Source organism: Pseudomonas sp. 14P_8.1_Bac3 (assembly GCF_025466085.1).
In the GTDB taxonomy this organism is placed as follows: domain Bacteria; phylum Pseudomonadota; class Gammaproteobacteria; order Pseudomonadales; family Pseudomonadaceae; genus Aquipseudomonas.
Map to the genome: position 1 here is coordinate 57,672 of NZ_JANLOD010000006.1, position 57,671 is coordinate 115,342.

Genomic DNA, 57,671 nt, shown 5'->3' on the forward strand with positions numbered 1-57,671 from the left:
CGACACCAAAAAATTCATCTCAGAGTTGCAAGGGCACGCCGCTTTCGCCGGTTGCACAGTGCTGTTTCTGACCAGCTCCCGTCTCGACGATGGCAGCCCCGAACACACCATGGTCGATGGCGTGATTGAAATGGGTGAAGAGCTCTATGGCACCCGCTCGGTACGCCGTATTCAACTGCGTAAAACGCGCGGCAGCGGGGCGATGACCGGCCTGCATGAGTGTGAAATTACCGATCAGGGACTAGTCGTTTACCCGCGAATCGAAAGTCTCTACAGCCACCCTACTTCCCCTGATAGCGCCGACATGACGCGCATTCCCAGCGGCATCGATTCGCTGGACACCATCTTGGGCGGTGGCCTGCACAGCTCCAGTGTATCGCTGGTCATGGGACCGTCGGGCATTGGCAAAACCACGCTTGGCCTTAAATTCCTGGCCGAATCGACAGTGGATGCTCCTGGCCTGCATTTCGGCTTTTATGAAAGCCCACAACGCTTGCGCCTCAAGGGCCTGTCACTGGGTATCGATATTCAAGGCATGGAAGTTAGCGGTGCGTTGAGTATTGCCTGGCAACCGACCACCGAGGGACTGCTCGATGCAGTCGGTGCACGACTGTTGAGCATTGTCGAGGAAAGAGGCATCAAGCGCTTATTCATCGATAGCCTGAGCGGCATGACTCGAGTCGCGACAAATCCGGCACGGGTGACCGACTTTTTGAGTGCACTGATGAACGAGCTGCGATCGAGGGGCGTTACCGTATTTGTGTCGTGGGAGATGCGCGATTTATTTGGCTCGGAGGTCAGCTCACCGAATTCGGACTTGTCCAGTATCGTCGACAACCTGATGTTGATGCGGTTCTTTGAAAATCACGCTGAACTAAGCAGGACGCTTTCGATTCTCAAAGTACGTGACAGCTCTTACGATCCTTCTCGTTTTGAGGTCGTCATCCGTGATCAAGATGTTTTTCTGAAAAAGCCGTCAAGGCATGAACCGCCAGTCGCCACTGAATCATCGCCTGGTACACATGCTTAAGCCTTCGAGCGGGTTGAATTGAAATGACCACCATCCTGGTCGTCGACGACGAGTATCTGATCGCTGACATTCTCAGCTTCGCGCTGGAGGACGAGGGGTTCATGGTCGTTAAGGCCAGCAACGGTCAAAAAGGTCTCGAGGTGCTGGACCGAGAGCGTCCAGCCTTGATCATTACTGATTTCATGATGCCGGTGATGGATGGCCAAGAGTTCGCCACAGCTGTCCGGGCCCTTCCATCAGCCAATCATTTACCGATCATTTTGATGAGCGGCGCTCAGGCGCACATAGGCATGCAAAGGCCGGATCTGTTTGACGCTGTGTTGGCGAAGCCATTCAACATCGATTTGATCATTGCCGAAATCAGGAAGCTCCTGTCTTCTGATTGATCAGAACATGACGTCTCGGCGACAAGCGTCATGTTCGTTAACGATCAGTGCCCCATCACTTCATCCAGTGCCTGCTCGAGGGTGCTGACCGTGCGCTCGATATTCTGCAGCTTTTCGAGCCCGAACAAACCGATGCGGAAGGTCTGGAAGTCGGCCGGTTCGTCGCATTGCAACGGCACCCCGGCGGCGATCTGCAGGCCGTGACTGGCAAATTTCTTGCCGCTCTTGATATCGGCATCATCGGTGTAGCTCACCACGACGCCAGGGGCCTGGAAGCCGGCTGCGGCCACGCTTTTGATGCCTTTGCCGGTCAACATCGCCCGCACCCGATCGCCCAGGGTCTGTTGTTCGTCGCGAACCTTGTCAAAACCGTAGGCTTGCGTTTCTTTCATCACTTCGTTGAATCGCGCGAGGGCATCACTCGGCATGGTCGCATGGTAGGCATGTCCGCCCTGCTCGTAAGCCTGCATGATCTGCAGCCACTTTTTCAGGTCGCAGGCGAAGCTGCTGCTTTGCGTCTGTTCGATGCGCTCGAGGGCCAAAGCGCTGAGCATCACCAGGGCGCAGCAAGGCGAGGCGCTCCAGCCTTTCTGCGGTGCGCTGATCAGCAGGTCGACTGCGCATTGCTGCATATCGACCCAAATCGTGCCGGAGGCGATGCAGTCCAGTACGAACAGGCCACCCACCGCGTGCACCGCGTCGCCGACGGCCCGCAGGTAGTCGTCGGGCAGGATAATCCCTGATGAGGTTTCAACGTGGGGGGCAAAGACTATCTGCGGCTTCTGCGCCTGAATGGCTGCCAGCACTTCGTCCAGAGGCGGCGGCGCGTAGGCCGCCTGGCGACCCGTATCGACCGGTCGGGCTTTGAGCACCGTGGTGGCCGCCGGGATGTTGCCCATCTCGAGGATCTGGCTCCAGCGATAACTGAACCAGCCGTTGCGTATCACCAGGCATTGCTGGTCGGTGGCGAACTGTCGCGCCACCGCTTCCATGCCGAATGTGCCGCTGCCTGGAACCACCGCCACCGCCTGAGCGTTGTAGACGTGTTTCAGGGTTTGGGAGATGTTCTTCATCACCCCTTGAAATGACTGCGACATGTGGTTGAGTGAGCGGTCGGTGTAGACCACTGAATACTCGACCAGCCCCTCGGGATCGATACTGGGATAGAGCTTTGACATGGGGTGACTCCTTTGACAGAGATCTTGGTGGTATCGACCCTGCCCTAAGCCCTGGCAAATGACAAGCTGCTCAATGATCTCGCGCGGCGGACAAAGCCATAAACGCGGGGCTCACGGAGCTTTGCCAGCATTGTCAGCGCTACGTGTTCAGGCAAGAGCGCCCAAAGCGTATCGAGAGGTTCACCTGAAAAGCTTTTGCACGCTTTGGAATGCGGCACTCATCAAACGACACGGGTTTCACTTTCAAATGGACAGACGCAATCCTGGGTATGAACTGCAGGATCGAATGACTGCCCGAGGCTACCAGGTGCGCTTTATCTCACCGCGAAAGATGTTCCGTTACCTCGATCACATTCAAAGCGGCACCGTATCGGCAATGGGCGGTTATGCGCGCAATCACCGCAGGGTTCGGATGTATGAACAAATGACCAGGGGGAAACCCTGAGGGGGTAGACCCGCATGCAGGATTGCACGTGCGTTCTTAGTCATAACGATTACGTCGACATTTACCCATCAAGTTCCCGCATCGGGTGACGATTAAAGTCGCGCTGCCTGCAGACGCCGCAACGAAGCCTGGACCGGTGGTTGCGGCGTGCATACCTTTGCGGTAGACGATCAACAACAGCCCACCGAATTACCCTAAGGCATACGTGACTCTTCAGTGCCGACCACTTTTTCCAGAAGACTCTCCAGGCTACGCAGTTCCTCCGTCGTGAGGCATTCCGTGAATTCATTCATCGCGGCAGCCTCCATCGGCGGAAACATTGATCTCAATGTTTCGCCTTTGTCGGTCAGCATCAGACGCATCTGGCGTCGATCTTGACCGTCCTGGCTACGGACGATCAGGCCTTTGCGTTCAAGGCGATCCAGCATTCGCGTCATCGAAGCGCTGTGAATGGACAGGTGTCGACACAACGCGACCGCCGTGTCATCGCCGCGACAAATAATCCGCAGCACTTTGAGTTGTGCCGCGGTTATGCCAAGGGGCAGCAGGTGCCGATCCAGCAGCCGATCTTTCAACGCGGCAGTCTGCCCAAGCAATACTCCGAGGTGAACGGTCTTGAAACTGGCGGCAGAAAAGTTGGCCATGTGTTCCCCTCCTCCAATGCGTGGGCAGATCGTTGTGTAGCTTCGTGCCGCAACGAAATCAATCAGTTATCGGGCACCAGCACCTTTTGAATGGCCGGACCGATGATCCTCACCAGCTCTTCATGTTCTGCGGCAACCATCATCGGCACGCCAATGATGCGGCGACTGACCACCATGCCGACCAGCAAGGAAGCCGCGAGGCCGGATCGCAGCTTCGCTTCAGGTTCGAGATGCTCGTGAGTTCCACCCAGCAATCGCGATTGAATGAAGGCGCGTAACTGATCGCGGGCCTGGTCGTTGACGAACGCGCCACGCAGCGTGGCCATCAACGGTTCCGACTCTTCCGGGATGCCCTCCCATGCGGTGAGAAACGCACGCACTACTCGCTCGCCCAAGTGTTCGTCCGGCCCTTCATAGAGCGCGTCGAAACGCTCCAGAGCAGAGGCAGGGATCGCCATCACCGCAGCAAAGAGTTCGTCCTTGGAGCGGAAAAACTGCATGACTTGAGCCACATCGACTCCCGCGTCAGCCGCAACCAGACGCATAGTCGTGCCGGCAAAACCATCGCTGGCAAAACGCGCACGCGCTGCTTCGAGCACCAGATGCCGCGTGCTATTGGGCCCCGGTCGACGCCCACGACGCGGCGCAGGGGTGGTTTCTTTCTTCATAGTCATATCCAAATTATTACGAAACATCGTCCATATCAACGACTGTTGAATTAATTTCCTGATCGCCGTACCTTACTGGAATCGATCCCATAATCAAGAACAATAAGGAATCCAGCATGAGTCTGTCTCCTGCACCTGCACTGAGCCCCGTATTGACAGGTATTTTTGCCGGCCCGATCGCCGGACTCAAATACCAGACCCCTACGCTCTCCGGCGTGACCTCCGCCAATGGCGAATTCCACTACCGCGCCGGCGAAGCCATCAGCTTTCGGGTCGGCGGGATCGTGTTGGGCGCCCTACAGGCCGCGCCGCGCCTCAACCTGGCGCAACTGGCCAATCGTGTCGACGGCAAGATCGACAAGCTACTCGATCCGTCGGTCACCAACCTCGCCCGCTTCGTCCATACCCTGGATCAGCAAGGCAACATCGAGTCAGGCGTCAATATTGCGCCCGTGGTGCACGAGCTGATTGGCACAACACCCATCAATTTCAGCCCTCCCGTGATGCCGATGGGCCAAGGTGGCGTCGTCGACTTCGCCAATGATCCGACTTTGCTGCTGATCCTCGAAACGCTGAACGCCACGCCCGGTGTTTTCACCGACAAGATGCCACGCACGCTGTGCGATGCCGCCACCAGTCGTAACGAATTGCGCCGCAATATTCGCGGCATCATCAAAATGACTGATGTGCGTATTCCATTGCGCGACGGCTCTTACGTTTGTGCCGACGTTTTCCGCCCGGCGGATCCGGGCCAATACCCGATCGTCATGAGCAAGGGCTTTTACGGCAAGAGCTTTTATCACGACTGCATTTGCAACGAGGCCGACGTCCTGCGCAAGGAGCAAATGGAGGATCGTTATTTCTCCGGCAATCCGGATGGCGCCCAATACGAAAACCACGAGACCGTCGACACGTCGGTCTGGGTGCCGGAAGGCTACGTGTGCATCCGCGTTGACGCGCGTGGCGTGTGCAAAAGCCCGGGCCTGCAAGCGCCCTTCAGCGTTCAGGAAGCCGAGGATTATTACGACGCCATCGAATGGGCAGGCACTCAGCCTTGGTCCAATGGCAACGTCGGTTTGTGGGGAATGTCTTACCTGGCCATGGCGCAACACAGCGTGGCCAGCCTGCAGCCTTCGCACCTCAAGGCGATGATCGCGCAAGGCACCGATGCCGACATTTACAACGAGGCCTTGTACGGCGGCGGCATTTTCGGTTCCGGTTTCTGGAACTGGTGGTGGAAGATCTGGTCGGGCAACAACCACTGTGGCGAGCGCCCGGAAACCGACTGGATGGCCCGCGTGCTGGCGACACCGTTCAACGACATCAACGCCTATGGCCCGCGCGGCAGCATCTTCATGCGTCCGGACATGAGCAAAGCCACGGCGCCGGTCTGGATCGTCGGCCCGCAAGTTGGCGCGATCATCCACCAACTCGGCAGCAGCGAAACCTACATCCGCTCCACCGCGGCCAAAGCGAGAAAATTCGATTTCGCCGATGCCTGGTTCCCGGACTCCTACAGCAACAAATCGATCGCCGAACACATGCGTTACTTCGATTACTGGCTCAAGGGCATCGACAACGGCGTGATGGAAGAAGCGCCGGTACGGGTTCAGGTGCGAACCGGCAACGGTGCCCACTTCGTTCTGCATGAACACGAATGGCCGATTGCGCGAACCGAATACCGCCGCTGGTACCTGGATGCACGTCCTTCAAACTGGCAGAACGATAGTCGTCGTGCCAACGTGCTACGCATCACCGAATCGGTGCCAACAGAGCAAAGCCGCGCCGAGTACGACGCGCACCTCGATCTGGGCACGCCAACCCTCGCGCCGGCAGGCTCCAGTGACGGCACGCCACGCTGGTCGACCGGCATCTCGTTCGTCAGCGAGCCGATGAGCGAAGACATGACGCTCGCCGGCTACATGAAGGTCGGTCTGTGGGTGGAGTCCACCAGCGAAGACATGGATGTATTTGTCTCGCTGCGCATTCTCGATGAGCAAGACCGGGAGATTCGCTACGAATCCGTGGTGCTGCCGGTGGATCCGGTGCACATCCACCCGGTAGGGCATGGCTTGTTGAAAGTGTCCCGCCGTGCGCTGGACGCCGAACGCACTACCGAATATTGGCCGGTGCACACCCACCTGGAGAAGGACTGCGCGCCGCTGCAGCGAGGAGACATCGTGCCGGTCGAAATCGGCCTCAACCCGAGCACCGCGAGGATCCGCAAAGGCTGCCGTCTGCTGGTGGATATCCAGCCCTATGCGCCGGCCGGCGTACCGGTTCGTGCGTATGACAAGAGCTATCACGTCGATGCTGTGAACCGCATTTACACCGGGCCGGAGTACCCGAGTTTCCTGCAACTGCCGATCGTTCCCTGACCGATCAAGCGTTTTAGCCTTGAACGGAACCATGGTGTTCACCTGACGTAATGAGGTGAACACCATGCCCCCAATCAGTCAGTGGCGGTTGCACACTTTGGCGGTGGCAGCAGCGTGTGCTGAATCGCCGGGGCAACCACCGCCACTAACGTTTCCCGATCGGTTGCGGCAAGAATCGGCACGCCGATGATTTGCCGCCCGGTCACAATCCCCACGAGCATGGACAACGCAAGGCCTGCGCGCAGGCGAGCGTCTTGCCCAAGCGATTCACCTGCGCCTGCGATCAACCGCGACTCAATGTAGTCGCGCAGTTGCAGACGTGCCTGCTCGTTGACCATCGCATTTCTGAGCATCGCCATCAGCGGCTCCGACTCCTCTGGCGCGCCCTCCCACGCCTGTAGGAACGCGCGAACCACGCGCTCTCCGAGGTGCTCGTCGGTGCCGGTGAAAACCGCGCTGAGCTTCTCCAGAGCCGATTCCGGGATATTCATTACCGCCGCAAACAGCTCGTCTTTAGAGCGGAAAAACTGCATGACCATGGATACGTCAACGCCGGCATCGGCGGCGACGCGGCGTATCGTGGTCGCACCGAAACCGTCGGTGGCGAAACGCGCACGTGCGGCTTCAAGCACCGTTTGACGACTGTTGCCCGAGCCCGGCCGCCGCCCCGTTTTGATTTCTCGGGCATCCGCTGTGGTGGGTTCTGCTGTGGTTTTCATGGCGCCGGTATTCCCTGTGCGTAGACATTTTTCTTTGTTCAGTGTGTCGAGATACATGCTATACATAAAAACTCAACACGTGTTGAGTTAATCAGAAATCAGGCCTACACTCGCGCCGCTGCACTGCGCAATACCAAGATCTGCACTACAAGAGGACCTCTACATGAGCGATACCCTGCAGACTTTTACCCACGCCACGGCGTTGCACGCTGACGGTAGCGGACACGATGTCCGCATGCTGCAAACTGGTCTGTTTTCCGGTCCGGTCGCCGGCCTCAGGTATCAGACTTCCACCCTCAGTGGGCTGACGAACGAAAACGGTGAGTTCCACTACCGCAAGGGCGAGCGAGTCGCCTTCCTGGTAGGCAACACGTCGATCGGCTCTGCACTCGGCGCACCACGCCTCAATCTGGCAGACATCGTCAGCCGCGTGGACGGCAACATCAACAAGCTGCTTGACGCCGGGCTGACCAACATTGCCCGCTTCCTCTGCTCGCTCGACCGCGATGGAAATCTGGACGGTGGCATCTGCATCGACCCGGCAGCACACGACATTATCGGCAGGTATCGCCTCAATTTCCGCCACGATATTTCGTTTGCCGGTCTCGCGCTGAACCCGGTGCTTGAGTTTGAACAGGATCCCTTGATCGCCTCTGTACTCGCTGAGCTTTCGGCCGCTGGTGTCTTTACCGATCGTACACCGCGCCAGCTCTGTCATGCGGCGACTGCACGCAATGAAATCCGGCGGAATATTCTGGGCATTTTGCGTTTCAAAGACGTCAGGATCCCCCTGAAAAACGGCCTGCACGTGTACGCGGACGTGTTCCGTCCAGCCAAGCCAGGCCGCTTTCCGGTCATCATGAATTGCGGCCCTTATGGCCGGGCGTTCTATCACCATTCGATTGCCGATGATGCCGATTTCGCCGCCCACGAGGACCTGGAGGAGCGCTATTTTCACGGCAATCCCGAAGGGCAAGTCTTTGAGAATCACGAAACGGCCAATACGGTGGATTGGGTTCCGCATGACTATGTGCTGGTGCGCGTTGATGGCCCTGGCTCGGGCAAAAATCCAGGAACACTGGCGCCCTTTGGCATAGAGACGGCCGAAGCCTTTCGCGATGCGATTGATTGGGCGGGAGTGCAGGGCTGGTCGAACGGCAACGTCGGGCTGTGGGGCATGTCGTACTACGCGATGAGCCAGCACGCAGCGGCAAGCCTTCAGCCGCAGCATTTGAAAGCAATGATCGCCATTGGCACCGATGTTGATCTGTACGATGAGGTCGCTTACACCGGGGGCATCCTCAATGAGGAGTTTTTCAGCCACTGGTACAAGGCCGGCGTACTGGCTGCGGTGTGTGGTGAACCCACCGCAGTCGACTTTATCGGCATGCTCAAGGAGGCCACGTTCAAGGACTCGGATACCACCAAGGCATTCGGCCCGCGCTCCACGATTTTGATGAACCCGGACATGAGCAAAGTGAACGTTCCTCTTTGGGCCATCGCCTGCACAACGCACATGGCGCACTTCCATCAACTCGGCAGCAGCGAGGCCTATCTGGCCACGAACACGGCGTCCAAGAAGATCGATTTCTGGGAAGACTGGTTCACCAAAGCCTATTCGCGAACCGCCATCGCCGACCATCGGGCTTTTTTTGACCATTGGTTGAAAGGCATCGACAACGGCATCATGGACACCCCTCCGGTGCGTCTTGAGATTCGAAGTGGAAACGGCGCTTCCTACATTCAGGAAGAACACGAATGGCCCATCGCAAGAACGGACTATCCGCGATGGTTCTTCGACGCGACGCCATCGGACTGGCAAGGTGACGAACACCGCGATGACTTTCTACGCCTGACGTTGACCCCTCCGGTCGTCCACCGCAAGGCAGATTACTCCGCGCAAATTCCGTTGCCGCTGCGCACGGGGATACCGCCGTGTTTTCTTCCCGTTAAACCACCCTCAGTACTGGAAATCTGGAAAACCGGCCTTTCTTTCATCAGTGAGCCAATGACGGAGGACAAGGTGTTCGCCGGGTATGGCAAAGCGAAGCTGTGGGTGTCTTCCACCAGCGCGGACATGGACATCTTCGTGAGTCTGCGTGTACTCGATGAAACCGGCCAGGAAGTCGACTATGCCGGCCCGACCACGATGGGCATGAACGTGCCCAACTACCCCTTGGCCAAGGGCTGGCTGAAGGCATCCCATCGCAAAGTGGATGCAGCGCGTACCACCGACTACACGGTCAAGCACACGCACCTCAAAGCCGACTATGCACCGCTTGAAAGCGATGAAGTGGTGATGGTTGAAATCGAGATCATTCCCAACACAGCGTTGATCCGCAAAGGTTACCGCCTGCGTGTGGATATCCAGCCTTTCGATGGGGTCGATCACGGCCCTCGGCACGGATACGACAGTGCCTACCACGACGGCGCACGAAACACGGTCTACACCGGGCCGGATCGCCAGGGTTTTATCCAGCTACCGATTGTTCCAGCGAAAACGTAGTTGCACCTCTAACAACAATGAATACGGGAGATAGCCATGACGCTCGAAGAACTTGCCGCGCGCACCGAAATTCACGATGTCCTGCTGCGCTATTGCCGTGGCCTGGACCGGATCGACATGTCACTGGTACGCGGCGCCTTTCATAAAGACGCCTACATCCACTTTCCAGAAAGCCTCCATGTCGGAGGCGCCGAGGGCTTTTTTCAGTTCCTGACGGATGAAATGCCCCGATTTGATCGTACTCAGCACTTCCTGGGAAATAGCCTGGTCGAATTCGATGGCCCCGAGATTGCCTACGTCGAAACCTACCTGCAGGCTGATCACGCCGCTTCAGAGCGTCACCACTGGAGCGGCGATACGGTTAAATTATGGGCGCGCTACTTTGATCGATTTGAACGCCGCGACGGCGTGTGGCTCATTGCCGAGCGTCGGCTTATGGTCGACTTGATGTACCGCTATCCCAAGGGAAACTGGTTCGACGATCATCCGGACGCTTCCGGCAGTCCCCGTGACGGGACTGATCGGGTACTGCGCAAGGTAGCCGGGTTTTCGGGCACGCCGATCGCAGATCGGTCACTCGCAGACGCTTGACCGACGATCACCAGAGGGGCAATGCCCCTCTGGTCCTCCCCCTGAAAACCCCCTTGATTACTGCAACCGGCGAACCGCCGGTTGGTTGCCAAACCGAAAACTGCCCAGTAACTGAATATGCTCCTGGGTCACCTGTTGGATTGCACTGATCGCCGCCACCATCAGCGCTGAAGGCGTTGGCCGCGCCGGTTGCACCAACAGCAACTCCAGCGTCAGTCCGGCACCGGCAAAGGGGTTGATCCTGAAGTCTCGTTCTGCGGGTTCAACACTGAAATCGTGGACGAATAGCAGACCGGGAAGAATCGCCATCCACTCGCTCTGCCTGATCAGGTCGAGCGTCGCCAGCACAGCGTCGAGCTGGTAACAGGGGCCCGGCCCCGACAGCGCGTCCAGCTGTGAACCGATCCACTGCGCATACTCGCGACTGTCAGGTGCCAGCAGCTTGAACCCTGTCAGCTCGTCGAGCTCAATGAACTCGCCATGCTCGAAGCCACTGTCATGGGTAATTGACGAGACCAGAAACGCAGGTGTGGCGGCAAACACGGTCGTGGACAGATCCGCCGGTGGCTGCGAAATCGACGGAATGATCGCAAAGTCGAGTTCGCCGGCCCGGACCCTGTCGATCAGCATATTGCTGGGAGCATCGATCACCGCGATAGAAGCGTTGGGGTTCTGCGACATCAGGCGCAGATAGGCCGGCGCGAGCTGATAGGTCGCCAGTGTCGGCGTTACCCCGAATCGGACTTCGCCGGACAGGCCCTGCTCGAAGGTGTCCAACGCCAGCAGAGCCTTGGAATTGGCCGCCACCACCTCCAGACAATGCTGGTAAAACGAGGTGCCCGCCGCGGTAGGCTCTACACCTTTCTGCCGGTCGAACAGCTGTACGCCGAGCATTTCTTCGATCTGTTTTATGTGCTGGGAAATGCCGGACTGAGTGGCGAACTCACGTGCCGCCGCGGCAGTGAACGATCGTGTCTCGTACACCGCCACAAACATTTGCATCTCCCGCAGACCGGGCAGCGAGTCATTCATGGCGCGGTCTCTCATTGAAGTCTGCGTTTGACGACTGCTCGCCGTGGGCGATACGGATCGGTATCGCGTTGATTTCTTCGGTGGCTTTCTTCAAAAACTCGATGAAGTTCCGGGCAATCGTCGACAAGGGTTTGCGCGCCGGCTCTACCAGCAGCATTTCGTCCCAGAGAATGGGATCGGCCAGCGGGTTAAGCGTGAAGCGCTTGCGGCGTAGATCGTCGGCGATAAACAGCCCGGAAATAATCGCCGCCCAATGGCTGGAGCGCACCAGATCCATGGCGCCCAGCATGGACTCGAACCAGTTGAGGCGCTGCACCACATGCACCTTGTGATCGATCAGGTATTGCTCCAGCAACGGCCGTCGCCCGATCGGCAGCACCAGGTGCAAGTCGTTGATGTCGCTGAGGCGCACCGGTTCGCAGTGCGGCAAGCCTGAATCAGGCGAGGACACCAGAAACGCCGGCGTTCTCGTGAACAACGATGTACTCAGCCCGACCGCCCCGCCACCGCCGTCGTAAGACATGCGTTGAGTGATGGCGAAATCCAGCATTCCACGGCGTACAGCGGTCGCGATCACGCTGCCGGCACCTTCGGTAAGGTGAACGGATACGTTGGGATACGCGGCTTCAAAAGCCAGCAGTGCGCGGCTGAACACCGAACGCGTCATGGTCGGGATCATGCCTATACGCAGCGAACCGTCAGAGGGCTCCGCGCGATGACCGACCGCGTTGCAGGCGCTTTCGTGCTGACGCAGCAACTGCACGCATTGCTGGTAATAGGCATGACCGGCGGGGGTGGGGATAATCGTGCGGTCACGGGCGAACAGCCGCACACCCAATTGATTTTCCAACTGCCGAACGTGCGCAGACACACCGGACTGTCCCAGCCCCTCGCGGCTGGCAGCGACAGTGAAGGAGCCTTCCTCGTACACGGCAACAAACATGCGGATGTGCATCAACTTGGGGAGCATCATGCGCGGAATAGTCTCTTGTTATTGCTTGCTGAACACCGTCAGCAATTTATAGGTGGCTCGTACTCTATCCATATCGGGAATGGCTTGCCAGCCCTGATCCAACCCCGATGAACAGGAGCAAAATCAGCTGTTCCGGACAGGCGAAAGAAGGGGTTAACGAGGGAGACAACGGCAAGACTGCGCTTGCCGATCGTCCATTAACCGGAGGATGCGCTTCAGCAGGTTTTCATCATGCCGCCATCGACAGCCAGCACCTGTCCCGTCACGAACTGCGCATCCTCACTGGTCAAAAAGAGCATCGGCCCGACCATATCGTTCGGCACCGCCATTCTTTTGAAGGCCTGTAAATTTACAATGCCATCCCGTACGGCGTCGGGTATGTGACTCGTGCCCGGAGTCGCGGTCAGCGCGGGTGCGAGGGTATTAACGGTAATGAAGTCCTTGCCCAAATCATTGGCCAGTCCTCGGGTAAAGCCAATGACGCCCATCTTGGTTGCCATGTAATGGCTGACGCCGACGGCGTTGGTGACGATCGATGTCGAGGACACATTGACGATGCGCCCCCATCCATTCGCTCGCAACATCGGCACGAATACTTTTGCACTTAAAAACATACTGTCGAGATTGATTTCAAACGTGCGCCGCCAGGTTTTGAATTCCAGATCATCGAAGTGCACATTGGGATAGATCCCGGCGTTGTTGACCAGAATGTCGCAGCGACCGTATTGGTTTTTGACCAACTCTCCGGCAGCGATCCAGTCGGCTTCCTGACTGACATCACAATGAATGGCGATGGCCTTGCCCCCAACCTCCTCGATCAGCGCACAGGTTTGCGAAAGGTCGGCGATGTCCAGCAGGGCCAGGGCGGCGCCACGCTGTGCCAGTTGAATCGCCAGTTCCTGGCCAATGCCCTTGGCCGCGCCAGAAACAACGGCGACTCGATTTTTATGGGTTTGCACGGCGTCTACCCCAAAAGTTAAAGGCTGTCGTTGCCCGCCGCACAACACTATCGAGTAGCGCGGCAAGGTCAGGTTTAACCACCAAAACGCGGCTCTGGCAGCCCTTGCACACCCAAACCACGAACGGCGAAAAGACTCCCGCGCATCACGTTGTCACCCGGATAGCGTGGCAACGGTGGTTTGGCCATCGAAGTGACAAACAACGTATCCATGTCAGGCCCGCCAAAGTTGACGCTGGTGATCTTCTTCACCGGCATGTCGATGACCCGATCGAGGCTGCCGTCCGGCGCAAAGCGGCACAACTTACCGGCGTAGACCTGAGCATTCCAAAGATAGCCTTCGGCATCGACCGTCGAGCCGTCGGTGGTGGTTGTCTCGGTAAAACCTGCTTTGGTGAAGGTGCGACGATTGGCGATGCCGCCGGTTTCGAGGTCGTAGTCATACGCCCAGATCTCACCTGAAAAGGTATCGGAGAAATAGAACGTCGAACCGTCAGGGCTCCAGCACGGCCCGTTGGAAATCGCAAAACCTGAATCGAGCGTATGCACCGACAAATCCGGGTCAATGCGAAACAGCGTGCCATCGGCGAAGCCCTCGCGGGTGTCCATGCTGCCGACGATGAAACGCCCACGCGCGTCGACCTTGCCGTCATTCAGGCGGTTGTGAGGCTTGTCTGGCTCGGGATTGATGATCAGCTGTGTCTCGCCCGTGCCGAAGTCGAGGAAGTGAAACCCCGAGCCCAACGCCACAATGGCACCGCCAGTACGGCGCAGCGCCATCGAACCGATGGTGTCGGGCATCTCCCACGTGCGCACCTCGCGACCGTCAGCGGTGCAGCGATGAACGCGACCGCCGACCACGTCGATCCAGTACAGGCGCTGCTCCTGCACATCCCATACAGGGCCCTCGCCGAGAGTGGTTTTTACGTCCACCAGAACATCGATCTGCATGTTATCTCCTGGATTTTCCTGAACGGAATGAGGCGATCCGACCCAAGCTGAACCGCAATATTGAGCGGAACTGCTTAAGCTTTTGGTGGTTCGGCGATGGTGATGAACACGCCGTAAGGGTCTTTGAAGCTGAACCAGGTCATGGTCAGGTTTTGCCCAGGCTTACGGATGATGATGTCCTTGGGCTCGCAAACCACTTCGACACCTTCGTACGCGCTGATCTTTTCAAAGGCTTCGCGAGTGTTTTCAACCAGCAGTGCAAGACGGGTAATCCCGACCTGATTCATCAAGTCGTAAGGGCCATCGCCGATGATGGTTGCCGGCTTGGTGTACTCGATCAGGTTGATTTCCGTGGCGTGCCTGGCATCAGCACCTGCGGTGAGGATGTGATGGGCGTAAATACTGATCTCATCTTCGGCGAAACCCAGCAGCGGGCCATCCGCTTCATCGGTTCTGGTTTCAAAGGTCGAAACAAAACCCAGTACATCACGGTAGAACTTGAGGGCCTGATCGACGTCCGGGACAGTGATGCAAACGTGAAGCAGTTTTTTAACCAGTGCGTTCATGACTTTTACCGCCCTTTGATTAGCCGTTCCAGGTGTTAGTGAGGTCGTAACGAGTCGCCCATTGGACGTCGTACACCTTGTCGCCCCAGGTCTTTGTCTTGTCTTCACCCGCTTCAATGCGCGACGGGCTCTTCATCCAGTCTTCGAATTTTTCCTGGCTGTCGAACTCATAAATCGTCAGGTACGTCGGGCACGGCTGGGTGGTTACGCCGACGTGATAGGTCTCCTCGGCCAGTTTGAAACGACTGACTTTTCTCACGCAGTCACCCTGCATCAACATCGGTACATGCACGTCGTCGTACCAAACATTGAACTTGTCTTCGTCTTCCGCTGAGCAATTGATGCCCACTGTCCAGATAACGGTCTGGTCATTCATGGTTAAGTTTTCCAATATAAAAAGTTGCTGTTCGCCAGAGCCCCACAATGGAATTTCGGGCAATAGAAACCCCAGACCACTTCCGTCAAACAATCGGAAGTGGATCCGTCATTGCTGTTGACTGATTACTTTTTGGCGATGGCTTCGAAGAACCGGACCTTGCCTTCTTCGCGATGACTGCGCAGCGTGTGGGTGGTCATCACCGGGTGCTGTTCATACGCGGGCTCAGGGACATTCGGGTTGCCTGTCCAGGAAATCAGCCGGCACACACGATTGCTGATGCGCCAGCCTTTGTCGGTGCGCACCAGAATATCGTCGTACCAGCCACGGCCCACCCAGTCAGGGCCACCCACTGCCGAATCACGGGATAACAGCCAGTCGCCGTAGGTCAGCGCGTAGGCCGTGTCGCCTTCCACGTGTACGCAGGAACCGGTCATGGTGTGCATGTGATTGGTCAGCGTTTCATGGAAGTCCTTGAAGGCGAACTTAAGCGCACCGACCGACTTCCAGACGGCGCCGGCCGGCCCGAAATCAGCGTGGGCATCTTCGGTAAACACCTCGTCCAGCAAGTCCCAGGCGTGAGCGTCCAAGGCGACGCCATACAGGTTGATGACGTCAATAATGTCGGACTTGTCTTGTGTGACACTCATTTAAATTCTCCGATTTTTCCGAGTAATAAATTCTACAAACACGGTTTACTTGCAGTACTCAATGACTTCCAGAACGTTGTCGAACGGGTCTTTGAACGTCAGGATCTTGAATTTGCCGCCGGTAGGCGCGATCACCACCTGTGGCTCGCAGAGGAAAACGATGTCGCCACGCGCCTTGAGCTTCTCATGAATGGCATCGGTGTCGTCTACACCGAACGCCATACGGTTGATGCCGGCGTGGTTCAGCGGCGCGGAAGCGTTTTTGTTGACCACGGTTTTAGGCTCGACGAATTCGATCAAGTCGATAACCGTGGCGTTTTCCTTGTCCTTGCCTACGAGGTGGTCGGCGTGGATTTCAATGATCTGGTTCGGGAAACCGAGGATTTCACCGGGCGCCCTTTCGTGGCGCAGCTTGCCGATGGACTCAAGGCCGAGCACGCCACAGTAAAACTCAAGTGCGGCATCGATATCAGCGACGGTGATGCACACGTGAAACAGGCGATTGATATAGCGATCCATGGTGTTTCCTTATTTTAGGTGGTGTGAAAAATCAGGTTGGTCAGTCACGGCAGGCATCGTTCGAATACCGGCTTCTCAGGTTTTCTCGCGGGGATAGGCGTCGATGTCGCCGGTTGCGGCGCTTTATCGGTCACTTCGACGACGGCACCGACGCGTGCGCTGGGCAGCAGAAACCGCGCCAGTGCCGGGATCAGTACCAAGGCGCCGAGCATGTTCCACAAGAACATGAAGGCGAGCAGCAGGCCCATGTCCGCCTGGAACTTGATGGTGGAGAAATGCCAGGTCGCGACCGCTGCGGCCAACGTGACGCCAGTCAGCAACACCACGCGGCCGGTGAACTGCAGCGCCGTGGCATAGGCTTGTTTCAACGTGGCGCCGGCACGCATCTGCGCAAGCGTTACGCTCAACACGTACAGCGCGTAATCCACGCCGATGCCAACGCCAAGGGCGATCACCGGCAAGGTCGCCACCTTGACGCCCATGCCCAGCGCGACCATCAACGCTTCGGCCAGAATAGACGTGAGCATCAGCGGCAGCATTGCCACCAGCACCGCTCGCCAGGAGCGGAAAGTCACAAAGCACAGCAGCGCCACTGCTCCGTAAACCATGAACAACATCTGGTACCAGGCTTTGTGAACCACGATGTTCGTGGTGGCGTCGATCCCGGCGGAACCAGCTGCCAGCAGGAAGGTGGCGTCCTTGTCGTTGTTTTTGGCGGCGAAGCGCTCGACCAGGTCGACCACCTGTTGCAGGGTCTCGGCCCGGTGATCACGCAGGTAGGCGTACACCGTCAGCAAGTTACATTCTTCGTTGTACAGTTCGCGTGGCGCTCGGGCGGTGATGGTGTTGAGCATGCTCTGGTTGCTGGACAGGTCGTACCACAGCGGACTGCCCTCGTTCATGCCGACCATCAGGCGCCGTTGCAGGCGCGCAATCGACTGAGTGGATTCCACGCCCGGCAGATCCATCAGCTCCCATTCGAGTTGATCGACCCGACGCAACACGTCGTACTGACTGCAGTTGCCCTCGGAAGTCTTGACCATGATCGCGAAGAGGTCATTGCTGGCGCCGTAGTTGCTGGTCAGGTAGCTGACGTCGCGGTTATAGCGCGAGTCGGCTTGCAACTCCGGAGCTCCCGGGTCGAGGTCGCCAACCTTCAACTGAGTGCCGACGGCAACGCCAACCACCGCCAGAACCACGGCTGTGCCGATTGCTGCCGTGGCACGCCGTCCTTCGGTGAACCGCACCAGCCAGACAAAGAACGCACCGCTCTCCCCCGCTGCGGTGGCCGATTCCCGGCGCACGGCGCGTTCGGCGGCTTTACGGCTGACACCAACGTAGCTCAACAGCACGGGGAGCAAGATCAGATTGGAAATCACCAGGACCAGCACGCCGAGGCTGGCGGCGATGGCCAGTTCGCGGATCACCGGAATGTCGATCATCAGCAGCACCGCGAAACCAACGGCGTCCGCCAACAGTGCAGTCAGGCCAGCGAGGAACAGGCGGCGGAAGGTGAAACGTGCTGCGACATAGCGGTGCGTGCCACGACCGATGTCCTGCAGAATACCGTTCATTTTCTGCGCACCATGGCTGATGCCAATGGCGAAGATCAGAAACGGCACCAGCATCGAATACGGGTTCAGCGAGTAACCCAGCAGCGGCAGCAGGCCCAGTTGCCAGAGCACGCCGGTCACCGATGTAATCACCACCAGCGCGGTGCTGATCACGTCGCGGTTGTACAGGTACACCATCGCCGCACAGATGATCAGTGCGATGAAGAAGAAGCCGATCACCTCCTGCATGCCGTCCATGAGGTCGCCGGACAGCTTGGCAAACCCGGTGATGTGAATGGCTACCTCGTCACTGCTGTACTTGGCGCGCAATTGCTCAAGCTGCCTGGACAGCGCCGCGTAGTCCAGCGGTTTGCCGGCCGTGTCATGTTCCAGCAGCGGCACCTGAATCACCGTCGAGCCGCCGTTGACCGCGACCAACTGGCCGATTTCGCCCGAGCGTTGCACGTTCATGCGCAACGCCTCGATCTTCGCCGGCGAGCCGTCGTAGTGCGCCGGGATCACCTGCCCGCCGTCCAGACCGTCTTCGGTCACGGCCGTCCAACGCACGTTTGGCGTCCACAGCGATTTCATGAATGCGCGATCCACGCCCTGCAGGGTGAACACCTCATCGTTGATCTGACGCAGCGTTTCCAGATAGCGCGCGTTGTAGATGTCGCCCTTGCGTGCCTCCACCGCGATGCGTACCGAGTTGCCCAGGCCCGTCAGCTCTTTTTTGTGTTCCAGGTAGTTGGTGATGTAAGGGTGACCGGTCGGAATGGTCTTTTCGAAGCTGGCATTGAGCTTCAGGCTCAGCGCGCTGAAGCCCAGCAGGACGGTGACCAGCACGCACAAACACAGCACCAGGATGCGGTGGTTGAACACGGCGCGTTCGAGCGCAGAGCCCGAGTGCGGATCAAAATCTTCGAGCCGGCAAGCTCCGGTCTCAGCAGGTGTCACTGTGTTCATTTCATTGGACTCTTATAAGGCGCATCGAGTGAGCGTGCAGGCGGATGTCGTCAACCAAGCCGGGACACTCCACCCATGCTGGTGGCCACCAGCCCACCGTCTGCGGCTTCGACCAGCGAGGTCAGCGGCACGCGTCGCGGCAGTTGCTGTTCGGCGAAATGCGCGCCGCCATCGCGACTGGCAAGCACTCGCCCACCCTGCGCCAACAGCATCACTCGGCCATCGCGCAGCTCGACGCTGGACAAAATCGTTAACGGCGCCGCCAGTTCGATGGCGTTCACGGTTGTACTTCCCGGGTCGATGCGGCACGCAGCCCCCAACAGCCCGGCAAAAACAAAACTCCCACCGCGCGTGGCCGTTGCGGTGAAAAGGGTCCGTTCGGAAGGTGCCGCCAATGCGGTGAAGCTCGCGCCATCATCGTCGCTGCGCATCAGCACGCCCTGCTCGCCCGCTACCACCCAGGTTTTGGCATGGTGGGCAACCGCATACAGATGCATGCTCATGGGATTGGCCAGACGCTCGCGGCAAGGCGTCCAGGTTTTGCCACCGTCATCGGTGCTGGCGGCGAGGCCGAAGGCGCCCACCACCATCCCGTGCAACGCGTCGGCAAAACAGATCGACAGCAGCGGTTTGTCTGCACCATCATCCACCAGGCGCTGGGCCTGCTGGACGCGGTGCTCGCGATCGCCATCGGTGTCGGGCAACGCCTGCGCCTGAACGAGACTGGCCGTTGCCAGGGCGATTCCATCGGTCTGAACAGACCAGTTCTCGCCACCGTCAGAGGTATGCAACACAACGCCACTGTGGCCAGCGATCCAGCCCTGACGGGCATCGACAAAACTCGCTGATGTCAGCGTCACACTCACCGGCACGTGGGCCTGGCGCCAGTGTCGACCGCCGTCGTCAGACAGCACGACCATGCCGCGTTCGCCCAGCGCCACCAAGCGGTCACCGGCCACCACCACGCGGGTCAGCACAGCCTGTGCTGCCCGTGGGGTCATGGTCGCCGGTTGGCCGAGCAACCCAGGCATGGCTGCCGAAGCGAACGCCACCGTGGTGGAAGCCAGCGTTGGGGCCAACAACACCTGCAAACCCACACCCAACCCCACCAGCAACAGCCCGCGACGGGATACGTCGACGCCTTCATTGTTGTTGTTATTCATACCGGTCATCTCATCAGGTTCATCGTTCAAGCGAGATACAGTCTTTAGCGAACGCCCTCTCCAGACAGGGACTCAGGCGTGAAGATGCGGTCTGGCAACGTGGCCTTGAGGTCGACTTGTTTGTCGCGCGGGAAATAGGCCGAGGCAAAGTAGCCGCCGCCGATCAGGTCGTACGACATATAGCCCGCGACGATGGTGCCGGGACCTGCCGGAAATACGGTGGGCAGGTTGTACGTCACTTTCCACAGTTGCCCCTGGGCATCCCAACGTTCGCCGGCGACAGCGATCCAGGTGTCCTCATCCAGATAAACGCGCAGGCGTGGGATGACATGGCGCTGACCGGCCTTGAGCGTGCCTTCCACCACCCACACCCGATGCTGCTCGAAGCGCACGAAATCCGGGTTGACGGTCTTTTCAGACATGAGCTTTTCCAGCGACGGCGCCTGGTGATAGCTGTTGGTGTTGTACGGCACGTACATTTCTTTCTTGCCGACCAGCTTCCAGTCGTAACGACCGATGGACGAGGAATACACTTCGACTTCGTCGAAATTGAGGATGCCACCCGCCACCGGGCTCGGTACGTCGCAGCAGGTCAGCGGCAGACGACGGACCCGGCGCTGGCCGGTCAAATAGACCCAGGTTTTCGACTCGATGTCGTTGATGTTGACGCGTTGCAGCAGGATCTCACCGGCACGGATCGGCGGGCCGGAAGTGTCGACGCGACGCACGACAATGTTGGAGCCGGCGGCCTGCCATTTCTCCAGATTGCTGTTCTGGTCGTAGTAAGGGAACGAACTCTTGGCGACGTTCTGCGAGACCGGAATCACTTTGCCTTCCGGCGTCACGCGAGCCAGGCTAGGTGTGGTCTGGTAGCTCGGGGTTGTCCATCGCAGCAGGTGGTTCCAGATCGCCTCTTCGCCGTTCTTCGGAATCGGGAACGGGATGCCGCCGTAGGTGCCTTTCGGGAAAGGACCGAGTTCGCCGGACGGATCCATCGTCGCCCGGGTAGCGTTGGCTAGAGTGTTGTCATACACCCATTGCGGCGCTGCTGCGGTGCGCCGGGTCGGGAACACTTGAACGTTGAAGCTGGGGAACCGCTTCAACAGGCCCAGGGTGCCTTCGGTCAGTTTGTCTTTGTACTGATCGGCGTTCTGCGCCGTGATGGTCAGCAGCGCTTTGTCCTTGGAAAACAGGTCTGGAATCGCCGCCGACGTGGCAGAAGCATCGACCGGATAACCGCCCTCCCATGGAGGAATCGAGCCGTCCTTGTTGCCGGCACGCTCGGCACCCAGCGGCGTCAGTGTGGTTTTCAGTTTGGCAGCTTCATCAGCCGAAACAGCAGCCTGGACGACCGGGGCTGTCAGTGCGGCGCACGCCAAAGCCAGCAGCGTCATGCGAGTGAACATGGTCATTATTGTTTTCCCTTAGAAGGTGCGACGCAGCGAGACTGAGACGAAATCACGATCTTTCAAGGTCTGCGCGAAGGTGTACGTACCGTTGACGCTCGGGTCCGTCGAGGCATACGTGGCGGTGTTTTCGCCACCGTAGTAATGGGTGTACGCGAGCGTGAAATCCCAAACGGTCAGATAGTTGCCTGCCAGCGTGAAGGTCATGTCGCCGCCATTGTCAGGCCCCATGATCGCCACGGGTGATTTGCCATTGTTGTAGCCAATGGTGAACGAAGGCGTAAGGTCCAGGCCGTCCAGCACGTTACGCTGCGGCAGCGCGTACAACGCCCGGACCGCTGCGGCGCGCCGATCCAGGCCCGGATCCATGGCATTGCAATTACGGGTGCAACTGGTCAGCTGGTTGTAGGCCACTTCCATGCTGAAAGCGGGCTCGTCGGACAGGAAGTTGCGCGGCATGCTCCAGATCATCGATACGTTGGCGTGGGCCGAGTTGCCGATGGCATAAAACGCGTGGTTGTTGTTGTCCGCCTCTTGGCTTCCAACCTCCACCGGCAGGCTGGTCAACGGCGTGTCGCGACGGACAGAGATCTCACCGGCGTAGTTGATCGTATCCACCGTCGTGGTGGCACTGATGCCGAACGCCTTGATGTCTTCGGGATACACCCATTGATACGTCCCGAACCCGGCGCCTGTGACAGGGGTGCGTCCTGCGTGTGAATAAAGCACAGGCGTTTTGGCGTGGTAGCGGATCGCATAGGCACCGAACTCCCAGTCGCCCAGCTGCGTGCGCAATCCAAGACCGAACTGGCCGCTGTCTTTGGCCTTGATGTCCGCACCGCGCGACAAACCGATGCCCGGTATGCCCGGTGCAAAGCGAATTCGCTCGCCGCCATCGCCGATGAAGTCGTTGACGGAGAAGTAGCTGCCGGCAGCCGGCAGGCGCGTCGCCTCCCAATCGTATTGGTAGTAACCCATCAGGGTCAGCGCTGGCGAAAACTGGATCTGGCCCGAGAACTGGCCCACCGGCCTGATTATTTCCTTGGTGGTCGATCCAGGTACCGAAGATGCCTTGACCGCATCCACCGGAGACTGGGTACCGGCAATGGCGTTGGCGCCAAAGAACAGGCTCTCGCCCCACAGCACGGTGTGTTGGCCCAAACGGCCACTGACTCGCGCGTCGCCGACGTCGGCACCGCCAAAAACGAAGGCGTCGAGTATCTCGGCTTTGCGACCGTGCAAGTCGCGAGTGTCATGGGTGAAATGGTCGCTTGGCACCGACAGCGAGTTGTTGGTCGCCGGCGAGTTGTTGTCGTTTTTCTGGTTATAGACGTCGTCGTACCAGGCGGCGCCGCTGACTCGCAGACCGTAATTATCGTGAATGACCAGGTCCATCTCGGACAACACATCGAGACGATTGGAAATGAGCCTGCCCTTCTTGAAATTACGGTCGCCATCGTCGGCGTTGAGCGCTGCAGGGCCCTTCCCGCCACCAGGCGTGGCAGGAACGTTTTGGGTCAGCGTGTCATCCTGATCCTTCAGACGCATACCGGCAGAGTATTTAAACGTGTTGTCCCAACGCAGTTTGATGTCAGGGTTACCCACATCAATCGGCGCGGCCAGCGTCGAGCCTGCCGCCATCAGGCTGGTGGCAACCAGCACGGAGCGAAGGCTCTGGCGGTACAAAACGTCGTGCGGCACTGCAAATCTTATTTTTATTATTTGCATTTTTGCTACCTAGAGAGATTGTGTGACGCATGAACTCCGGTTGCTGATTTGCCCGATCACATGAACATCGGCCAGTCTCAGCGACCCACAAGAAATGCCTCCCATGAAGTTGTGGTACCGGTTTGAATTCATGCACGGACGAATCGTTGTGCAGGCAACACAGAGTCGTGGTTCGAGATGGGTTTTGTTGTCCTCAGACCTGACTGTGTATCTGTGTTGGCCCGAGTATATGCAGGCCCTTTTCGGCCTGAACAATGATAAAACCCGCTACACCGCAGCCAGAAAACTGATGGTTCAGTCAGGGCGCCGGTCCTTCAGGGGGGAGGCGCAAAGAGGCACGGCTGCGACCGCCGGGTTGGCGGACAGAACGGGGGCAAAGGTGCTGAACATTTGACGGGGATGCGTGGTCGCTGTGGTGGAGCCGCTTGCTCCCCCCACCACAGGTTGTGTGTCGAATTACGCGATTTTGTCGCTGGTCAGGTGCATTGCCATTTTGTCGAACAGCAGCTTCACCCGCGTCAGTTCCAGTCGCTCTGTCGGCACCATGATCTTCACCCAGCGCTCCACCAGCGGGAACTGCGCCAGCACAGGAACAAGCTCCCCCGCCGCCAGGGCATCGGCAACGATTGGCAGGGCCAGTTGCACAATCCCCTGGCCATCGCGGGCGGCGGCGCACAAATAGCCTTCATCATTGGTGATGAGCACCGGGTGCACGTCGACCTCTATGCGTCCTTCTGGCGAGTTGAATGCCCAGATGGAACCGGCGAGGGAAAACGACAGGCAAGGATGATCGATCAGGTCACGGGGATGCAGCAACGCTTCGCATCGCCCGAGGTAAGACGGCGCAGCGCACATCACCCGGGGAAAGGGCCGGATAACTTGCTCCACAACGTCCGAGTAGGCCATCTGGTCCATCCCGACCGAGATGTCGAAGCCCTCCTCCGCCGGATTGCCGCCTCGGTCAGACGCAACGATCTCCAACTGAACGAGTGGATGCTCCGCACGGTAACGGCTGAACAGGTCGCCAAGGCCCTGACGAATAAGCACCGCGGGAGCCTTGATCCTGATCGGGCCTTCGATGCTGCCAGGGCTCAATATCGCGCCGCTGGCCATGTCGCTGTAAGCGCGTAACAGCTGCCGTGCGTGGGTCAGGTAACTTTGCCCGGTGTCGGTCAGCGTCAAGCGGCGGGTGGAGCGGTCGAAGAAAGTCGTTTTGAAATCCCATTCAAGCTCGTCAACCCGCTTCATGATGACCGAGGGTGAGGTGTACAGCGTACGCGCGGCGGCTGAGAAGTTACCGGTGTCGGCGGTCACGACAAAAGCCTTCAGCTTCAACAGCATGTCCATGGGTGGAGCGCTCAAAATCAGGTGATGAGTTCAGACTCGACCGCACGACGGATTTCGACCTTCGACCACAGGCGATCGTGGTGAGCCTGACAACCCGGACCCAATGAGCCGATTCCGTTGAGCACACACCAGTGCTCAAGATAGAAAAGCGCAAAATCCGCGATGGTCATTTTCTCGAATAGCCAGTCTTTGCCGTCGATCTGTCGTTCCGCCCGGTCGAGCCCGGCCTGGAATATCTTCAGGCCCTGCGCCCTTACAGCCGCGTGGTCTGATTCGCTCGGCGCGAACTTCTCCGGCCGGCGAGCGCGAGTGTAGCCTTGCATGTGCACGGTAGATACCAAATATTCGGTCATTTCCAGCACGCGAATCTCACCTTCGATGTCCGTAGGAATCAACGCCCGTTCGGGATTTGTACGGGCAAGGTAGAGCGCGATGACCGGGAATTCCGTGAGCAGCGATCCGTCATCGCGAATCAGCGCGGGGACTTTGCCCTTGGGATTGATCTGCGTGTACGCCTCGAATTCTGACGTGCCCGCGCGCGCTGCTTTTTCGATCTCGAACGGCTTGCCGATTTCCGCGAGCAAGGCATGGATGCCGATCTGGCAGGCACCGGGCAAAAAAAACAGTTTCATAAAACATTCCTTATTGTGAGGTCGGCATGGCAAGCACGGTGACTAGATGATGAACGTTTCGAGGACGCCGATACCGTCGACGCCTGCCTCCACCCGGTCGCCCGGTTTGAGGTACCACTCACGCGGATCGGGCTTGTGGTGCAAGGCCACGCCTTCAGGCGTACCGGTGCTGATCAGATCGCCAGGCACCAGGCCAAAACGCGACCAGAACGCAACCATCTCCGGAAAACCAAAGATCAGGTCACGGCAGTCGGAGTGCTGACGCAACTCGCCATTGACCTTCAGCCACAGCACCAAGGCGTTGGGATCCGGCACTTCGTCGGCGGTCAGAATGTACGGGCCGATCGGCCCGAAGCCCGGGAAGTTCTTCCCGAGCATGATCATGCCGTTCTGCATCTCGCGCAGCTGCCATTCGCGCGCCGACAGGTCATTGAAAATGGTGTACCCGAAAATCGCGCTGGCCGGATCGATGTCGCTGCGCGCGTCAATCGCCTTGCCCAACACCAGCCCGATCTCGACTTCGTAGTCGAAATCGAGCACATCGTCGGGCCGCTTCACCTGACTTTTGTGCGGAACCAGCGTGCGCCCGAGCTTGATGAAGCCGCTCGGAAAATCGCTGTGCAGCTTGCTCGCGTTGCCGGCATTCGCCTTCATCGACTCCAGCTTGTGCCGCCCGAAATTGCGCCCGGCGCAAAACACCGATTTCTCCGGCACGGGCGTCAACCACTCAACGGTATCCGGATCATCCAGCCAGATGAAATCCTGACGATCTGCCGCCCAGGCGAGCAACTCGCGGGTAGCGTCCATCGCCTGTGCGCCGCCCTCGATCAATGCCATTACCGAGGCTGGCGTGCCGGGACCACCCCGGACGGCGGCGGCCTTGGCAACATCAACGAGCAGTTCACGGCCCGACACGGCGGTGACGATGCCGAGCCGCTCTGGCCCCGCTGCAGATTGGTAGCGTGCGATCTTCATGCGTCGAGCCGGGCCAGAAGGTGCTTCAGCACTTGCACTTCGCTCGGGTCCAGGTTGCCTTGAACATCGGCCTCGCTCGATTTGCGTATCGCGATAAGTTCCAGAACCGAGAGCCGGCCTTCGGCGGTCAGCCTGACAGCGATTTGCCCGTTGCCGGAATCGACCTCGTGAAGCAACCCGCGAACGATGAGTTTCTGAATGATAGTGGCGGAAATTCCCTGGCCTCGGACTTTCTCGCTACGCGCGACGATCTCTGGCATGCACAGACCGTCTTCACGACCGATAATGCTCAGCACCGCGTACTCCTCGGCGGTCCACTGCCGGGATTCAAGTTTTTCAATCACGCTCTGGCGGGTGCGCAAGTAGGCATTCGAGACCTGGTACAGCAAATCATCGGAAGACAGGTTGCTGAACTCGTCCGCCGACTCGACTGCTGCAATGGTTTGCTTGGGTAGCAACATGCCGTATCGACCGCCATGAAAGACCAGCGGCTTGCGCGCCGAGTGGCCAAAATCGACAATTTCGCCGACGAAGATGACGTGATCCCCGCCCTCGTACTGATAGGCCAGTTTGCAGGTGAAGCGGGCCATGCAGTCGGGCAACAACGGGACACCGTCCGGCCCCCGATCAAGTACAAGCCCTTCGAAACGGTCGACGCCCTTGCTCGCAAAGCGCGACGACAGCGCCTCTTGATCGGCGGACAGAATATGCACGGCGAAATGCCCGCTGTTGCGGAAGGCATCCATATTCAAGGATGTCCGTGCCAGGCTCCAGAGCACCATAGGCGGATCCAGCGACACCGAGGAGAAGCTGTTCGCGGTCAAACCGATGTCCACGCCGCCGGGCCCAACAGTGGTGACAATCGTCACGCCAGTGGCGAACGACCCGAAAGCGTCCCGCAATGCACGGCCGTCGAAACCTGGGCCGGCCTTGGTGGGGCCTGGTTGTGTTGCTGTCTGTGTAGTCACTTTCAATACCTCCCATCTCTTGATCGATACCGTCTCGCTGCACAGGAGCCACCGAAGTGACCCCGGCGACACTAGCGGGCGGCTCTGGCTCGAGCCTTATCCGCCAGGTAGGTCTCAAGCGTCACCAACGGGCCCCGTTCGTGGTCCAGTTGTTTCGTCGGGATGTCACTGAACGGGGTCGTCTCGTTGAACCAGCACTCCTGCGGCGGCATGCCCCAGCGCAGCGCCAAGCCGGGCTTGCGCACGTCCCACGCAACTGGCTCGACCTCGATATCGATCAGCAGGTAGTGATCACAAAACAACTCGACCCGATGGCCATCGGGATCGCGCAAATACACGAACAGCACGCCGGCCGGGCCGTGGCGTCCGGGACCGCGCTCGACGACATCGCCCATGCCCAGATTGCCGGCGATGTCGCAGGCGCGCAGGATGCTGTGGGAGTCGGAAACGGTGTAGGCAAAGTGGTGCAGGCGCGGGCCCGGATTCTCCAGAAACACGATGTCCTGAGTGCCGGGCTTGCGGAACATGAACGTCGCAATCAGCTTCTCATCCAGCGCCATGTATTCGGAGATGCGGAAACCCATTTCTGCGTAGAAATCGGTCTGCTCCTGCACGTTCGGCACTTGAATCTGGTAGTGGTCGAAGCGCATCGCCGCGCCGCCCTTGAAGTCCTGGAACTGCGTGTACACGCGCGGCGTCGTGGACATCGTGGCGCAGAGCTGCACCGGCGTTCCGGCCGGGTCGTTGACCAGCAGCGTGCGGCCCTGATGCGGTACTTCGATCCAGCGTGCTGGCAGGCCTTTGGATTTATAGAAGTGCGCGGCCTTGTCCAGCTCTTCTTCGGTGTACACCCGGAAGCCGATCGCTTCGGCGGCATGCTCGCCGTCGTGGCGCTTGATCACCAGACTGTGGTGGCAAACCTCTTCCAGACCGCGGAAATACAGGGTGTCGGCGTCGCGTTCGGTCAGCACCAGGCCAATGACCTGTTCGTAAAAATCGCGACTGGCTTCCAGGTCGCGCGAAGTGATGACGGTGTGACTCGAGCGAGTGATATTGAACGGCGGGTAATAGACCGGTGTTGGCAATGGCATGTCAATTCTCCTGATGTCTTTTCAGAGCCGAGTGAAATCGGCCTCGTTGCTCAACTCGAGGGGGCCAGTCAATCGACCGGTCATGTTGTACCAACCAATATTGAACAGCAGCGCCACGCTCTGCTTTTGCCCGAGGCCGTGGTAAACGTCTGCCCAGACCTTGTCGCTGACCTGCGCCGGCGCGCGGGTTGCGTCGCGAGCCAGGCGCAGCACGGCCTTCTCCAGATCGGAGAACAGCGGGCTCTTTTCAAAATCCCACAGCGCTTGCATCTGCTCTTTCAGAACGCCTTCCTTGAGGGCTCGATTCCAATGCGGATCGTGTTCGTAATGGGTGCCCATGGTCTGGCACGCCATGACGATGGCCATCTCGCGCAGTTTCGGATCAATGCCACAGCCGTTGCGCACCGCGTCGGCCATGGGAATGAATACGTCGAGAATCTCCGGGCAAGTCGCCAGAGTGCGAAAGATCTGCGCATTCGGCGCGTGTCCACGCTTGGCGCGCAGCAGCGCAAAGGCTTCGGGTTCGTCGTCGGGGGTGGGCAGCTGGATACGAGGCATACAAAACTCCGCACATTATTATTTTTTGGTCAGCTGCCGCAGCGATACGGCAGCCCTGGTTTACTGGCCGTTGATGCGCTGATCCCATTCGCTATTGCGATCAAGGAACGCCCACACACGGTCTTGCGCCTCGCGAGCACCGGGATAACGCTCACCGCGCATCTGGGCGTTGCGCCATGGATCGCCCGAGAAAAATTTCTCGTACAGGTTCTGCCGGCCGGCAAACGACGAGCAGGAGGCATCCCACGCCAGGCGCAGCAGTTGCATCTTGCGTTCGGCGGGAATGTCGGCCCCGGCGCAGTAGCGTTCGATGGCCGGACCGTTTTCGCTGTAGAGATCCTCGACCGTTGGCGCCACTACCACGTTGCCGGCGCCCAGCAACTGCAAGATTTCCAGTGCACGGGCATGCATCGCCGGGTACTGGGCGCGCACCACATTCAGCGGCTGCTCATACGGCACAACAGTACCGCCGGGGCCCGGCACGCAGTCGATTTCAGCGACACGAATCATCGCGCGCAACGTTTCGACGTACGCCACCAGTTCGGAAAGCTGAACCATCACGTTGGGGAAACGGCTGTGGTTCACTTCCGTCAGGTTGTAGGCGATGCCCAGCAAGAACTCCATCTTCGCCAGTGAACGCGTGGCGGACTGGTGCGAACCATGCGGGCCGGAAGGCGACTTCATCGCCGACTCCACTGCTTTGATGCTGCGGTACATGAACACCCGTTCCCACGGGATAAACGCTTCTTCGAACCACAGCACGGCGTCCATTTCGTCCATGCGTCCGGTCAGCGGGTCGTTGGCGAACCGGCCCTTCGCAGGCAGCGAAGGACGGCAAATCATCTTCATCCCGGGGGTGTCGATCGGTGCCGCGAAGCCCACCGCGTAGGCTTCGGCATCCGCCACCAGCGGGAATTTTGCTGCCGCCGGCATGATCAATACCTCGTTGGCCAACGGACCGAGGGTGGCTACCGAACGCGCGCCCGACACGTAGATGCCGGCATCGGATTCGCGCACCACGCGCATGACCATGTCGCCCGGCTGCTCGAACATTTGCAGGCGCTTGTCAATGTCCGGCGACACCAGCGAGTGCGTCAGCGCGAGGTCGTTTTCGCGGATGAACTCATGGTATTTGCGGATGTTCTGGCCGAATTGCTCACCGCCAGCGGCGAACAGTTCATACGCCGACGCATGCGCGCTGACCATGACATTAAGGAAGTCCGGTGTGCGGCCCATCATGCCGCCAACAGCGTCCATCCAGGTCTTCATCATTTCCCGGCGCAGACGCAGATCGTCAGCCGAGCGCGGCAACATGAACGAGCGACCGACGCGTGCACCGGAGGTCGGTGATTCGAAGGTCATCTTGTCCTGCAAGGCGGGATCGCATTGGATGTCATACAGATCAGCGATGGATTGAATCGCGCCACGGAAACGGCGATCTACCGTGACGTCCTTGATGCGCTCGCCATCAATCCAGACGGAGCGACCGTCTTGCAGCGAGGCGATGTAATCGGCGCCGCTGCGTACTCCGTTGCGGGCTCCACTCATGGCCATCGGTTTTTTGTTTGCGTTATTTTCCATGGGTCATGCTCCTGCATTTGAAACGTTTGGCCTGCGGCGGGAATACCCTGCGCAAGGCGAGTTCGGCTGCGGTTTCCACACCTCGATAGTATTGAGATGGGCCGCTTTTAAGAATTTGTGAATGGGCCGAAGAGTTGTTCCGAAATAGAAAAGACGACGCTTCAGATCCCGGGCCCAAACTCCGCCGCCAAGGCCAGAATGTTCCGCGCCCGCGCCATTACCGGCGCGTCGATCATCCGGCCATCGAGCACCACCACCCCGCCGCCGGCCGCGTCACCGAGTTGGCAAACGGCTTGCGCCCATTCGATGTCCTGCACCGAGGGCGTGAAGGCCGCAGCGGCTTCCGTGACCTGACTGGGATGAATCAATAGCTGGCCACTGAACCCGTGCCGCCGCGCACGAGCGGCGTACCGGGCCAGACCGGGTTGATCTCCGATGGCGGTGAACACGCCATCGACCGGCGCCGGCAATCGTGCCCGTTTGCTCGCGAGCACGAGCATCGCGCGCCACGGCAGGAACACCAGTTCTTCTGGGTCTGATTCGTCGGGGATCAGATCGAGTTCGACGGCCAGATCCAGCTTGCCGAACATCAACCGCGCGCAACCCGGCGCGCTGGCGATAGGCGCCAGGGCATCAAGGCCTTGCACGGTCTCGATGATGCACAACAGCGGTTTGCCGCTGACGCCATGGGCGTGCTGCACCTGGGCCGCGTTGTCGGCTTTTGGCAGCATCACGGCAACGATCCCGGTGTGACGGCAGGCTGCCAAATCATCCTCATGCCACAGCGTGTCGGCGGCATTGATACGCACCGTCACGCGCTCATCGGGATGCTCATCCAACCAGGCCAGCAAGGCCAGGCGCGCCGCTGATTTATCGAGCGGTGCCACCGCGTCTTCGAGATCGACCACGACAACGTCGGTGCCGCTGTTCAGCGCTTTGCCTATGCGTTCCGGGCGGTTCGCCGGCACGAACAGAAAGGTACGTGCCCGCGCCAGATTCAATTGTCGAATCGCCATCACACCACCTTCCTGTCGCGCAGTTCATCGGCGCGGTCGGCGTAACCCAGTTCACGAAGAATGGCGGCGGTATGTTCCCCGAGGGCGGGCACCGGGCCCATGCGCGCGGGATGCTCACCGCCCATGCCCGGTGGCTGCAGCGCGGGTATCGGGCCTGCGGGCGTGTTCACGGTGGTCCAGCGCTGACGCGCGGCGAGTTGCGGATGGTTCCAGATGTCGCTCATGGTGCTGACATTGGCATTGGCGATGTCAGCGGCGTCGAGGCGGGCCATGACGCCATCCGCGCTGAGGCTGGCGAAGCTCTGCTCGATCAATGTGCTCAAGACTTCCCGGTTGGCGGTGCGCAGGGCGTTGCTGGCAAACCGCACATCCGTGGCGAGTGCCGCGTCGCCCAGCAAACGCTCGCAGAACACCGCCCACTCGCGTTCGTTCTGCAGGCCGAGCATGACGGTACGGCCATCGCCGGCACGGAACGGCCCGTACGGATAAATCGTCGCATGGGAAGCACCGGTACGGCGCGGCGGCTCCTGCCCTTGATAGGCGTAGTACATGGGGAAGCCCATCCACTCGACCATCGCATCGATCATCGCGATCTCGATGCGCCGGCCTCGGCCGGTTTTGCCGCGTTCGATCAGCGCCGCAAGGATATTGGTGTAGGCGTACATCCCCGCCGCGATGTCGGCGATGGAAATGCCGGCCTTGACCTGTTCTTCCGGTGTACCGGTGATCGACAGGAACCCCGCCTCGCTCTGAATCAGCAAGTCGTAAGCCTTCTTCTCGGTGTATGGGCCGCCCTCGCCGTATCCCGAAATGTCACAGACGATCAGCTTCGGGTTGTTCGCAGACAGTGCTTCGTACGAAAGCCCCAAGCGGGCTGCCGCGCCCGGCGCAAGGTTCTGCACCAGCACATCGGCTTCGGCCAGGAGCTTGATCAGAATCTCCTGTGCCTCGGGTTGTTTCAGGTCGAGCGCAAGGCTTTCTTTGGAGCGATTGACCCAGACAAAATGCGAGGCCAAACCCTCGACGCGAGCGTCATAAGCGCGGGCAAAATCGCCGCTGCCAGGACGCTCGACCTTGATCACCCGAGCGCCCTGGTCTGCCAGATGACGCGTGGCCAAAGGCGCTGCGATGGCGTGTTCGAGCGAGACCACCGTGATCCCTTCTAGCGCAAGTACCGGTTGGGTATTAGCCATAACGGAGTCCTCAGAAAGAACGCGGCAGCCCGAGCAAGTGCTCGGCGACGTAGGAATAGATCAGGTTGGTGGAGATCGGCGCGACCTGGTACAGCCGGGTCTCGCGAAACTTGCGCTCAATGTCGTATTCATTGGCGAAGCCGAACCCACCGTGGGTTTGCAGGCAAACGTTGGCGGCTTCCCACGACGCCTTGGCCGCAAGGTACTTGGCCATGTTGGCCTGGGCGCCACAGGGTTGGTGCGCGTCGAACAGCTGGCAAGCCTTGAAGCGCATCAGGTTGGCGGCTTCGATCTCGATGAACGCGTCGGCAATCGGGAATTGCACGCCCTGGTTCTGCCCGATCGGACGGTCGAACACCACGCGTTCGTTGGCGTAGTTGACCGCACGCTGCATGAACCAGTAACCGTCGCCGATGCATTCGGCGGCGATCAGGGTGCGCTCGGCATTAAGCCCGTCGAGGATGTATTTGAAGCCCTTGCCCTCCTCGCCAATCAGGTTTTCCTCAGGGATCTCCAGGCTGTCGAAGAACAGCTCGTTGGTCTCGTGGTTGACCATGTTGGGGATCGGCTGCACGGTGAGGCCCTTGCCGATGGCGTCTTTGAGGTCGACGATAAAAATCGACATGCCTTCAGACTTGCGCTTCACCTCGGTCAGCGGCGTGGTGCGTGCGAGCAGGATCATCAGGTCGGAATGCTGCACCCGCGAGATCCAGACTTTTTGCCCGTTGACCACGTAGCGGCCGTCCTTCTTCACCGCATTGGTCTTGATCTTGGTGGTGTCGGTGCCGGTGGTAGGCTCGGTGACCGCCATCGACTGGATGCGCAACTCGCCGGCCGCAATCTTTGGCAGGTACTTTTCTTTCTGCGCGGTGCTGCCGTTACGCAACAGTGTGCTCATGTTGTACATCTGGCCATGGACTGCGCCGGAGTTACCACCGGAACGGTTGATCTCTTCCATGATTACCGATGCCTCGGTCAATCCCAGGCCCGAGCCGCCGTATTCTTCCGGGATCATCGCCGACAGCCAGCCCGCGCTGATCAGTGCATCGACAAAGGCTTCAGGGTAGGCCCGCTGTTCGTCGATCTTGCGGTGGTATTCGTCCGGGAATTCACTGCACAAGGCTCGGACGGCGTCGCGGATTTCCTGGTGTTCATCGGGGGCGTACAGCATGGTCATGTCGGTTTCCTGTCTTGTCTGTGGTGATCGCGGCGCAGCAGTGCCCTTGGCGCTTCTGCACAGCCGCACCTTTTTTTAAAAACGCTTGGGTTCAGTCGAACGTGACTTCAGCTTTCATCGTCGAGCGCCTGTTGCAGTCGGTCCAAAGATCGGCGCTGCCCGGGCCGGTAAGCTGGCCGCACACGGCAAAGTCCGCCGTGTCGAACAGCGGGCCGATCGCGCGGAAAGCAAAGTGTCGTATGCGCTTGCCCGGGTGCGCCGCGCGAAAGGCCTCGAGCAGCAATGTCGCGGCCAGCGGGCCCTGCACGACGAGGCCCGGATAGCCTTCTTCCCGGGTGGCGTAGGGCTTGTCGTAGTGAATGCGATGGCCGTTGAACGTCAGTGCTGAATAACGGAACAGCAACACCGGGTCCGGATGGATCAGCCGGCGGAATTCGCCGCGACGCTCTGTCGCTTCGCCGGCCAGGGGCGCTCCTTCAGGCGTTGGCTGGCGGTAGACGATGTCCTGTTCCTCCACCACGCACACACCACGCTCACCTGCAATCTTGTGTTCGACGGTGACAAACAGCAGCTCGCCATTTCGGCCGGATTTGCGCTCGCAACGCAGGATGCGCGAAACCCGGGTAACGGCTTCACCGACGCGCAGCGGCTGCTCGAAGCTCAGGCGTCCGCCTGCCCACATACGATTAGGCAGATTCACCGGTGGCAGGAAACCACCGCGAAGCGGATGCCCGTCGACGCCGATTTCGCGGTGTCGGGCATTCGGCGAGAAATACACCCAGTGCCACAAGGGCGGCAATTCAGCGCCTTCCTGCAGGGTGTCGGAATCGAGGTCGAGCGTCGCTGCCAGCGCTTGCGCAGTGCGTTGATCGATGCGGTCGCTACGCAGTTCCTCGCGGCCCACCCAGTGGCTCAAGTCCGCCAGAGTCGCCTCATTGCAGGGATTCATGGTCATCTCCTCCTTCACGTCTCTTTACGACGTGCCGCCGGCAAGTCGGTGCAACTGCCGTGGGCAACTTCAGCCGCCATCCCCACGGTTTCACCCAATGTCGGATGCGGGTGGATGGTTTTGCCGATGTCCTCGGCGTTGGCGCCCATTTCGATGGCCAGGCACACTTCGCTGATCAGATCACCCGCCCCCGTGCCGACGATGCCGCCGCCGACCACGCGATGGGTGTTGGCGTCGAACAGCAGTTTGGTGAAGCCTTCATCGCGGCCATTGGCAATCGCACGGCCAGAGGCAGCCCAGGGGAAAACCGCCGCATCGACCTTGATGCCTTGGTCTTTGGCTTCTTGCTGAGTCAGACCGGCCCAGGCCACCTCGGGGTTGGTGTAGGCCACACCGGGGATCTGCAACGCATCAAAACGGCTGCGCGCCAGTTCGGCATTGTTCAAGGCTTCACCCGCCGCCACTTCAGCGGCGACATGGCCTTCATGAACGGCTTTATGGGCCAGCATCGGTTGGCCAACGATGTCGCCAATCGCGAAGATGTGCGGCACGTTGGTGCGCAGCTGCTTATCGACGGGGATGAAACCGCGCTCATTGATAGTGACGCCGGCCTTGTCGGCATCGAGCTGGTTGCCATTGGGTTTACGTCCGACCGCGACCAATACCAGGTCGTAGCACTGCGGTTCTGCGGGCGCTTTTTCACCCTCGAAGGTCACCCGGATGCCCTGCTCGCTCGCCTCGGCTTTCACCGTGTGGGTGTTCAACATCAGGTGATCGAAACGATGGCTGTTGTGCTTTTCCCAGACCTTGACCAGATCGCGATCCGGGCCTTGCATCAAGCCGTCCAGCATCTCGACCACATCGATACGCGCACCCAGCGCCGAATAAACCGTGGCCATTTCCAGGCCGATAATCCCGCCGCCCACCACCAGCATGCGTTTCGGCACCGCCCTGAGTTCCAGCGCCCCGGTGGAGTCAACGATGCGCGGATCCTGCGGCATAAACGGCAACTTGACGGCCTGACTGCCGGCGGCAATCACGCACTGTTTGAAGCGAATCACCTGCTTCTCGCCCGTTTGTTCCTGGCCGGAACCCGAACAAAGTGCGACCTCGAGACGGTGCGGATCGAGAAAACGCCCGACGCCGCGCACGACCTCGACACTGCGCCCCTTGGCCATGCCGGCGAGGCCACCCGTGAGCTTGTTGACCACCGATTGTTTGTGCGCGCGCAGCTTGTCGATATCGACCTGTCGGGCACCGAAGTCGATACCCAATGACGCCAGATGCGGAACTTCCTCCATGACCGAAGCGATATGCAGCAGCGCCTTGGAAGGGATGCAACCGACGTTCAGGCAAACGCCGCCCAATGAGGCGTAGCGCTCGACGATGATGGTTTTCCGGCCCAGATCCGCCGAGCGGAATGCAGCGGAGTAACCGCCGGGGCCGCCGCCGAGCACCAGTACGTCGCACTGCAGCTCAGCGCTGCTGGCGGTTGCAGCCGTTGCTGGCGTTGGCGTTGGCGTTGGCCGAATCGCCGACTCATTCGATTCCAGCGTCAACAACACCGCGCCTTCGCCGACCTTCTCGCCAACCTTGACCCGTATTTCCTTGACCACACCGGCGGCAGACGACGGCACATCCATCGTCGCCTTGTCGGACTCCAGCGTGCAGATCGGGTCATCGACTGCCACCACATCGCCAACCTTGACCAGTATTTCAATCACCGGCATGGCGGCGGCATCGCCGATACCGGGTAGCTTCACTTCAATCACCTGACTCATGGGCGTTCCCTCACAGCGTAATTCGACGGAAATCTGCCAACAGAGCCGCCAGATGCTGAAGGAAGCGTGCTGCCGCCGCGCCGTCGACGACGCGGTGATCCCATGACAACGCCATGGGCAGAATCAGTCGCGGCGCGAAGGCGTTGCCATCCCACACCGGTCTGATCTGCGCGCGGGTGACGCCGAGGATCGCCACTTCCGGCGCATTGATAATCGGCGTAAAACCGGTGCCGCCAATGCCGCCCAGGCTGGAAACAGTGAAGGTTCCACCGCTCATGTCGGCGGGGCCCAACTTGCCGTCCCGGGCTTTACGCGCGAGCTCGGCGCATTCGGTGGCGATCTGGCCAATGCCTTTTTGATCGGCATCGCGAATGACCGGCACCACCAGACCGTTCGGCGTGTCAGCGGCAAAACCGATGTGGAAGTACTGTTTGAGGATCAGGATCGGCTCGCCGTCTTCGTTGCCCAGCGAACTGTTGAACGACGGGAAGGCTTTCAGGGTGGCCACCGCGGCCTTGATCAAAAACGCGAGCATGGTGTACTTGATCGAGTCCTTGCCGCCCTCCTGATTGAGCTGCACGCGAAACGCTTCCAGCTCGGTAATGTCGACTTCTTCGTTGTTGGTGACGTGCGGGATCATCACCCAGTTGCGCGCGAGATTTGCGCCGGAGATCTTTTTGATACGTGACATCGCGACCTTCTCGACCGTGCCGAATTTGGCAAAGTCGATGTCCGGCCACGACAGCAGATTGAGTCCACCGATTTGATCGGCACGTGGCGCGGAGCTGTCCAGGCGCAGCAGAGCGTCTTTGACGAAGCGCTCGATATCTTCACGAAGCAGTCGCCCACCCTTGCCGGTGGCAATCGCGCGGCTGACATCCACACCCAGTTTGCGCGCATAGCTGCGTACCGAAGGGCTGGCGTGGGGTTTTGGGCCGGAAATACTCACCGCTGGCGCAGGCGCTTTGGCGATGGTTGGCTGCGGGGGAATGTCGACGACAGGGTCGGCCACGGCCGGGCGCCTGACGGGCAGTTGCGCAACAGGCGCTTCATCAATCGCCATCTGCATCGTGAGGATCGAACTGCCCTTGGAAACCCGATCGCCCTCCTTGATCGTCACCGCCACAACGGTGCCGGCGCCAGGGCTCGGCACGTCCATCGATGCCTTGTCCGATTCCAGCGTCAGCAATGGGTCATCGAACGCCACTTTATCGCCCGGTTTGACCAATACCTCGATCACCGGAAGGTCTTTGAAATCCCCGATGTCAGGGACATGGATCTCTCTTATTTCACTCATGACTTACCGTCGCCCAGAAATAGATCCGTTGCGGGTTCACGCAACGGAGGGAGCGCTCATCGAGCGCATGGGAAGAGAACACCGGTCAGCAGGTCCACGGCGCCGGGCGATCACCCTTCAGCCCGTAACGCTCGATCGCCTCGGCCAACACCTGGCTCGGCAAACGACCGTCACGCACCAAACCGTCCAGCGCCGCCAGCACCACTTGATGACGATCAACTTCAAAGAAGCTGCGCAGAGCGGCGCGGGTATCGCTGCGGCCAAAACCGTCGGTCCCCAAGGCAATGAAGCGCGCATCGACATAGCTGGCGATGAGCTGCGGCCAGGCGCGTACATAGTCGGAGGCGACAATCACCGGCGCATCGCCGGCGAGGGAAGCGCACAGGTGACTAATGTGCTCAGGCTCGGCAGGATTCAGACGATTACGGCGTTCCACGTCCCGCGCTTCACGAGCCAATTCGCTGAAACTGGTGACGCTCCACACTTCGCTGGAAACCTGCCAGTCGGCGGCCAGCAGTTCGGACGCCGCGATGACTTCGCGCAGGATCGTCCCGGAGCCCAAAAGCCGAACAGACCCACGCGATGCCGGTGCATCCGTCACGGCGTAGCGGTACATGCCGCGAATGATTTGATCTTCTACGCCGGATGGCAGTGAAGGTTGGGCGTAGTTCTCGTTCATCACGGTGATGTAGTAAAACTCGTCGACGTCACGCTCCATCATCTGGCGCATGCCATGATCGACAATCACCGCAAGCTCACCCGCGAAGGCCGGGTCATAGGCGCGGCAGTTGGGCACGGTGGCCGCAACCACATGGCTGCTGCCATCCTGATGCTGCAGCCCTTCCCCACCCAACGTCGTTCGCCCGGCGGTGGCGCCCAGCAGGAAACCCCGTGCACGTTGGTCAGCTGCGGCCCAGATCAGATCGCCGACGCGCTGAAACCCGAACATCGAGTAGTAGATGTAGAACGGCAGCATCGTCTTGCCGTGGGCGCTGTAGGACGTCGCGGCGGCGACCCAGGAAGACAACGCACCCGCTTCGGTGATGCCCTCCTCCAACAGCTGGCCATCACGGGCTTCACGGTAATACAGCATTGAGCCGGCATCTTCCGGTTCGTAGAGCTGCCCCAGCGGCGAATAAATACCGATCTGGCGAAACAGGTTGGCCATACCAAAAGTACGCGCTTCGTCCGCGACGATCGGGACGATGCGCGGCCCCAGATCCTTGTCTTTAAGCAAACCGCCGAGCATGCGCACCACGGCCATGGTGGTGGACATCTCTTTGCCGTCAGCCTCGAACGCGAAACGTGCATAGTCAGCGAGCGCGGGGATTGCGATGTGTTCTTTACCCTTCTGCCGCGCCGGCATGTAGCCGCCCAGCGAAGTTCGGCGCTCACGCAGGTAACGCATTTCCTGGCTGTCTTCGGCCGGGCGATAGAAGCGCAGTTGCGCGACGTCATCGTCCGAGAGTGGCAGCGCGAAACGGTCGCGGAACGCCTTCAGCGCATCGATATCGAGCTTCTTGGCCTGGTGCGAGGTCATCCGAGATTCACCGGCGCCGCCCATGCCGTAACCTTTCTTGGTTTTGGCAAGGATGACGGTCGGCCGGCCCTTGTGCGCCTTGGCTGCGGCAAACGCTGCATGCAGCTTGCGGAAATCGTGACCGCCGCGCTTCAGGGCGTCGATGTCGGCATCGGACATGTGCGAGACCAGCGCTTTGATCTCTGGATCCTGCTGGAAGAAGTGCAGCAGATTGTAGGCACCGTCCTTGGAGCCAAGCGTCTGGTATTGACCATCGACGGTCTGGGCGAAGCGTTGCAGCAAGGCATTGTTCGTGTCCCGTGCAAACAGCGGATCCCAGTCCGAACCCCAGATGACCTTGACCACGTTCCAGCCGGCGCCGGTGAACAACGCTTCGAGTTCTTGAATAACCTGACCGTTGCCACGCACCGGTCCGTCCAGACGCTGCAAGTTGCAGTTGACGATAAAGGTCAGGTTGTCGAGTTTTTCCCGTGCCGCGAGCGTGAGCCCGGCGATCGATTCGGGCTCGTCCATTTCGCCGTCACCAAACACGCCCCACACATGACGGTCGGCGGTTTCGGCCAGATTGCGGTGTTCGAGGTAGCGCATATAGCGCGCTTGATAAACCGCACTGATCGGACCAATGCCCATCGACCCGGTTGGAAATTGCCAGAAGTCCGGCATCAACCACGGGTGTGGGTAGGAACTCAAGCCGTTGCCGCCCACTTCCTGGCGATAGTTGGCCAGTTGCGCCTCGGATAGCCGGCCCTCGAGGAACGCCCGGGCGTAAACACCCGGCGCCGAGTGCGGCTGATAAAACACCAGATCGCCGCCGTGACTTTCGTCGCGGGCACGGAAGAAATGGTTGAAACCGACCTCGAAAATTTCCGCGGCGGAAGCATAACTTGCGATATGCCCACCCAGATCCCCATAGGCCTGGTTCGCGCGCACCACCATAGCCAATGCATTCCAGCGAATGATCGACGTGATCCGTTCCTCGACAGCAAGGTCCCCTGGGTAGGGACCCTGCCGTTCAATCGGAATTGTGTTCCGATACGCCGAGTACGGGTGCACATGCGAGGTGATGCCAAGTGCTCTTGCGTGTTGCTCTAACTGTTTGAGCAGAAACTGGCCGCGCTCGGAGCCGCCATCGCGCACGACGGCCTCCAGCGACTCCAGCCACTCCTGCGTTTCATCCCGGTCGATATCCAGTGACGTCAACGACCCAGGGATCGAATTTTCATTTAGCGAACTCATATCTGCCTCCACTCTTGTTGTTGTTTGCTTAGAGATGAACCGACAGAACGTGCCGCCGTACTCAGCCTCATGACCGCAAATGAACTCATTTCAAGACGCCGTGCGAAAACCGCCAACGACCGCGTTGAGCGCACCGCCCATCTGTTCCAGGCCGCGCACCGAGGCGTCCAGCAAGCCGCTGGCAGCGGTGCTTTGCTCAGACACCGCGTGTACTCGTTGCAGGCTTTCGCCAACCTGTTCGGCCACGGCGCTCTGTTGTTCCGCCGCCGCCGCGATCTGCTGACTCATCTGCTCGACCGTTGACACCGCGGCCGCGATTTCCTGCAACGCTTGTGACGCCTGTGCGGCAAGCACCACGCTTTCGCCGGTCAGCACGTGGCTGCCTTGTAAGCGACTGGCCGCCTGCCCGGCGACAAGCCGCAACTGTTGAATGATGGTGGCGATGTCGTCCGTTGAGGTTTGCGTGCGCCGCGCCAGGTTGCGCACCTCGTCGGCGACCACGGCAAAACCGCGACCGTTCTCACCGGCACGCGCCGCTTCAATCGCCGCATTGAGGGCCAGCAGATTGGTCTGCCCGGCCAGGGCACTGATCACGTCGAGTACCTTGCCGATCGCCGCACTCTCGTTGAGCAACAAGCCCATGGCCTCGGAACATCCGCTCATTTCCTCCGCCAGATGACCAATCTTGGTGGAAGCCTGATGCACCAATGCCTCGCCTTTGCGCGCCTGACCATTGGCCTGCTCGACCGCGTGCAGGGTTTGACTGGCGTTGCGCGCGACGTGTTGGGCCGTCGCGGCCATCTGTTGCATCGCGGTGGCCGCCAGTTCTGTTTCTTCACGCTGCGAGACGACGCCTTGGCGCGTACGCTCGGTGACCTGCGCAAGACTGTCGGCGGCGTGGTTCAATTGCCCGACGCCTTGGCCAATCCGGCCGATCAGCCCACGTAAGCTTTCCAGCATGACGCCGACGCTGCCGAGCAACTGCCCGAGTTCATCACGGCGTCCTGCGGCATCAATCTGCGCACTGAGATCGCCGGAGGCCACGCGTCGGGTCAGTTCAACCGCCTGACGCAACGGTTGCAGGATCAAGTGGCGAATCAACAGGCTGGCACCGACGCCCAGGGCAAGCGCCAACAACACCATCCCCGTCAGCAACCGCGATACCCGATGGCTCATCGTCTGCGACGCTTGAACCTGTGTGGCGCGAACCTCCCCAAGCAACTGACTGACCTGGCCGGCAGCGACATTCATCGCCGCCTGGCTATCGCTGGTTTGCTCGCGGCTCGCGGCGTAACCGTTGAATGCGGTGCGGTATTCATCCAGCGCTGCACGGGCCTGAGTCAGCGATTCGCGCTCGGAACCTTCAAGGCGCAGCTCGAGGTTTTCCATGTAAGAGCGCAACTCGATCACCCGCGCTTCCCAGGCGTTACGATCCTCCGTACTGCCTTGCAGCGTGAAGTAGAGTTCGCTGTCACGCAGGTTCGCCAGCTTGTCGCGCAGCGTGGAGGCTTGCTCCAGTTGCAGCATGCGCACCGCGTCGGCCGGCTGCGCCCGCGAGGCCAAAAGGTTGACCGCGTCGAGTTGATCGAGCATCACCACCGTGAATCGCTCGCCCACCACTTGAGCCAGTTGCTGCATGCGCAGGCGAGCCTCGCGGGCATCGCGCTGGGCTTGGGCATAACGTTCGAACTGGGCGAGATAATGGTTAACGGCTTCTCTGGACGCGCCCCGCCCGCTGTCCATCCGGGACTTTTCCAGCAACGCAACCAGCTCGGCGGTAAGCCCGGCAACCTTGTGGGCCTCGTCCTCGGCCAGGTTCAGGCCGAATGCTTTGACCGCGACCTGCGCTTGCAAAATCAGCGATTCAACGGCGGCGACGTCGTTCATCCTGCTGGCGCGTGTTTCGAGCACGGTGAAGGCGTAAAACGCCGTCGCTGCTACGGCCAGTGTCGACAACAACACCAAACCAAAACCCAGCCACAGCTTGCTGCCAACCGACAGGTTGCCGAGTGCGCGGCCCATCACCGGAACGCACCTTGGCACGCTGGCGAGGCCAATCTGAACCCGAACGGAAACGGCAGAGAACACCACGGCAAACTGAGCATATGAGGGCTTCTTGTTGTTGTTTTTCTGGATTCAGAGGCGCTGCATTTCGTACGTTTAGAGCCTATCGCGTAGGCATGTGGCTCGGCCAATGGCCAATAAAGATGGGCGTCAGTTGAAACGCTAATAGGGTTGAGTTTGCGCGTGAGCCGCCGCATTGCACGCGCGGCTCAGGGACAGAAATACGCCGTGAGCTTCAATCAGAAAGCGTTTTCAGACCTTCCTTGAAACTCGCGTATTCCCTGCGGACAAATGCTTCGAACGTGGTCGGCGCACGGCCCAACAGAAAGGACAACACGTTGGCGTTACCGACAAAGTCATGGTTGCTGTAATGCGTGGCTATCGCGAGGTTCATCCGCAACATATGCTGAAGCGCTTCGGGCTCCAGATTGCCGAAACGTTCGCGGACAAACACCTCGACGTCGAAGCGTTCGACCTTGATCTCGTGACCCACCACTTGCGAAGCAACGGCGCCTATTTCGTGCGCAGTAAACCGTCCGGGGCCGACCAGCTCGTAGGTGGCCCCGCCGTGACGCTCGCGCTCAGACAGCACCAACGCAACCACGTCGGTAAAGTCTTCCAGGTCGACCATCGACTGGCGTCTGTCCAGTGACCATGCCAAGCGGAACACGCCTTCCTCGAACACGGCTTTCAATCGTGTAGGCAGCATGTAGTTGGCGGGTTGCAGAATGGTGTATTCGAGTCCGGAGCACAGCAGGTGTTCTTCAATGTCGCGCTTGATCTGGTGCTGGATCAAGTCGCTGGCGATGGCGTGTAGCACCGAGCTGAACACAAAGTGGCCGACGCCTTCTTTTTTGGCTGCATCGATCATGGCGAAACCTATTACGCGCTCGTCGTGATGCAGCGTCGGGCCAATGTGATAGACGCTTTTGACGCCCTTCATGGCCTGGGCAATAAACGCCGGATCGGCAAGATCGCCAACCAGAACCTGTTGCACATCGAGCTTGCGCAGTTGCTCGGCGGAGGATTCGGTTCTGACGCAAGCCCGTAGTTGATGGCCGGACGCGAGTAGTTTGGGCACCAGCCGTTTGCCTTGGTTACCGTTGGCCGAGGTGATAAGGATCAATGGATTTATCTCCTGAAAGGAATCCATGGCGCGATCGATAGAGAGTTTTCAACGCCACAGGTGAAGTGCGCCCTGCCCTTTGAGGAGCACGGCGCATACCAGGATCAGCTGAGTTTGACGGGGAGTTGCAGGTAGGAGGCGTGTTCGCCGCCGGTGTGAATCACGTGTTCGCCGCTGTTGGCGCCGGTGTATTCGGCAATGCCGGGCATCATCGTGCCCATCAGGTTGCGCGAGCTGATGACGAAGCGCAGCTGTTCGCCGGGGTAGAACTTGATGCCGAGCGGCAACAGGTCGATCTCGACATCGACGATCTCGCCCGGTGAGAGTTTTTCCACGCGGTCAAAGCTGTGGGCCGGTACGTCCTCAGTTGAAAGCTTTTTATCCAGATGCCGCGCCGAGACACGCAAGCGGCCGTCCGAGCCTTTGTAGCGAAGGATGGTCGCGCCGTGATCGGTGAGGTCGTGAATCATCGCGCTGTGGTTAGGCGTGGTGAACTGCTGTAGCGGCGTGCCGTAGGCATCGAGTTTCTGCACCAGCACAAACAAGTCCATGTCGTCGGCGCCTTTGGCTTCGACCCAAAGGTGCGCTTTGGGATAACCGACCAGCTCGGTCGCCTGATCAAAACGGGTAATGAACGAGACCGCATTCGGATTGTTGGCGACGCCATAGGAGACCGCGACATCGGCCGCCGGTGCTTCGGGGGCCAGCGTGCGGGAGCGACCGTCGAGGTAGAACCTGGTTGATACCGCCCCTTGCGGCGGGAACGCTTCAGCGGCGACGTTGACCTGATCGCCGCCTTGGAAGTCGTGCACGGCATAGCGCACGCGCGGGGTGGATTCCCAGTCGTTGGCCTGGCCTTTGAGGTAACGGTCGAAGAAACGACGCAGGTCGTCGACGTTCGCTTCGTCGTAGTAATCCGGCCACTCTTGAGTGTTGTGGATACGCAGCCATTTGTCCTGCGAAGCGATTCGCCGCCAGGCGCGGAAGGTGCCGGCGGTGTGCAGGGTATTTGAATAGCTGGCGACGATGTACGCCGGCACATTGATGCGCGAGAAGTCGGGGATTTTGTTCTCCCACAGCTCGTTCATCAGCGGGTAGCGTGCGGCTTCAGCGAGGATGTCTTCTTTCTGGTTCTTGCCGAAGAAGCTGCCGTTCTGCAACAGACCGGCGAAGGCGAGGTCCGGCATGCCGCCGCGCAACACCAGGTCGCGGTACACGTCGCTGACGCCTTCCCACGGGTTAATGGCTTTCAGTGCAGCAGGCTGCTCGGCAGCGGTAAACCATTGCGAAACGGCCAGGTACGAAGTGCCGCTCATACCGACATTGCCGCTGCACCATGACTGCTCCGCGAGCCAGTTAATCAGGTCGTGGCAATCGCGGCCGTCCTGACGATCCCAAAGCACGCTGTTGCCTTCGGAATCAACGCAGCCGCGAATGTCAGGGTTGCAGATCGCGTAACCGTTGGCGCACCAGTACGCGGGATCCGGCGCTTCGAACTTGGCGAGCCCGGACACCACGTTGTTGTTCAAGCCGACCAGGCCAAACACGCCCATTACACTCGCGGAAGTGCCCTGCCCTTTGCCATAAGGACTCCACGCAATGATCACCGGCACCTTGTCGCTACCGGCCGGGCGGAACACGTCGACGTAAATCGTCACGCCATCGCGCAACTTCACCGCAACGTCCTTCTCGAACACGATGTCGACGGGGATCGGGCGAAACTGCGGGGCGATCTGAAAGCCCTTTTCCAGGGTGCGGATGCGCGGCTCAAACGCGGTCAGCAGGCCGGTTCGGGCGGGAGGCAGTGGCGTGGAAGGTGTGTAGATTTTCTGCGTATCACTCATGGAGAGTCTCTCTTGTCTGTCGCCGATAAAAACCAGGGCCCTATTGATCCTTGATACATCGAGGTTCAGAAAAACAGCGTGAAACTGGCTTGCAGGTTGAGGGCGTCTTTGACGTCCGGACTGAACGCCGGGTGTTCGACGTAGCTCAGTCCCGCGCGAACATACGTGCCGGCGGCAACGCGCATGTTGTAAGCGAGCGTTGTCGATTTCGAGTCGTCGGCATTGGACACATGGAACGTATCGAGTTTTTTGTTGGCGTCATCGCTGTAGCTGGTGTAGCCGTATTCCAGCATCACCATGTCGAAAGGACGCGAGTCCAACGGGCCTTTGGCAAACACACGGAAGCCGTAATAAAGGTCAAACAGGTTGCGATCTTCAGGCGCGGTCATCCAGGTAAAACCGGCGTACAGGCCACGAGAGGCGATGGCGCTGTCGAATTGATAAAACTGGTAGTCGCCCAGCACGTAGCCGGCGTAGTTGTCATCACTGCGCTCGTTGCTGAGGAACTGGGTGTATTCCGAGGTGTTGTGAATGTACCCGGCACGCAACCATGCATATGGGGTGCCTGGCGCAGAGGCGCGCTTGTAGCCGAGCTCATCGATGTACAGCGCGCCAGCGTGATCGACGTGCAGATCGAGTTCGCCCAAATGGCGGTCAATTTCCGGCCCCATGCCGTCGGGGCTGATACTGCGTTGAACGCCGAACTTGTTATAGAAGTTGCCGAAATTCAACGTCACGTTGGCCGCCGGGCTGGATACTGGCGCGTGGCTCAAGCCCACTTGAAACGGAATAACCGCTTGCAGGCCCTGAGTACCGCCCACCAAGGTGCCGCCGGTAAACGGGCCGATGAACTCCAGGTCGTTGGGCAGCACACCGATTTTGAATTCGACGGTTTTATCCCACAGGCTCTGGTAGTACGCGATGCGCGTATAGCTGAACTTCGATGACGGGTTCACTTCATCCCAGCTGGAGTAGTAACTGCCTACCCCGAAGATGAACTGCCCATTGTCGAGACCGACCCGCCCCAGATCGTAGGTAAATCCGAGCAGCAGATTTGACGAGTATGTCGGGCGCTCACCGCTATAGGCTTGCGGTTTGTGGCGGTCGTGATCGAGGTAGTTATTGGCAAAGGTGGTCATGTTCAGCATGTTGAAACCGATCCCGTGATCAGCCAGATCACTGCGAAAACCACCCGTGTCACCCAGGATACTTTCCGACGGTGGCGGCAGTTCAGTCAGTTGGCCGTGCTCAACCAGTGCATCGATCTTCGCAAACTGTTTTTTACGTTCGATGATATGACCCAGCAGCTGGCTGTCGGGCAGGGCCTTTTTCGTAGCCGCCTGATCAAGCCCTTGTGCCGACTGCTTCAATTCCGGGGCAACCTGGCCAACGATGTTTTGCGGCGTTGGCGTTGTTTCAGCACGAGCATTCAGCGAGTGAGCCGCCCAGATGGCCAAAACTGCCGCCAGCGTCACGCGGATAAATTCAGGCGCGTGCTTACGGATTCGGTTCGTCCCGTTGGGATGGGGCCGCATACAGTTTCCTTTTATTTTTATTTTTGGTGGTCATTAACGTTATAGCCGGCCCCGGCGCAGGCACGCACGGTGGCCGTATTGTTCGGTTTTGCTAGGTGGCTTCAGGTGCGATCACACGCTGTGGCTGATTCGGCGACTTGGCAGACAGGCATAACAAACCAAACGCCGCGACCGGGAGTATCGGAAACAGCATCAACCCTGTGCGGTACGAGCCGCTTTTATCGAACACCATCCCCAGCACGAACGGGCCGATAATGGCGCCCAGCAGGGTCACCGAAAAGGCACTGCCAAAGATCCGCGCATACGCCAATTTGCCAAATCGGCGGGAAATCAGATAACCGAGAATGTCGATCTCGGCGCCCTGGGTCGCGCCAATCAGGAAGCTCGCCGCCAGCGCCCAGTTGAGCCCGTCGAGCAGCATCAGAAAGCCAACCAGCTGACAGGTGAGGAAAATTCCGGCCACGGTGCGGGTGTGCAGATGATCGAGCAACGCGCCGCCGAACAGTCGCCCGAACAGCGACCCGGCAGAACCCGCCGCAACGATGCCGGCAATTTGATTGGCGGACGCGCCCCAATCCGAGAGCATCGCCGGCAGATGAACGCTGGCACCCACCACGCCAAACAGCACCAGTACAAACGCCAGCGAATACAGCCAGAAATCACGGGTTGCCACGGCCTCCCGCAAGGTCAAACCGACCACCTCAAGCTGGCTTTTTTCCGTGCGGCGCTCGGCTTCCGGAATCGGCCCGTTGTTGTCACGCACAAACAGCGCGAGATTGACCAGACCAATCGCCAGAGCCGTTACCCCGGCCACCAAAAACGCCTCGCGCCAGCCGTTCAATGCGATGTTTTGCGAAATCAGATAGGAGAACGCGCCGGTACCGACCGCAAGGCCCGACGAAGTAATCGCAAAGGCCAGTCCCAAATGTTTATCGAACCAGCGCTGGGTCAAAAACAGGAAGGCCGGGTAACTCGCCAGATTGCCGAACGCCACACTCAGCGCCGTGATCGCAACAAACGCGGGAAATGAGTGAATGAGCGACAGGCACATGTAGCTGCCGCATCCGAGCACCGTGCCGACCAGCGCGACACGGCGCGCGCCAAAGCGGTCAACGAGGATGCCAGCCAGTGGCATCACCAGCGCGTTGCAGATGGACGCGACGGAAATGATGATCGCAAAATCGGTACGCGACCAAGCGAACTCGGCTGTCACCGCCTTCATGAACAGGCCCAACGGAATCAGCAGAATGGCCGGCGACGCGATGCTCATACCGAGAAAACATCCAACAAGTACTGACCAACGTTTCATCTCTTGTGTCCTTATTATTGTAATTGCACGCGCGCTTGGAGCTGTGGGTCGATGACGCGACGGATTCGCCTTTTTCACGAGCCTACGTCCACAAGCAATTTATATCAACAGCAGTTGAGATAAATGGCAAGAGAAAGGATGGGCGGAGTGCGATGATCGAAAAACAGCGGGCAGCCGCGATGAGTTGATCGTCAACGTTTAAGTCAAAAATCCGCGGGGAGAAGGCCTACATTTTTATGGCGACACTGTCATCGAGATCGGTGGGATGCGTGTCGAAGTTGGGGCGATCGGCTTTTCAGCATCTTCGGTAAACAAAGCGACAGCGATGTCGTTTTGACCTGTTTTCAATGCGCGGTCGACGAACGGCAGGTCGCCGTCAAAGCGTCCGCCACCCTGCAGACCATCTCTCGCGATACAGGCTCAGTCGCGCTCCGACAGACGCCGCAACGCAGACTGAACGATGGACGACACCGTTATCCCAGCAGCGCGTGCTTCAACACCGAGTCAGTCGTGGTCTGATAGTGCCCGGACAGCAACTCGCAAGCCTTATCGATGTCTTTGGCCAGCGCAGCGTCCGTCAACTGGCGATGTTCGTTGGGCACGTCACGTTCAGTGCTGTCGGCATAGTGCATCGACAGGAAACGATAACGCGCCGTCTGGTCCCGCAGAGACGTACACAAGCGCAGCAATGTGGGCGAATTACAGCTGGAAATCAGCGCCTGATGGAACAGTTCATGGGCATTTTCCCATTCCGGCTTGAGCAGGCGCTCCGGGCCTTCGACGATGGCCAGGCGATCAAGCCGGTGATGAGCCGCCAGCACGCGACTCTCCCATTCCACGTCACCCTGACGTATCGAATCCGCCAGCGCTTTGCACTCGACATGCAAACGCACAGCGGTGATGTCGGCGATTTCCGCTGCTGAAATTCGGCCAACACTGAAACCCTTCTGGTCCGCCGCCGAAACGAAGCCGCTGCTCGCCAGGCGCGACAAGGCTTCACGTAACGGAATCACTCCGACTTCGTACGCGTCGGCTAATTCCTTGAGGCGTAGACGGCTGCCGGGGGCCAACTGGCCATTGATGATGTCCTGACGAATCCTGGCTTCGAGTTGCGAGGCCATGGTGCGCTTTTCAGCGGGTGCCGGAGTTTGCCAGTTGATCAGGGGGGAATTCACGGTCGACTCCTTTACGTTGTGTCAGCACGAATCATACACAACCCATAAAATTTCTCACATTGATGAAAATATATATTTTTTGTTGACGGTATATTTTTTTGGTTCTAGCTTTATGACTACGCGGTCGGCTGCCATTCCTCCCGGCCTTTTCAATCCAACAAGAGAAACCGTCATGCGCTACGTCCGATTCCTCAATCAAGGTCAACCTGTCCTGGGTGTCGTCACCACCGAAGGTGTGCGTGTACTGGGGGCCGAATCGCTCGAGTCACTCCTGGCCCGCGGCGTCGACCTGACCACTCACGGTGCTGAAGCCAACGGCGCGCTGGTCGAGATCGCTGAAGACGCTTATCTGCCATTGATGGCGAGACCGACCAAAATCGTTTGCGTGGGTCTTAACTATGCCGACCACACCAAAGAATCCCCTTACGCCCAACCCACTTACCCGACCCTGTTCCCGCGCTGGAACTCCAGCCTGACGGCTCACAACAAACCGCTGGTTCGTCCACGCGTTTCCGACACGCTCGATTACGAAGGCGAGATGGCCGTAGTGCTCAAAAGCGGCGGTCGTCACATTCGCAAGGAAGATGCGCTCAGTCATGTCGCCGGTTACGCGTTGTTCAATGAAGGCTCGGTGCGTGACTACCAGTTCATCTCGCCGCAGTGGACCGTGGGTAAAAACTTCGATGACACCGGCGCGTTCGGCCCGATCCTGGTGACCGCCGACGAATTACCGGCAGGCGGCAAGGGCTTGCTGCTAGAGACCCGGGTCAACGGCAAGGTTGTACAATCGGCCAACACCAACGACATGCTGTTCGACGTAGCCACCATCATCTCGACGCTCAGTGAAGCGGTGACACTGGAAGCGGGCGACGTGATTGTCAGCGGAACCCCGGCCGGCGTTGGTTTTGGCATGAATCCAAAGGTGTACCTCAAGGCTGGCGATGTCGTAGAAGTGTCCATCGAGGGCATCGGCAAACTGGTCAACCCGGTGGTCGACGAAGCCTGACAGCAACCCTTGCTATCTCGCGCAGGGCCATCCTGGAGCCCTGCGCGCAACAACTACAATAATTAAAAATGGAGGCAATCATGAGCGTGTCCCATGGTGTGCATTCAATCGATCACTACGCGCTGAACGTTCCGTCGCTCGACGAAGCCTGCCAATTTTTTGAAAGCTTCGGCCTCGATGTGGAGCGTCAAGTGGATCAACTCCTGTTGCGGGCCGCCGACGGGCACGTGTGGGCTAAAATCCTCCCCGCCGCCGCAAAATCCATGGCGTACCTGAGCTTCAACTGCTACGAACAGGATTTCACCGCGCTGTGCCAGCAGATCGAAACGGCGGGTGGGCGTTTTGAAGATCATCCCGGCGCCGGCATCTGGTTCCGCGACCCGGATGGCAATCTGTTGCAGGTCAAGGTCGGCGAAAAAACCATGCCCGACCAGAAGGCCGCCCACCTCGGCAGCAGCACACCCGCCAATAATCGTGGCGCAACCACCCGCGATGACCAGGCCCGGATTCGCCCGCGCCGTCTGTCCCATGTCCTGCTGTTTACCCCGGACGTCATCGGTGCCCTGCACTTCTACGACCAAGCGCTGGGCCTGAAGCTTTCCGACAAGTCGCTGGACATCATTGCTTTCACTCACGCGCCGCACGGCTGTGATCATCACCTGGTGGCCTTCGCCAAAAGCAGCGCCAAAGGCTGGCACCACGCGGCGTGGGAAGTAGGCAACATCAATGAAGTTGGCGCCGGCGCCGCACAGATGGCCGCTGCCGGTCACGCAAAAGGCTGGGGCACCGGTCGTCATTGCCTGGGCTCGAACTACTTCCATTATGTGCAGGACCCGTGGGGCTCGTTCTGCGAATACTCGGCAGACATCGACTACATCGACCCAGGCGTCGAATGGCCCGCCGGCGATTTCCCGCCGGAAAACTCCCTGTACCTCTGGGGGCCGGACGTGCCGGACAACTTCGTTTTCAATACTGAAGCCGATACTCCGGCACCGGCCTGAGTCACCGCTAACCAACCTGACTTCCTGCATCGCGCGATTCCACTGAAACGCGCGACGGGCCCGGCCATGTCCGGAAATCATTGCGCAGTACACGAGGCACAGTCATGAATCAGCACACTACAGTCGATGTCGCCATCGCCGGTTACGGCCCTGTCGGCCAGACCCTGGCCATTCTGTTGGGTCAGATGGGTTATTCGGTCGCCGTATTCGAGCGCTGGCCCGCGCTTTATCCCCTGCCGCGCGCAGTGTTTTACGATCATGAAATCCGCCGCATTTTTCTTTCCATGGGGCTCGGCGAAGAGCTGGCAAACATATCCCAGCCGTCGGCTCGGTATCAGTGGTTCAACGCTGACTGGAAAGTGTTGGTGGAAATCGACTGGTCAGCCGAGTCCATCAGCGACGGGCCATTCGGCTACCTGTTCAACCAGCCATCGCTGGAAGCCGCACTGGACCGCAAGGCCAAGAGCATCGGCACCGTGCAGGTTCATCAGGGCTGGGAAGCCACTGCGCTCAAGCAAGACGCCAAAGGCTGCGACATGGTGCTCAATCGGGTGATTCGCCAGGACGGCAAATTCTCGCTCGGCGAAGAGCAGCAAAGCGTCCGCGCTCGTTACGTGATCGGTGCCGACGGCGCCAACAGCTTCGTGCGCCAGTCGCTCGGCATTGAATGGCAAGACCTGGGCTTCCAGGAAGACTGGCTTGTGGTCGACCTGCAGCCAAAACCGGGGGTGCAACTGGACGTGCCGGACATCGGCCAATGGTGCAATCCCGAGCGCCCGACCACCATGGTGCCCGGCGGTCCTGGTTATCGTCGCTGGGAGTTCATGCGCCTGCCGCACGAGACCCTCGAAGAACTGCAAGACACCCACAAAGTCTGGTCGCTGCTCTCGCGTTGGGTCACGCCGGACACCGCCGATCTCGTGCGCCATGCGGTCTATCAGTTCCGTTCACGCATCGCATCGAACTGGCACAGCGGCCGGGTGCTGCTGGCCGGCGACGCCGCCCACGTCATGCCACCGTTCATGGGCCAGGGTATGTGCTCGGGAATCCGCGATGCATGGAATCTGTCATGGCGTCTCGACTTGCTGCTGCGCGGCCTGGCCGACGACAGCCTGCTGGACAGCTACACACTGGAGCGCAAACCGCAGATCCGTGCGGTGATCGAAGCGTCCATGGCCATGGGCAAAGTGGTCTGCGTATCGGACCCGGTGAAAGCCGCCGAACGTGACGCGGCGTATCTGAGCGGCAACGTGGCGCCGCTTCCACCGTTCCCCGGTCTGACCGATGGACTTTTGCAAGAGGAAGGTCAATTGCGCGGCATTCTCGGGGTTCACGGCTCGATTGAAATCGGCGGCAAGGTCGGGCGCTACGACGATGTCATCGGCCGTGGCTTCCATTTGCTCGTCAGCGGCGATGAAGACCCGCTGGCCCAGCTCGATACGCAACTGCTGACCTTCATCAGCGAGTACGACCTCAAGGTCGTGCGGCTGGCCACCGTTGCCGACAGTGCCAAGGGCATCTATCGCGACGTGTCCGGCAAGTACTTGCAGTTCATGGCCGAGGCCGGGCTCAAGGCCCTGGTCGTGCGCCCGGACTACTACTGCTACGGCGGCGTGGCCGAGCTGTCGGCACTGCCGAAACTGCTCGACTCACTGCGCCAGCAGTTGCAACAGAACACCCGCCACAACGCTGTCGATCACGACACGGAGGCCTTTCACGCCTGACACCGATCTGCCGGGGCACGGACGCCCCTCCCCTTTAGAACTCTGACAATAAAAACAAGAGACAGACTATGCACACCATCAAAGTGAAAACGCTTGGTGCGGTTCTGGCCGCCTTCGCAACGCTCAACGCTCACGCTGCAGAAACCCCTGATACCGGCGAAGGCACGCTGTTTCGCAGCCTGTTCGGCGACACCCTGGAAAAAGACTACGGGATCACGGTCTCCGGGCTGTTTGACGTCGGCTACTCGCGCAACAACCGCTCGACCCACGACGAACGTCAGGATGGCTTGAGCAATCTGCCGCTGGTGGGCTTCGCCGATGAAGGCCTTGAATGGGGCGGCTTGCACCTGTTCGTCGACAAGGCGCTCAAGGGCAACATGATCCCGCGCATTACTCCCCTGCCCGGCCCCGCGCCGACCGAAGCGTCCTTCGGTTTCACCTTCGAGATGAACTACGGCCGCAATGCGCAGTTCGCCCGTACGCAAGGCTGGGATATGCATTGGGATGTCAACTCACCGGGAGACGACAACCTGGCGAAGGCCCAGCGTGACAAACAGAAGTTCCTCGCCATTCCCAACATCGCAGCAACCGCCTATCTGCCCTACGGCCCCGGCATCACGGCGATGGCCGGCGTCTTCGGTCCGGCGCTCGGCTACGAAATTCCGCCGAACATCCGTGCCGCACGCAACCCGTTCGCCAGCAAGACCTACGCTTTCGTCAGCGAGCCCGGCACGGTCGCCGGGGTCTTGCTCGGCACGCGTCTGTACAACGGCGAGTCGTCGATCCTCGGTGCCGAACTGGGTGTCGTCCAGGGCTGGAACAACCTGCAGGACAACAACGACACCAAGTCATTGATGGGCGCCGTGCGCTGGCGCACCGCCGATATGCAGACCTGGATCGATTATGAATTCATCCTCGGCGATGAGCAGAACGACAGTTTCAGCGATGTGCAGGCGCCGACGTCGCGACTGGTTGCAGCAGACGGCCAATTCAAACAGCAGCACTCGCTCAACGGCTGGCACCGCTTCGATTCGAATTGGTCGATGGGCGCCGAAGTGGTCTACGGCCATCAGGGCGGCGACGGCAAAGCCAGTACCGTCGACATCATCAACGGTCCCGGTTTCGATGGCGCGCATTGGTGGGGCGCCAACGCCGTGCTCACGTATCAGCAACGACCGGACCTGTCGTACTCGGTACGCGCCGAGCATTTTGCCGACCCTGACGGTTTCATCCTGCTGCCCGCCTCCACCGCCCGCGGCAACTTCAACGCCGTTACCGCCGGCCTGCGTTATGACCTGAACAAGTACATCTCGCTGCGCCCCGAAGTGCGTTACGACGTGTTCGATGGCAACGCCGACGATCACCCTTTCGGCAATGGGCGTGATCGCACGCAACTGACCGGCCTGGTGGAAGCGCTGATCTATTTCTAAGCCCCCGGCAGCCGGTGCTGCCTTTTTCAACTCCATCCGAGTAACAACCATGAACAACAAAAAGCACGCGTGGGATGTTCGCTACGAGATTAAAGCGGTGGCCATGCTGGCCCTGGGCTTCGGCCTGGTGGGCCTGGATCGTTTCATCATCCTGCCGCTGTTTCCGGTGATGATGAAAGACCTCGGCCTGGACTATCAGGACCTCGGCAACGTGACCGCCGTCCTGGGCCTGGCCTGGGGCATTTCTTCGATTTTCATGGGACGGCTGTCCGATCGAATCGGACGGCGCAAAGTCCTGATCCCGGCCGTGCTGGTGTTTTCGTTGCTCGCCGGGCTTTCCGGACTGGCAACCGGCATTGGCGGCCTGATGCTGATTCGCGCGATCATGGGCATCTCCGAAGGCGCCTTCACGCCGACGGCACTGGCGGCCACGGCGGAGTCTTCCCACCCTGCCCGACGCGGCATGAACATCGGCATCCAGCAGGCGTTTTTCCCGATTCTGGGTTTGGGTCTCGCGCCGATTCTCGCCACGCAGTTGCTGCTGGTGGTGCCGTCCTGGCGCTGGGTATTCGTGATTGTGTCGTTGCCAGGCTTCCTGCTGGCCCTGGCCATGTACCGCCACCTGCGGGAAACCCGCGCCGTAGCACCGAAAAAAGTCGAAAGCCGCACCAGCGCCGCACATCCGGGCTGGCTGGATGCCCTGCGCTTTCGCAACGTGTGGCTGAACATCGTCGGCATGTTTTGCATGCTCACGTGCCTGTTCGTCATCAGCGTGATGATGCCCAACTACCTGATGGACTATTTGCACCTGCAGGTCCAGCAGATGGGCTTTGTGATGTCGGCGATCGGCCTTGGTGGTTTTCTCGGGCAGTTGATCATGCCGGCGGTGTCGGACCGTATCGGCCGCAAACCGGTGGTGCTCATCTCGTTCGTGGCCACCGGAGTCTTTCTATGGCTACTGATGGGCACCGGTGCCGAACCGCTGAAACTGTTCGCGCTGCTGTTCCTGACGATCTTTTTCAATTTCAGCATGATCTGCATGACCGTCGGGCCACTCACCAGCGAATCCGTTCCAGCGGCCCTGACCTCCACCGCCACCGGTCTCGTGGTAGGCATCGGGGAGATTTTTGGTGGTGGCGTAGCGCCGGCCATTGCGGGTTATATCGCCCAACATCACGGCATCGAAAACACGATGTACCTGGCACTCGGCGCGGTCCTGGTCGGGTTGCTGGTCGCCACCTGTTTGCGCGAAACGGCCCCTGCACGGGTTCCCGCGTCTGCCGCCAGGGGCATCGACAGCGTTTGACCCAATCGCGCCTCTCGGGAAACGACAGGATGTCACCGGACTGCGCTTTGCTAAGCCTGCAGTCTTAGCGCACTGATGATAAACGCATGAAGGCTGTTGACCGCTTTAGATCCCCGAGAGGCTCGGCTACGCAGAATCGAAACGTCCATAGGTTCGATGTTTCCCAAGCCGTGCTCGCTACTCAACACCTGAAGCGATGGAGGCACGCAGCACTGCGTAATCACGGCAATCGCGAGCCCACCCTCAACCGCGGCGATCTGGCCAGCAAGGCTGGAGCTGTTGTACACCACCTTGAATTGACGCCCTTGCTTGGTCAGTGAGTCGACCGCATTAAGCCGAGCCAGGCTCGCACTTTCGTAAACGGCGATAGGCACCGGGTCTCGCCGCCAGAGTTCGAACTGCGGTGAGCCGACCCAGACCATCGGCTCCTTGAACAGATAGGTGCCGCTTTGAGGCGAGTCCCTGGACACCAGCGCAAGATCAAGATCGCCACTTCGCACACGCGGGATAAGCGCAGTCGACTGTTCACAGGTCAATTCTATTTCCACACCTGCGTAGCGCGGCGAAAAACGCTTCAGGAGCGGCGTGAGATAACGGGCCGCGTAGTCCTCCGCCACGCCAAGGCGAATGCGTCCGCTCAACTCTTCACCGTGAAACGCGGCCTGGGTCTCGGCGTGCAATGCGAGCATGCGACGGGCGTAACTCAGCAGCGTCTGGCCGTCCGCGGTCAGTTGTAGGTGCCTCGGGCCGCGATTCAACAACTGCCGGCCCAAGGCAGTCTCCAGTTTCTTCATCTGCATGCTGACGGCAGACTGCGATCGGTTGACCTCGTGCGCCGCACCGGATAGCGACCCGGCATCCACCACGGCCACGAAGCACTTGAGCCAATCGATCTGCAAATCACTGGCAGGCATCGCTGTTCCTCTATTCGTTAATCGAATGGCTAACACAAGAATTATGCGCTTTTCATGGTAGCCGTTCACCTCGCAAGATGCTGGCCTGACTCAACAAAATACTGGACTGATCATGCCGTTTGAGACCTGGTTGCTCTATCTGATGACCTGTTGTGGCATAGCGGTGGTGCCCGGTCCCAATGCGTTGTTGGTGCTGACCCATGGCGCCATCCATGGGCGTCGGAAAACGCTGTTCACTATCACCGGCGGCGTACTCGGCTTTGCTATCGTGCTGTCGTTTTGCGCCTTGGGGTTGGGCGCACTGATCCAAGCCTCGGCCACCGGGTTCACAGTGTTGAAGGTGGGCGGCGGGCTCTACCTGATCTGGCTGGGTTTCGGGCTGTGGCGCTCGCCGCCCGTCAGTCTCGAGATGACCGGCCCTACACGCTTTCGGCCCTGGTCGCTGTTCCGCCAAGGGCTGGTCTCCGCCATTTCAAACCCCAAGGCACTGCTGCTATTCACCGCGTTCAT

Annotated in this window: 48 protein-coding genes and 2 pseudogenes (2 of these 50 cut by a window edge); 12 read left to right on the forward strand and 38 right to left on the reverse strand. The window is 59.6% G+C overall.

What is annotated here, in order from left to right:
* Together NTD84_RS01485 and NTD84_RS01490 are read left to right on the forward strand one after the other, a co-directional pair.
* On the forward strand, positions 1-1,030 hold the 3' portion of the coding sequence (locus NTD84_RS01485) for an ATPase domain-containing protein (RefSeq protein WP_262163269.1). It extends 413 nt beyond the left edge of the window; 1,030 of the gene's 1,443 nt are visible here — the last part of the coding sequence; its start codon lies beyond the left edge, outside the window; its stop codon occupies positions 1,028-1,030.
* A 23-nt stretch (positions 1,031-1,053) separates the two neighbouring features.
* Positions 1,054-1,416 (forward strand): response regulator, encoded by a 363-nt coding sequence (locus NTD84_RS01490; protein WP_262162985.1) that lies wholly within the window; start codon positions 1,054-1,056, stop codon positions 1,414-1,416.
* A 44-nt stretch (positions 1,417-1,460) separates the two neighbouring features.
* On the opposite strand, the gene NTD84_RS01495 is transcribed toward NTD84_RS01490, so the two are convergent.
* Positions 1,461-2,594 (reverse strand): aminotransferase class V-fold PLP-dependent enzyme, encoded by a 1,134-nt coding sequence (locus NTD84_RS01495; RefSeq protein ID WP_262162986.1) that lies wholly within the window; start codon positions 2,592-2,594, stop codon positions 1,461-1,463.
* A 136-nt stretch (positions 2,595-2,730) separates the two neighbouring features.
* Between NTD84_RS01495 and NTD84_RS01500 the strand changes: the two are divergent.
* Positions 2,731-3,039, forward strand: a pseudogene (locus tag NTD84_RS01500) (glycosyltransferase); the annotation flags it as partial.
* 194 nt (positions 3,040-3,233) lie between these two features.
* Here NTD84_RS01500 and NTD84_RS01505 read toward each other — a convergent pair.
* Positions 3,234-3,683, reverse strand: coding sequence for a MarR family winged helix-turn-helix transcriptional regulator (locus NTD84_RS01505; RefSeq protein ID WP_262162987.1), 450 nt, complete (start codon positions 3,681-3,683; stop codon positions 3,234-3,236).
* Positions 3,684-3,745: 62 nt separating this feature from the next.
* The gene (locus NTD84_RS01510; RefSeq protein ID WP_262162988.1) at positions 3,746-4,378 is read right to left on the reverse strand and encodes a TetR family transcriptional regulator; all 633 of its coding nucleotides are present in this window, start codon (positions 4,376-4,378) and stop codon (positions 3,746-3,748) included.
* 89 nt (positions 4,379-4,467) lie between these two features.
* On the opposite strand from NTD84_RS01510, the gene NTD84_RS01515 reads away from it, so the two are divergent.
* Positions 4,468-6,729: a CocE/NonD family hydrolase gene (locus NTD84_RS01515; RefSeq protein ID WP_262162990.1), complete on the forward strand. Its 2,262-nt coding sequence runs from the start codon at positions 4,468-4,470 to the stop codon at positions 6,727-6,729.
* 74 nt (positions 6,730-6,803) lie between these two features.
* Here the strand turns inward: NTD84_RS01515 and NTD84_RS01520 are convergent, their stop codons facing one another.
* On the reverse strand, positions 6,804-7,514 hold the full coding sequence (locus NTD84_RS01520; RefSeq protein WP_262162991.1) for a TetR family transcriptional regulator: 711 nt from the start codon (positions 7,512-7,514) through the stop codon (positions 6,804-6,806).
* Between the two features lie 97 nt (positions 7,515-7,611).
* Here NTD84_RS01520 and NTD84_RS01525 point away from each other — a divergent pair, with 97 nt between their 5' ends.
* Positions 7,612-9,954, forward strand: a complete 2,343-nt coding sequence (locus NTD84_RS01525) for a CocE/NonD family hydrolase (RefSeq protein ID WP_262162993.1) — start codon at positions 7,612-7,614, stop codon at positions 9,952-9,954.
* 36 nt (positions 9,955-9,990) lie between these two features.
* Complete coding sequence (locus NTD84_RS01530; protein WP_262162996.1) at positions 9,991-10,545, forward strand: nuclear transport factor 2 family protein; 555 nt, start codon at positions 9,991-9,993, stop codon at positions 10,543-10,545.
* Positions 10,546-10,602: 57 nt separating this feature from the next.
* Here the strand turns inward: NTD84_RS01530 and NTD84_RS01535 are convergent, their stop codons facing one another.
* From NTD84_RS01535 to NTD84_RS01690, 33 genes and pseudogenes are all read right to left on the reverse strand, one after another.
* Entirely contained in the window at positions 10,603-11,577 is a 975-nt protein-coding gene (locus NTD84_RS01535) for a LysR family transcriptional regulator (RefSeq protein WP_262162997.1), read from the reverse strand.
* Positions 11,570-12,550, reverse strand: a complete 981-nt coding sequence (locus NTD84_RS01540; protein WP_262162998.1) for a LysR family transcriptional regulator — start codon at positions 12,548-12,550, stop codon at positions 11,570-11,572. Before NTD84_RS01540 ends, NTD84_RS01535 begins: the two co-directional genes overlap by 8 nt.
* Positions 12,551-12,765: 215 nt before the next feature.
* Entirely contained in the window at positions 12,766-13,509 is a 744-nt protein-coding gene (locus tag NTD84_RS01545; RefSeq protein WP_262163000.1) for an SDR family NAD(P)-dependent oxidoreductase, read from the reverse strand.
* 74 nt (positions 13,510-13,583) lie between these two features.
* Positions 13,584-14,459 (reverse strand): SMP-30/gluconolactonase/LRE family protein, encoded by an 876-nt coding sequence (locus NTD84_RS01550; protein WP_262163002.1) that lies wholly within the window; start codon positions 14,457-14,459, stop codon positions 13,584-13,586.
* 74 nt (positions 14,460-14,533) lie between these two features.
* Positions 14,534-15,025, reverse strand: a complete 492-nt coding sequence (locus NTD84_RS01555) for a VOC family protein (protein WP_262163003.1) — start codon at positions 15,023-15,025, stop codon at positions 14,534-14,536.
* A gap of 19 nt (positions 15,026-15,044) precedes the next feature.
* Positions 15,045-15,401 (reverse strand): DUF4286 family protein, encoded by a 357-nt coding sequence (locus NTD84_RS01560; RefSeq protein WP_262163004.1) that lies wholly within the window; start codon positions 15,399-15,401, stop codon positions 15,045-15,047.
* Positions 15,402-15,526: 125 nt separating this feature from the next.
* The gene (locus NTD84_RS01565) at positions 15,527-16,051 is read right to left on the reverse strand and encodes a nuclear transport factor 2 family protein (RefSeq protein ID WP_262163005.1); all 525 of its coding nucleotides are present in this window, start codon (positions 16,049-16,051) and stop codon (positions 15,527-15,529) included.
* Between the two features lie 45 nt (positions 16,052-16,096).
* On the reverse strand, positions 16,097-16,570 hold the full coding sequence (locus NTD84_RS01570; protein WP_262163006.1) for a VOC family protein: 474 nt from the start codon (positions 16,568-16,570) through the stop codon (positions 16,097-16,099).
* A gap of 44 nt (positions 16,571-16,614) precedes the next feature.
* Positions 16,615-19,089 (reverse strand): efflux RND transporter permease subunit, encoded by a 2,475-nt coding sequence (locus tag NTD84_RS01575; RefSeq protein ID WP_262163007.1) that lies wholly within the window; start codon positions 19,087-19,089, stop codon positions 16,615-16,617.
* A 50-nt stretch (positions 19,090-19,139) separates the two neighbouring features.
* Complete coding sequence (locus NTD84_RS01580) at positions 19,140-20,252, reverse strand: WD40/YVTN/BNR-like repeat-containing protein (protein ID WP_262163009.1); 1,113 nt, start codon at positions 20,250-20,252, stop codon at positions 19,140-19,142.
* A 44-nt stretch (positions 20,253-20,296) separates the two neighbouring features.
* Entirely contained in the window at positions 20,297-21,664 is a 1,368-nt protein-coding gene (locus NTD84_RS01585; protein WP_262163011.1) for a DUF1329 domain-containing protein, read from the reverse strand.
* A gap of 12 nt (positions 21,665-21,676) precedes the next feature.
* Positions 21,677-23,359, reverse strand: a complete 1,683-nt coding sequence (locus NTD84_RS01590; RefSeq protein WP_262163012.1) for a DUF1302 domain-containing protein — start codon at positions 23,357-23,359, stop codon at positions 21,677-21,679.
* A gap of 483 nt (positions 23,360-23,842) precedes the next feature.
* A complete protein-coding gene (locus tag NTD84_RS01595) occupies positions 23,843-24,733 on the reverse strand; it encodes a LysR family transcriptional regulator (RefSeq protein WP_262163013.1) in 891 nt (296 codons plus the stop codon).
* A 17-nt stretch (positions 24,734-24,750) separates the two neighbouring features.
* Complete coding sequence (locus NTD84_RS01600; RefSeq protein ID WP_262163016.1) at positions 24,751-25,365, reverse strand: glutathione S-transferase family protein; 615 nt, start codon at positions 25,363-25,365, stop codon at positions 24,751-24,753.
* A 42-nt stretch (positions 25,366-25,407) separates the two neighbouring features.
* Positions 25,408-26,340: a fumarylacetoacetate hydrolase family protein gene (locus NTD84_RS01605; RefSeq protein WP_262163017.1), complete on the reverse strand. Its 933-nt coding sequence runs from the start codon at positions 26,338-26,340 to the stop codon at positions 25,408-25,410.
* The gene (locus NTD84_RS01610) at positions 26,337-27,308 is read right to left on the reverse strand and encodes a flavin reductase (protein ID WP_262163019.1); all 972 of its coding nucleotides are present in this window, start codon (positions 27,306-27,308) and stop codon (positions 26,337-26,339) included. The genes NTD84_RS01605 and NTD84_RS01610 overlap by 4 nt, the downstream gene beginning before the upstream one ends.
* 71 nt (positions 27,309-27,379) lie before the next feature.
* Positions 27,380-28,399, reverse strand: coding sequence for a VOC family protein (locus NTD84_RS01615; protein WP_262163020.1), 1,020 nt, complete (start codon positions 28,397-28,399; stop codon positions 27,380-27,382).
* Positions 28,400-28,420: 21 nt separating this feature from the next.
* On the reverse strand, positions 28,421-28,957 hold the full coding sequence (locus NTD84_RS01620; protein ID WP_262163021.1) for a carboxymuconolactone decarboxylase family protein: 537 nt from the start codon (positions 28,955-28,957) through the stop codon (positions 28,421-28,423).
* 60 nt (positions 28,958-29,017) lie between these two features.
* Positions 29,018-30,538 carry a 4-hydroxyphenylacetate 3-hydroxylase family protein gene (locus NTD84_RS01625; protein ID WP_262163022.1) on the reverse strand — a complete coding sequence of 507 codons (1,521 nt, stop codon included), beginning with the start codon at positions 30,536-30,538 and terminating at the stop codon, positions 29,018-29,020.
* Positions 30,539-30,699: 161 nt separating this feature from the next.
* A complete protein-coding gene (locus NTD84_RS01630; RefSeq protein ID WP_262163023.1) occupies positions 30,700-31,554 on the reverse strand; it encodes an HpcH/HpaI aldolase/citrate lyase family protein in 855 nt (284 codons plus the stop codon).
* Positions 31,554-32,747 carry a CaiB/BaiF CoA transferase family protein gene (locus tag NTD84_RS01635; RefSeq protein WP_262163024.1) on the reverse strand — a complete coding sequence of 398 codons (1,194 nt, stop codon included), beginning with the start codon at positions 32,745-32,747 and terminating at the stop codon, positions 31,554-31,556. The genes NTD84_RS01630 and NTD84_RS01635 overlap by 1 nt, the downstream gene beginning before the upstream one ends.
* Positions 32,748-32,757: 10 nt before the next feature.
* On the reverse strand, positions 32,758-33,918 hold the full coding sequence (locus tag NTD84_RS01640; RefSeq protein WP_262163271.1) for an acyl-CoA dehydrogenase family protein: 1,161 nt from the start codon (positions 33,916-33,918) through the stop codon (positions 32,758-32,760).
* 97 nt (positions 33,919-34,015) lie between these two features.
* The gene (locus NTD84_RS01645) at positions 34,016-34,873 is read right to left on the reverse strand and encodes a MaoC family dehydratase N-terminal domain-containing protein (protein WP_262163025.1); all 858 of its coding nucleotides are present in this window, start codon (positions 34,871-34,873) and stop codon (positions 34,016-34,018) included.
* A 14-nt stretch (positions 34,874-34,887) separates the two neighbouring features.
* Positions 34,888-36,654: a dihydrolipoyl dehydrogenase gene (lpdA, locus tag NTD84_RS01650; RefSeq protein ID WP_262163026.1), complete on the reverse strand. Its 1,767-nt coding sequence runs from the start codon at positions 36,652-36,654 to the stop codon at positions 34,888-34,890.
* A gap of 10 nt (positions 36,655-36,664) precedes the next feature.
* Positions 36,665-37,951: a dihydrolipoyllysine-residue acetyltransferase gene (locus NTD84_RS01655; protein ID WP_262163027.1), complete on the reverse strand. Its 1,287-nt coding sequence runs from the start codon at positions 37,949-37,951 to the stop codon at positions 36,665-36,667.
* Between the two features lie 85 nt (positions 37,952-38,036).
* On the reverse strand, positions 38,037-40,727 hold the full coding sequence (mdeB, locus tag NTD84_RS01660) for an alpha-ketoglutarate dehydrogenase (RefSeq protein ID WP_262163029.1): 2,691 nt from the start codon (positions 40,725-40,727) through the stop codon (positions 38,037-38,039).
* Between the two features lie 90 nt (positions 40,728-40,817).
* Entirely contained in the window at positions 40,818-41,687 is an 870-nt protein-coding gene (locus NTD84_RS29940) for a methyl-accepting chemotaxis protein (protein WP_410017323.1), read from the reverse strand.
* A pseudogene (locus tag NTD84_RS29945) lies at positions 41,682-42,749 on the reverse strand (HAMP domain-containing protein); the annotation flags it as partial. The pseudogene NTD84_RS29945 and the gene NTD84_RS29940, both read right to left, overlap by 6 nt.
* 277 nt (positions 42,750-43,026) lie before the next feature.
* Positions 43,027-43,917, reverse strand: coding sequence for an SDR family oxidoreductase (locus NTD84_RS01670; RefSeq protein ID WP_262163032.1), 891 nt, complete (start codon positions 43,915-43,917; stop codon positions 43,027-43,029).
* Between the two features lie 104 nt (positions 43,918-44,021).
* On the reverse strand, positions 44,022-45,761 hold the full coding sequence (locus NTD84_RS01675) for a CocE/NonD family hydrolase (RefSeq protein WP_262163034.1): 1,740 nt from the start codon (positions 45,759-45,761) through the stop codon (positions 44,022-44,024).
* A 65-nt stretch (positions 45,762-45,826) separates the two neighbouring features.
* Entirely contained in the window at positions 45,827-47,296 is a 1,470-nt protein-coding gene (locus NTD84_RS01680; protein ID WP_262163035.1) for a carbohydrate porin, read from the reverse strand.
* A gap of 91 nt (positions 47,297-47,387) precedes the next feature.
* Positions 47,388-48,566 (reverse strand): MFS transporter, encoded by a 1,179-nt coding sequence (locus NTD84_RS01685; protein WP_410017321.1) that lies wholly within the window; start codon positions 48,564-48,566, stop codon positions 47,388-47,390.
* Between the two features lie 512 nt (positions 48,567-49,078).
* Positions 49,079-49,780 (reverse strand): GntR family transcriptional regulator, encoded by a 702-nt coding sequence (locus NTD84_RS01690; protein ID WP_262163037.1) that lies wholly within the window; start codon positions 49,778-49,780, stop codon positions 49,079-49,081.
* A gap of 172 nt (positions 49,781-49,952) precedes the next feature.
* Here NTD84_RS01690 and NTD84_RS01695 point away from each other — a divergent pair, with 172 nt between their 5' ends.
* The 5 genes from NTD84_RS01695 (at position 49,953) to NTD84_RS01715 (ending at position 56,247) form a co-directional block, all read left to right on the forward strand.
* Positions 49,953-50,786, forward strand: a complete 834-nt coding sequence (locus NTD84_RS01695) for a fumarylacetoacetate hydrolase family protein (protein ID WP_262163039.1) — start codon at positions 49,953-49,955, stop codon at positions 50,784-50,786.
* Between the two features lie 80 nt (positions 50,787-50,866).
* Complete coding sequence (locus tag NTD84_RS01700) at positions 50,867-51,787, forward strand: VOC family protein (protein WP_262163041.1); 921 nt, start codon at positions 50,867-50,869, stop codon at positions 51,785-51,787.
* A gap of 104 nt (positions 51,788-51,891) precedes the next feature.
* Positions 51,892-53,511: a bifunctional 3-(3-hydroxy-phenyl)propionate/3-hydroxycinnamic acid hydroxylase gene (locus NTD84_RS01705; RefSeq protein ID WP_262163042.1), complete on the forward strand. Its 1,620-nt coding sequence runs from the start codon at positions 51,892-51,894 to the stop codon at positions 53,509-53,511.
* A gap of 68 nt (positions 53,512-53,579) precedes the next feature.
* The gene (locus NTD84_RS01710) at positions 53,580-54,941 is read left to right on the forward strand and encodes a porin (protein WP_262163043.1); all 1,362 of its coding nucleotides are present in this window, start codon (positions 53,580-53,582) and stop codon (positions 54,939-54,941) included.
* A gap of 49 nt (positions 54,942-54,990) precedes the next feature.
* Positions 54,991-56,247 carry an MFS transporter gene (locus NTD84_RS01715; protein ID WP_262163044.1) on the forward strand — a complete coding sequence of 419 codons (1,257 nt, stop codon included), beginning with the start codon at positions 54,991-54,993 and terminating at the stop codon, positions 56,245-56,247.
* Positions 56,248-56,297: 50 nt separating this feature from the next.
* Here the strand turns inward: NTD84_RS01715 and NTD84_RS01720 are convergent, their stop codons facing one another.
* The gene (locus tag NTD84_RS01720; RefSeq protein WP_262163045.1) at positions 56,298-57,161 is read right to left on the reverse strand and encodes a LysR family transcriptional regulator; all 864 of its coding nucleotides are present in this window, start codon (positions 57,159-57,161) and stop codon (positions 56,298-56,300) included.
* A 112-nt stretch (positions 57,162-57,273) separates the two neighbouring features.
* On the opposite strand from NTD84_RS01720, the gene NTD84_RS01725 reads away from it, so the two are divergent.
* Positions 57,274-57,671, forward strand: the 5' portion of a protein-coding gene (locus NTD84_RS01725; protein ID WP_262163048.1) for a LysE family translocator. Its footprint extends 211 nt past the window's final position; the window shows 398 of its 609 coding nt (coding positions 1-398); the start codon lies at positions 57,274-57,276; the stop codon falls past the right edge of the window.

Excerpts from the sequence above, each read along its gene's own strand:
- NTD84_RS01565 (WP_262163005.1), bottom strand. The coding sequence starts at position 16,051 with ATGAGTGTCACACAAGACAAGTCCGACATTATTGACGTCATCAACCTG.
- NTD84_RS01720 (WP_262163045.1), bottom strand. The coding sequence starts at position 57,161 with ATGCCTGCCAGTGATTTGCAGATCGATTGGCTCAAGTGCTTCGTGGCC.
- NTD84_RS01490 (WP_262162985.1), top strand. The coding sequence starts at position 1,054 with ATGACCACCATCCTGGTCGTCGACGACGAGTATCTGATCGCTGACATT.
- NTD84_RS01570 (WP_262163006.1), bottom strand. The coding sequence starts at position 16,570 with ATGGATCGCTATATCAATCGCCTGTTTCACGTGTGCATCACCGTCGCT.
- NTD84_RS01635 (WP_262163024.1), bottom strand. The coding sequence starts at position 32,747 with ATGGCTAATACCCAACCGGTACTTGCGCTAGAAGGGATCACGGTGGTC.
- NTD84_RS01495 (WP_262162986.1), bottom strand. The coding sequence starts at position 2,594 with ATGTCAAAGCTCTATCCCAGTATCGATCCCGAGGGGCTGGTCGAGTAT.
- NTD84_RS01625 (WP_262163022.1), bottom strand. The coding sequence starts at position 30,538 with ATGGAAAATAACGCAAACAAAAAACCGATGGCCATGAGTGGAGCCCGC.
- NTD84_RS01510 (WP_262162988.1), bottom strand. The coding sequence starts at position 4,378 with ATGTTTCGTAATAATTTGGATATGACTATGAAGAAAGAAACCACCCCT.
- NTD84_RS01700 (WP_262163041.1), top strand. The coding sequence starts at position 50,867 with ATGAGCGTGTCCCATGGTGTGCATTCAATCGATCACTACGCGCTGAAC.
- NTD84_RS01715 (WP_262163044.1), top strand. The coding sequence starts at position 54,991 with ATGAACAACAAAAAGCACGCGTGGGATGTTCGCTACGAGATTAAAGCG.
- NTD84_RS01560 (WP_262163004.1), bottom strand. The coding sequence starts at position 15,401 with ATGAATGACCAGACCGTTATCTGGACAGTGGGCATCAATTGCTCAGCG.
- NTD84_RS01675 (WP_262163034.1), bottom strand. The coding sequence starts at position 45,761 with ATGAGTGATACGCAGAAAATCTACACACCTTCCACGCCACTGCCTCCC.
- NTD84_RS01550 (WP_262163002.1), bottom strand. The coding sequence starts at position 14,459 with ATGCAGATCGATGTTCTGGTGGACGTAAAAACCACTCTCGGCGAGGGC.
- NTD84_RS01615 (WP_262163020.1), bottom strand. The coding sequence starts at position 28,399 with ATGCCATTGCCAACACCGGTCTATTACCCGCCGTTCAATATCACTCGC.
- NTD84_RS01695 (WP_262163039.1), top strand. The coding sequence starts at position 49,953 with ATGCGCTACGTCCGATTCCTCAATCAAGGTCAACCTGTCCTGGGTGTC.
- lpdA (WP_262163026.1), bottom strand. The coding sequence starts at position 36,654 with ATGAGTCAGGTGATTGAAGTGAAGCTACCCGGTATCGGCGATGCCGCC.
- NTD84_RS01705 (WP_262163042.1), top strand. The coding sequence starts at position 51,892 with ATGAATCAGCACACTACAGTCGATGTCGCCATCGCCGGTTACGGCCCT.
- NTD84_RS01645 (WP_262163025.1), bottom strand. The coding sequence starts at position 34,873 with ATGAATCCCTGCAATGAGGCGACTCTGGCGGACTTGAGCCACTGGGTG.
- NTD84_RS01685 (WP_410017321.1), bottom strand. The coding sequence starts at position 48,566 with ATGAGCATCGCGTCGCCGGCCATTCTGCTGATTCCGTTGGGCCTGTTC.
- NTD84_RS01525 (WP_262162993.1), top strand. The coding sequence starts at position 7,612 with ATGAGCGATACCCTGCAGACTTTTACCCACGCCACGGCGTTGCACGCT.
- NTD84_RS01515 (WP_262162990.1), top strand. The coding sequence starts at position 4,468 with ATGAGTCTGTCTCCTGCACCTGCACTGAGCCCCGTATTGACAGGTATT.
- NTD84_RS01520 (WP_262162991.1), bottom strand. The coding sequence starts at position 7,514 with ATGTATAGCATGTATCTCGACACACTGAACAAAGAAAAATGTCTACGC.
- NTD84_RS01530 (WP_262162996.1), top strand. The coding sequence starts at position 9,991 with ATGACGCTCGAAGAACTTGCCGCGCGCACCGAAATTCACGATGTCCTG.
- NTD84_RS01555 (WP_262163003.1), bottom strand. The coding sequence starts at position 15,025 with ATGAACGCACTGGTTAAAAAACTGCTTCACGTTTGCATCACTGTCCCG.
- NTD84_RS01595 (WP_262163013.1), bottom strand. The coding sequence starts at position 24,733 with ATGGACATGCTGTTGAAGCTGAAGGCTTTTGTCGTGACCGCCGACACC.
- NTD84_RS01600 (WP_262163016.1), bottom strand. The coding sequence starts at position 25,365 with ATGAAACTGTTTTTTTTGCCCGGTGCCTGCCAGATCGGCATCCATGCC.
- NTD84_RS01575 (WP_262163007.1), bottom strand. The coding sequence starts at position 19,089 with ATGAACACAGTGACACCTGCTGAGACCGGAGCTTGCCGGCTCGAAGAT.
- NTD84_RS01535 (WP_262162997.1), bottom strand. The coding sequence starts at position 11,577 with ATGAATGACTCGCTGCCCGGTCTGCGGGAGATGCAAATGTTTGTGGCG.
- mdeB (WP_262163029.1), bottom strand. The coding sequence starts at position 40,727 with ATGAGTTCGCTAAATGAAAATTCGATCCCTGGGTCGTTGACGTCACTG.
- NTD84_RS01505 (WP_262162987.1), bottom strand. The coding sequence starts at position 3,683 with ATGGCCAACTTTTCTGCCGCCAGTTTCAAGACCGTTCACCTCGGAGTA.
- NTD84_RS01630 (WP_262163023.1), bottom strand. The coding sequence starts at position 31,554 with ATGGCGATTCGACAATTGAATCTGGCGCGGGCACGTACCTTTCTGTTC.
- NTD84_RS01540 (WP_262162998.1), bottom strand. The coding sequence starts at position 12,550 with ATGATGCTCCCCAAGTTGATGCACATCCGCATGTTTGTTGCCGTGTAC.
- NTD84_RS29940 (WP_410017323.1), bottom strand. The coding sequence starts at position 41,687 with ATGCTGGAAAGCTTACGTGGGCTGATCGGCCGGATTGGCCAAGGCGTC.
- NTD84_RS01640 (WP_262163271.1), bottom strand. The coding sequence starts at position 33,918 with ATGCTGTACGCCCCCGATGAACACCAGGAAATCCGCGACGCCGTCCGA.
- NTD84_RS01605 (WP_262163017.1), bottom strand. The coding sequence starts at position 26,340 with ATGAAGATCGCACGCTACCAATCTGCAGCGGGGCCAGAGCGGCTCGGC.
- NTD84_RS01620 (WP_262163021.1), bottom strand. The coding sequence starts at position 28,957 with ATGCCTCGTATCCAGCTGCCCACCCCCGACGACGAACCCGAAGCCTTT.
- NTD84_RS01710 (WP_262163043.1), top strand. The coding sequence starts at position 53,580 with ATGCACACCATCAAAGTGAAAACGCTTGGTGCGGTTCTGGCCGCCTTC.
- NTD84_RS01655 (WP_262163027.1), bottom strand. The coding sequence starts at position 37,951 with ATGAGTGAAATAAGAGAGATCCATGTCCCTGACATCGGGGATTTCAAA.
- NTD84_RS01585 (WP_262163011.1), bottom strand. The coding sequence starts at position 21,664 with ATGACCATGTTCACTCGCATGACGCTGCTGGCTTTGGCGTGCGCCGCA.
- NTD84_RS01580 (WP_262163009.1), bottom strand. The coding sequence starts at position 20,252 with ATGAATAACAACAACAATGAAGGCGTCGACGTATCCCGTCGCGGGCTG.
- NTD84_RS01680 (WP_262163035.1), bottom strand. The coding sequence starts at position 47,296 with ATGCGGCCCCATCCCAACGGGACGAACCGAATCCGTAAGCACGCGCCT.